The following is a 53,580-nucleotide window of genomic DNA, read 5'->3' on the forward strand; positions in this document are numbered from 1 at the left end:
CCTACCAGGCACGCACCAACGGGCTTGTGCTGACGGCAGTGATCTTCGCCGGCCTTGCCTCCCTGGGACTGGTCGGCAACTACACCTATTTCGGCGTCGCCAAGGACAGCGTGTCGTTTGCCGACTGGCCGCTGGTGATCGCCTGCGGCGTCGTGGGCGGCGGGTTCGGCGCGCTGTTCTCGTGGCTGACGCTCAAGGCGACGCGCCGGATCCGGCGCTGGAACACGCTGCAGCCGTTGAAACGCACGCTGGTCGTCGCCGCGCTATGCGGGCTCGGCGTCGCCGTCATCGGGCTGGCAGCCGGCGGGCTGACGTTCGGCACCGGCTACAGCCAGGCGCGCGGTGCCATCGAGGGTGCTCCGCTCCCGTGGTATTTCTTCGGCGCCAAGCTGACGGCCGGCGTGCTGTCGACCGTCTCGGGCATTCCGGGCGGTCTGTTCGCGCCGTCGCTGGCCGTGGGAGCGGGACTTGGCAGCACGCTCGGCATAGCCTTCGGCTCCAGCATCGGCATCGCCTCGCTGCTCGGCATGGCCGGCTATTTCGCCGGCGTGGTGCAGGCGCCGATGACGGCTTTCGTCATCATCCTGGAGATGACCGGCAACCACGACAACGTCATCGCGCTGATGCTGGCGTCGATGCTGGGTTACGGCACGGCGCGCATCGTGTCGCACGAGCCGCTCTACCACGCCCTGTCGCGCATCTTCATCGCCGAGGCGATCCGCAGGCATCGTGCCGAGGCCGCACCGGGCGCCGAAGGCTGAGCCGTCAATCCGGCGGCCGCCGTCGACCGGCAAGCAGCCGTGAGAGCACCTACTTGCAGCTCTTGATCGAATCGAGCGCCGCCGAGATGCCCTTGAGCGAGAAGGTATAGCTGGTGGCGTTGCCGCGGCCGGACTTGGCCTCGACCTTCATGTCGGAACCGCCCTTCATGGCGGCGACCAGCACCGGCTCTTCGGCCGCGTTCTCGACCCAGGCCGACTTGCCCTTGGTGAACATCGAGAAGGACTTGCCGTTGATCGTGACGGTGGCCTTCGAGCCTTCCTGGAAGTTGTAGCCGGCGATGAACTGCGGCTCGTAGGATACCTGCTGGCCCGGCCGCTGGCTGACGAAGAAGAACATATCGCCGTGGTCGAGGCTGGGTGGCTGCTTGTCGGTCGGCACCGTCAGCACGTAGCAGACCTTGCCGTTCGCCGTCTTGTAACTGTAGGTGCCCCAGGCGCTGTGCTGGCCGATCTTGGTCGCCTGCTGGGCGAGCGCCGGAGCTGCGCCCGCGACAAGGATGAGGCTCGCAACTGTGGCTATCAATCCGCGCATCGCTTTTCCCGTATTCTCAAATGGTTCGAAAGCCAGGCCGGATCCCGCCCAGCCCGTTCGCTTCATTTTGATTTAATCTGGGTTACCAAAGGGTGAACTTCCGGGAAAGGAACCCCCACCAAAGGAAACCGCCGCCATCTCCGCGCCGCAACCCGAGAGCGGCGGCGCGATGTCCCTGACCGACTTGGAAAATAGGAAAGCGGCGAGAGTTTGACTGCGCCTGCCACGGGAGGCGCAGGGAGCGGTGCGTCGATCCGCCCCGGATCAGCTTTCGTCGGCGATCGCCTCGCGGGCGGCCAGCCGATGCGCGGGCGTGATGTGGGCGCGCACTGCGGCGATCGCCGCCGTCAGCACGGCAACGTCGTCTGTGAAGCCGAGGCCGAAGACGAAATCGGGAATGGCGTCGGTCGGCAGCACGAAATAACCCAGCGCAGCCAACAGGATACCCTTGGCGCGAAGCGGCGTGTTCTTGTCGAGCGCGCAATAATAGGCGGCCACGACATCCTCCATGAAGGGGATGTGCCGCGCGGCCTTTTTGGCGGTACGCCAGAACTTTGCACGCACTTCGGTCTCGTCGCCAGGCTTGCCGAAACGGGAAAAATCGAAGCCGGTCTGCTTCGCCATTGCCATCTCCTTTCGCCGGCCCCGAAAGGCCGTTCAACGGAAATGTGGGGAAAGTGCGCGGCCGGTGCAAGACCTCGCGGTCAGCGGCCGGTCGAACCGCCGGCTAGGCGGTCGATCTTTCCCGCCAGTTCGATATCGAGCGCGGTCAGGCCGCCCGCATCGTGTGTGTTCAAGCGAATGTGAACGGTCTTGTAGACGTTCGACCAGTCGGGATGGTGGTTCATCTTCTCGGCCGCCAGCGCCACGCGCGTCATGAAGGCGAAGGCCTCGGAGAAATTGCGGAACTCGAAAGTACGGGCAATGGACCCGCCGTCAGAGCCAAGCGTCCAGCCATTCAGCCGTGTGAGTGCTTCGTCCACCGCCGCCGAGGAGAGCTTTTCGCGTGCCATCAGCGCATGACCCCCGACAGGTCGCGCGCGTCGTCGTGCCGATCCGCGAACCGTCCTTCGCCGGCCAGCAGCGGCCACGCCTCCTCGATCACATAAGGACCGCCGCCGACCGAATCGCGCGACGACATCAGGACGAAACGGCCGACACGGAAGGGCTGGGCGGCGAAGTTGCCGCGCGCCGAAAGATAGTGTGCCACGTCGAGCGGGCTGGAATTGCGCAGCCGGGCCAGCGTGACGTGCGGCATGAACTTGCGCGGATCGGAAGGCAGGCCGAGCCGCTGGCAGATGCGCTCGATCTCGGCTTGCAGCGCGGCCAGGTCGGGCGAGGCGGCGGCTCCCGCCCACACCGCATGCGGCTTCTTGCCGCCGAAGGCGCCGACGCCCGACAGGGTCAGCGAGAAGGCGGGCCGCCGCACCCGGTCCAGCGCATCGGCGATCTCGTCGGCGACATGGCCCTCGACGTCACCGATGAAGCGCAGCGTGATGTGGTAGTTCTCGACGTCGATCCAGCGGGCGCCCGGCAGGCCACCCCTGAGCAGCGACAGCGAAAGGGCGGCGTCGCGCGGGATTTCGAGGGCGGTGAAAAGACGCGGCATGGCAAGCCTCCTGTCCTCGAATCGAAATCTTGTCCGACAGCGAATCACCGATGGCCGGCGGGAGCAAGCGGTTTGTTTTTTGCACGGGCGCCGCCGCCCGCCATCAGAACAATCGCGAAAGGGCCGGACGGTTCCGCCCGCTCACGACTTCGATTGCAAGGTCGACACCGCTTTCTCGACCATCGGCAGGATACCCTCGACGATCCGCTTCACGCCGGCGGCGTTGGGATGCATGGCGTCTTCCAATTGCAGGGCGGAATTGCCAGCGACGCCGTCGAGGAAGAACGGATAGAGCGGCACGCCGTATTTTTCAGCGAGGCGTGGATAGATGGTGCCGAAGGCCTCCCCGTAGGCGTGGCCGAGATTGGGCGCGGCCACCATGCCGGCGAGCAGCACCGGGATGTCGCGCTCTTTCAGCCGCGCCAGCATGGCGTCCAGGTTCTTGTCGACCAGTGCCGGATCGATGCCGCGCAGCATGTCGTTGCCGCCGAATTCGAGGATGACGAGTGCCGTGCCATCCGGCACCGACCAGTCGAGTCGGGCAAGCCCGCCGCTGGTGGTGTCGCCGGACACGCCGGCATTGGCGACGCTGACGTCGAAGCCCTTGTCGCGCAGGGCCTTTTCCAGCTGGTCGGTGAAGCGGTCTCCCGGCGCCAGCTGATAGCCCGCCATCAGGCTGTCGCCGAAGCCGACGATCTGCAACGGTCCGGCGCCGGCCGACTGCGGCATCAGGCCCAGCACGAGGAGCGCGAGCGCGTGAAGAAGATGTTTGAAAGCCATGTCGGCAGACCCATATGAGCGAGGCGTTTCTTGCGTCGATGTTGGCCATATAGGGCGGGTTCCGGCAGAATGTTCAATTCAGTTTCACCCCGCTCGGGACTTGTCGCGCCGTGAAGGACGCCGCGATCGCGATGCGCGACGTCTCGCTGACCCTGGGCGAGGGCGCGTCCGCCGTGAAGGTGCTCGACCGCGTCAGCCTGGAAGTTGCCGCCGGCGAGGCGGTCGGCATCGTCGGCCCGTCCGGTTCCGGCAAGTCGACGCTGCTGATGGTCCTGGCCGGGCTGGAGCGGATCGATTCGGGCACGATACGGATTGCGGGCCAGTCGCTTGCCGGGAAAAACGAAGACTGGATCGCATCGTTTCGGGGACGAAACATCGGCATCGTCTTCCAGTCCTTCCATCTCATCCCCAACATGACGGCGCTTGAGAATGTTGCCGTGCCGCTGGAGCTTGCCGGCCATGCCGATCCGTTCGGCCTGGCCGCAGCCGAACTCAGTGCGGTCGGCCTCGCCGGCCGTTTCACGCATTATCCGGGCGAGTTGTCCGGCGGCGAGCAGCAGCGCGTGGCGATCGCGCGGGCGCTGGCGCCGGCGCCGCATATCCTGATCGCCGACGAACCGACCGGCAATCTCGACCAGGCGACCGGCGCGCAGGTGGCTGACCTCCTGTTCGCCAAGGCGGCCGAACGCGGCACGACACTGGTGCTGGTCACCCACGATCCGGCGCTTGCCGCGCGCTGCGGCCGGCAGGTCGCCATGCGCTCGGGGCGGATCGTCGAGGATGCGGCGCCGGCCAGGCTGGCGAGCGCATGACCGGCCGGGCGTAGAGCGATGTCGCCTTTCCGCGCCTTCCGGCTCGCCGTCCGCTTCGCGCTGCGCGAAATGCGCGGCGGCCTGTCCGGTTTCTTCGTCTTCCTCGCCTGCATCGCGCTCGGCGTGGCGGCGATCGGCGGCGTCAATTCGGTGGCGCGGTCGATTGCGGCTGGCGTCGCCGACCAGGGTCAGGTCCTTCTCGGCGGCGACATGCGCTTCGAGCTCAACCAGCGTGAGGCGACGCCGCAGGAGCGCGCCTTCCTGTCCGGGCTCGGCCAAGTCTCCGAAAGCGCCGGCATGCGCTCCATGGCGCGCCTGCCGGACGGCTCGGATCAGGCGCTGGTCGAATTGAAAGCAGTGGACGGAGCCTACCCGCTCTTTGGGGCGCTGGAAACCGAACCGGCCTTGCCGAGCGAGGCGTTGTTCGCGGAGAGGGACGGCGCTTTCGGCGCGGCCACGCAGGACCTTCTGTTGGAGCGGCTGGGGCTGAAGCTCGGCGACCGGCTGAAGCTCGGCGACGCCGAATACGAGCTGCGGGCGCGGATCGTGAGCGAACCGGACTCGTTGTCGGATGGCTTCGGCTTCGCGCCCCGGCTGATGATCTCCCTGGACGGACTGAAGGCAAGCAGCCTCGTGCAGCCGGGCAGTCTCGTCGAGCACGTCTACAAGCTCAGGCTGCCGGCGACCATGAGCGATGCCGGCATCGAGGCGACCAAGCAGAGCGCGGCGGAACAATTTCCCGAGGCGGGATGGTCGATGCGGACGCGTGCCGCCGCTGCCCCGGCGCTGTCGGCCAATATCGAGCGCTTCTCGCAGTTCCTCACGCTGGTCGGCCTGACGGCGCTGATGGTGGGCGGCGTCGGGGTGGCCAACGCAGTGCGCGCCTATCTCGACGGCAAGCGGGCCGTCATCGCTACCTTCAAGAGCCTCGGTGCTTCTGGCGGGTTCGTCTTCGCCGTTTACCTGACGCAGATCCTGCTCATAGCCGGCATGGCCATCGTTGCCGGGCTGGCACTCAGCGCGCTGATGCCGTTCGCGGCGGACCGGGCGTTGCGCTCGCTGGTGCCGTTGCCCGCCGAAGGCGGCGTCTACCCCGGCGCGCTGGCGCTGGCCGCACTGTTCGGCCTTCTGGTGACGTTGGCCTTCGCCATCCTGCCGCTCGGCCGGGCCCGGGACGTTGCGGCGGCGGCGCTGTTCCGCGAGGCGGGGTTTGAGAGCCGTGGCTTGCCCGGCTTCCGCTATCTGGCGGCCGCGGCCGCCATTGCGCTGGCCCTTGCCGCGCTCGCCGTGCTGACGGCTGACGACCGGCGGCTGGCGACGATCTTCGTCGCCGCCGCATTCTCCTCCTTCGTTGTCCTGCGCGTCGTCGCTTTCGTGGTGCAATGGCTTGCAAGACGAGCGCCCCGCATTCGCTCCACGGTGCTGAGGCTGGCCGTCGGCAATATCCATCGGCCCGGCGCGCTGACGGCTTCGGTGGTGCTGTCGCTCGGCCTCGGGCTGACGCTGCTGGTCACGCTGGCCCAGATCGACGGCAACCTCAGGCGCGAGATTTCCGGCAGTCTTTCCGAACGCGCGCCGAATTTCTTTTTTGTCGATATCCAGGGTGCCGAGGTCGACGCGTTCTCGGCGCTGATCGCCAGGGAGGCGCCGCAAGGGGTGCTCGCCAAGGTGCCGATGCTGCGCGGGCGCATCATGGCGCTGAACGGCGTGCCGGCGGAAAAGGCGAAGGTCGCGGCGGACGGCGCCTGGGTGCTGCGCGGCGACCGCGGCCTCACCTACGATGCGCAAAAGCCGGCCAATGCGACGCTGACGCAAGGCACATGGTGGCCGACCGACTATGCCGGCGAGCCGCTGGTATCGTTTTCGGCCGAGGAGGGCGAGGCGCTAGGCCTTAAGCTCGGCGATACCGTCACCGTCAATGTGCTCGGCCGCAATGTCACGGCCAGGGTCGCCAATTTCCGCCAGGTGCAGTGGGAGACGATGGGCATCAACTTCGTCATGGTGTTCTCGCCCAACACCTTCGCCGGGGCGCCGCATGCCTGGCTGGCGACGCTGGCCGACAAGGCTTCCACCACGGCGGACGATGCGCGCCTGCTCAATGCCGTCACCCGCGCCTTCCCGACGGTGACGGCGGTGCGCGTCAAGGATGCGCTGGACGTCGTCAACCGGCTGATCGGCCAGCTCGGCACGGCGATCCGCGCGGCAGCCGCCGTGGCGCTGGTGTCGTCGGTGCTGGTTCTGGCCGGCGCGCTGGCGGCCGGCAACCGGGCGCGCATCCGCGATGCGGTGGTGCTGAAGACGCTCGGCGCTACGCGGCGCACGCTGATGGCGGCTTTCGCGCTGGAATATGCGCTGCTGGGACTGGCGACGGCGGTCTTCGCACTGGCCGCAGGCAGCGCTGCGGCATGGTTCGTCACCGCCCGCATCATGAAGCTGCCGGCGCATGTCCAGCCCGAGGTGGCGTTGGCGACGGTTGCGGCCGCGCTCCTCGTCACGGTCGGCGTCGGTCTTGCCGGGACGTGGCGCGTTTTGGGGCACAAGGCCGCGCCGGTGCTGCGCGAACTATAGTCCGGGAGCCGTCGCGGCCGCCGGCTTGGTTAAATTTGCGTAAGATTCGGCGCCTGAACGCCGGATTCGGCCCGTTTCTATCGTATCACGAGATATTACAATCAGTTATGGTCTTGTTCTCGACCGGAATAGTGCTCATATTTGCCCCAGGCATGCTGGAGCTCCGCCAGCGGCGCCTGGGCCGGTGGCCCGACACCCGACGGGGCAGAAGCGATAGAGGATCCCATGTCTGACTTCCGCAACTATCAAACCCGCGCCGTGCCCGCAGGCCACGCCGACGCGGCGATCGACCAGGGCCTGCGCGCCTACATGATCAAGGTCTACAACCTGATGGGTCTGGGCCTGCTGATTACCGGCATCGCCGCCTGGGGCGCCTTCCAGCTCGCGGTCACCGGCGACGGCCAGCTCACGGCCTTCGGCCAGCTCATCTATGCCAGCGCCTTCCGCTGGGTGGTCATCCTGGCGCCGTTGGCTGCCGTCTTCTTCCTGAGTTTCCGCATCCAGAGCATGAGCGTCGCCGCCGCGCAGACGACCTTCTGGGTCTATGCCGGCCTCGTCGGCCTGTCGCTGTCGACCATCTTCCTGGTCTATACCGGCACCTCGATCACGCAGACCTTCTTCGCCACGGCCGCCGCCTTCGGCGCGCTGTCGCTCTACGGCTATACGACCAAGCGGGACCTGAGCCCGATCGGCTCGTTCCTGATCATGGGCGTGTTCGGCCTGGTCATCGCCATGCTGGTCAACATCTTCCTGCAGTCGTCGGCACTCGCCTTTGCGATCTCGGCGATCGGCGTTCTGGTCTTCGCCGGCCTGACCGCCTACGACACGCAGCGCATCAAGGAGATGTATTACGAGGGTGACGATCAACTGGTCGCCGGTCGCAAGTCGATCATGGGCGCGCTGACGCTCTATCTCGACTTCATCAACCTGTTCATGTTCCTGCTGCAGTTCATGGGCGACCGCCGCTAAAGGCGACGACTGGACCATAGAGTTTTAAAGGGCGGCCCAACGGCCGCCCTTTTCTTTTGCCGCGCTCTCTGCTGTCATGATGGGCATCAAGAAATATTGCACAAAAAATGAGCAGAATAACGATCCGTGATGCCGCCCCTTCCGATCTCGATCGGATCGCGGAGATTTATGCCGATGCGGTCAGGCACGGAACGGCGAGCTACGAACTGGAGCCGCCGACGCGGGCGGAGATGGCCGTGCGTTTCGACAGCCTGAAGGCCGGCGGCTTTCCCTATCTGGCTGCGGTGGACGAAGCGGGCCAAGTTGTCGGCTACGCCTATGCGGGCGCCTTTCGACCTCGACCTGCCTACCGTTTCATCGTCGAGGATTCGGTCTACGTGGCGCCCGAAGCCAAGGGGCGCGGCGTCGGCCGATTGTTGATGGAGCGGCTCATCGAGTCCGTGCGGGCGCTGGGTTTCCGGCAGATTGTCGCCGTCATCGGCGACGGCCGCGCCGACAGCGCCTCGGTGAGGCTGCACGAGCGGCTGGGTTTCTCCCATGCCGGCCGGCTGGCTGGATCCGGCTACAAGCACGGGCGCTGGCTGGATACGGCATTCATGCAGCTTGAGCTGAACGGCGGCACGTCCCTGCCGCCGGACCCGGATTCATGGCCGGAGCGGTGGTTCAATGGCGCATGAGGTTACGCCTTCACCAGCGTCAGCTTGTTGTCCAGCACGTTGAGCACGCGCGCCAGTTCGTGGCCGCGCTTGAGGATACGGCCGCCAGCGGCGACGACGGAAAAGGCGCCCTGCCTGCGTGCCAGCCTGGGGTCCTTGACGATCTGGTAAAGCGGCACGTCGTGGGCGCGGCGGAAGACCGAGAAGACGGCGCGGTAGGCCAGATGATCGATGGCGTAGTCGCGCCATTCGTTGGCGGCGACCATGCGGCCATAGAGCCTGAGGATCATGTCGAGTTCGCGCCTGTCGAAGGCGACCGGCTGGTTGAGGCGTTCGCGCCGCGCCTCCGCCAGCGGGATCAATATTGCGGATGCGTCCCCATCCTCCGTGCCGCCGCGATCGGTCATGCCATGATCCTCACCGGTTTCATCGCAGGCGATTTCCTGCGCCGGCCAAAGGTCGCGCGTTCGTTGGGCAATTGCAAGGCCGGCGTCTTGCCGCCGGGCGGCGGCGCTGCAATCCGATTTGAGCGGATCCTAGCCATTCCGGCGATTCGCCGTGCGCTTGCGGTTTCCGGCCCGTCCACTCACGTTTATATATCGCATGTTGGAATTGGTGATGCCTCTGCCTTATTCCTGCCCTCTTTTATCCGCGCTGTCGCCCCAATGTCCGCCGAACTTACACCCGTTGCCTGAGACGGTTCGGTCCGGCACCGGCTCGTAAACCCCAAGCCCCCCGCCCACGGGTCTGCGTCGGATCGAACCAACCTCGGTTTTCCAGAAGGAAGATCGGGTGCGACGATCCCAAAAGAAAATCCTGAATGGCCGGCGTCAGAAGCAAGCTGACGCCGGCTTTTTCGTTGAGGTGACCAGAGTGGAATGAGGCCGCTGTAGCCGAGATTTTACTCGGGCTTCTGGATGAAGGCGGCGCCGAGAATGGGGCCGGGCAAGCCGTCCTGCCCGACTGCCTGCAAAAGCACGGCCGAGCCGCCCTGCTTTTTGGAAATCTCGCTCACCGGCAGTTCGTAGCGTTGCGCCTTGCCGTGCCACATGCCGGCCGTCTGGATGTCGGAGACGGCGTTCCAGTAGGTCAGGTTGCGGCCGTCGTTTTCGCCCTTGCCGATGGCGACTGTCTTCGGCGGGTCGAAATAGACGACGACGACATGGGCGTTCGCGTTGCCGGAGCCCGCGGCGGCGTCGCCGGTGTCGATCATGACACCGTCGCCCGAACGGGTGATCCTGATTCCGACCAGCATGCCCTCGCCTGCCTTGGCCATAGTGTCGAGCGCGCCGTCCACCGCGCCGCGGCTGGCGCCGTTGACGTGGGCGCGGCCATTGATGACGGCCTGCGGCGTGTAGACGGAGCGACTGTTGAAGGCGCGCATATAGTCATACTGCCGCTCGGTGTTCTCCTTGCGCGAAAGCGTGTCGCGCCAGCCGAGATAGTCCCAGTAATCGACGTGATAGGACAGCGCCACCAGATTGGGATTCGTAGCCAGCTCGGCAAAGAATTCATCGGCCGGCGGGCAGGAGTTGCAGCCCTGGCTGGTGAAAAGCTCGACGACGCCGAGTGGCTTTTCCGGCGTCTGGTCATCGGCTTTCGCCACGACCACGCCGCCGGCGACTATGGCCAGCGCCGCAGCCACCAGCCGGGATACCTCTCGAAAAGCCATGACCGTTCCAGTTCCAGCCGGCATTGCCGGCTCATCATGGCGAAAATTCTTGGCAGAAGCGACGGTCAAGCGGAAGTCACGTTGCGGTGAAATTTTTACGCACGCGTTCCCCTTTCATCCGCCGTGCGGATCGAACCCACCGTCGCCGCCGATGGGGCAGGAAAGGCGCCGGGCTGTCCTATCTGAGGCTCATAACCACCGGTCCGGAAACCGGATCGGTCACCCCAAGGCCGCCGCCGAGGTCTTCGAGCGTATGGCGGAACTTGTCGAGGGTGGCGATCATGCCCGGCCGCGCCGCCGCGAGCGCCTCCATGTCGGTCCATTCGGCGATGATGCAGTAGGTCTGCTCACCTGTCTTGATGATGTTGGCATGCGTGAGGCCAGGCCAGCCGGCGATGCCCTTGTGGGCGTCGAGAAAATTCTGGTCCTGCCCGGCTTTCACGCGAAAACGCACTGCGTTGAACGCACTCATGGCTGGCTCTCCGTCCGATCAGTTTCTATGTGCGCGCTATATTTTCCGGCGCGTGCCATGGCGAGGCCGCCGCGCTGCCGGCAACTCGGCCTCGGTCATGACTGTCTCGGAACAGTTCGACTTGCTTGGAAATCCACGGCAGTCGATGACCTTGCGCATCATCATGCCTCCGGAATGTAAGCGAAGGCTAATGTGACATTCCTGTACGAAGACGTCAATCGCCGAACGAGGCTCCGCGCCGTCGCGCTCGACGTTTCGGCGGTCTTTCCGGCGCCTTTACAAGGCCGGTTCGGCAGGTATTCGGCGTCCTGTCATGGCCAGCCGTTTGTCACGGCTGGCCATTTTGCCCGGGTGGAGGAAGGCGCTGCCGCCTACGCCGCGAGATCGCGCAGCACGTATTGCAGGATGCCGCCGTTCCTGAAGTAGTCCAGTTCGTCCAGCGTATCGATGCGGCACAGGATCGGCACGTTCTTCACCGTGCCGTCGCCGTAGGTGATCTTGGCCACCATCTTCTGGCGCGGCTTGATCGCCTCCAGCCCGTCGATCTCGACCAGTTCGTCGCCCTTCAGGTTCAAGGTGGCCCAGGAGGTGCCTTCCTCGAAGACGAAGGGGATGACGCCCATGCCGACCAGGTTCGAGCGGTGGATGCGCTCGAACGACTGGGCGATGACGGCGCGCACGCCGAGCAGGTTGGTGCCCTTGGCCGCCCAGTCGCGCGACGAGCCGTTGCCGTATTCGACGCCGGCGAAGACGACCAGCGGCACGCCTTCCTTCCGGTATTCCATGGCGGCGTCGTAGATCGACATCTCTTCCTTGGACGGATAGTGGATGGTGTAGCCGCCTTCCTTGCCGTTCTCGCCCAGCATGTGGTTGCGGATGCGGATGTTGGCGAAGGTGCCGCGCATCATCACCTCATGATTGCCGCGCCGCGTGCCGTACTGGTTGAAGTCGGCGACGCCGACGCCATGGTCCATCAGGTACTTGCCGGCGGGCGAGGCCGCCTTGATGGAACCGGCCGGCGAGATATGGTCGGTGGTGATCTTGTCGCCGAACAGGCCGAGCACACGCGCGCCCTTGATGTCCGACGTATGGCCGGCCTTCTTGCCCATGCCAGCGAAGTAAGGCGGGTTCTGCACATAGGTGGAGTCGTCGTCCCAGGCATAGGTCTGGCCTGCCGGCACCTTGACCTTCTGCCAGTTGGCGTCGCCCTTGAAGACGTCGGCATATTTGCGGGCGAACAGCTCGCGCGTGACGTTCTTCTCGATGAACTCCTGGATTTCCGCTGTGGTCGGCCAGATGTCCTTGAGATAGACCGGCTTGCCATCCTTGTCCTCGCCGAGGGGCTCCCTGGTGAGGTCCTTGGTCACCGTGCCGGCCAGTGCGTGCGCCACGACCAGCGGCGGCGAGGCGAGGTAGTTCGCCTGCACGTCGGGCGAGACGCGGCCCTCGAAGTTGCGGTTGCCCGAGAGCACCGCGGCGCCGATCAGGCCCTTGTCGTTGATGGTCTTGGAGATCGGCGCCGGCAGCGGGCCGGAATTGCCGATGCAGGTGGTGCAGCCGAAGCCGACGAGGTTGAAGCCGATCTGGTCGAGCTCCTTCTGCAGGCCCGACTTCTCCAGATATTCGGCAACGACCTGCGAGCCCGGCGCCAGCGAGGTCTTGACCCACGGCTTCTGCTTGAGGCCGAGGCGGTTGGCGTTGCGGGCGAGCAGGCCGGCGCCGATCAGCACCGACGGGTTGGAGGTGTTGGTGCAGGAGGTGATCGCCGCGATCACCACGTCGCCATGGCCGAGATCGTGGTCGGTGCCTTCCACGGGGTAGCGCTTGTGGATCTCGGCGGCCTTCTTGTATTCGGTCTCCATCGCCTTGGCGAAGCCGGCGGGGATGTCTTCTAGCGCTTGGCGGCCTTCCGGCCGCTTCGGGCCGGCCATCGAGGGCACGACGTCGCCGAGGTCGAGTTCCAGTGTGTCGGTGAAGACCGGATCGGCGGAGGAATCCTCGCGCCACAGGCCTTGCGCCTTCGAATAGGCCTCGACCAGCGCCAGACGGTCCTCGGCGCGGCCGGACATGGTCATGTAGCGGATGGTCTCGGCGTCGACCGGGAAGAAGCCGCAGGTTGCGCCGTATTCGGGGCTCATGTTGCCGATGGTGGCGCGGTCGGCCAGCGTCATGTTGGAGAGGCCGGGGCCGAAGAACTCGACGAACTTGCCGACGACGCCCTTCTTGCGCAGCATCTGGGTGACGGTGAGCACGAGGTCGGTGGCGGTGACGCCTTCCTTGAGCTTGCCGGTGAGACGGAAGCCGATGACCTCCGGCAGCAGCATGGAGACGGGCTGGCCGAGCATGGCGGCCTCTGCCTCGATGCCGCCGACGCCCCAGCCCAGCACGCCGAGGCCGTTGATCATGGTGGTGTGCGAATCGGTGCCGACGCAGGTGTCGGGATAGGCGGTGGTTTCGCCGTCCTCGTTGTTGGTCCACACCACCTGGCCGAGATATTCGAGGTTGACCTGGTGGCAGATACCGGTGCCGGGCGGCACGACGCGGAAGTTGCGGAACGCCTGCTGGCCCCATTTCAGGAACTTGTAGCGTTCCTCGTTGCGCTGGTATTCCAGCTCGACGTTGCGGGCGAAGGCCATCGGCGAACCGAACTCGTCGACGATAACGGAATGGTCGATGACCAGGTCAACCGGAACCAGCGGATTGATCTTCTCAGGATCGCCGCCGAGCGCCTTGATGCCGTCGCGCATGGCGGCCAGATCGACCACGGCCGGGACGCCGGTGAAATCCTGCATCAGCACGCGGGCCGGGCGATAGGCGATCTCGACGCCGGCGGTGCCCTTGTCGGCCAGCCAGGCGGCGACAGCCTGGATCGATTCCTTGGTGACGGAGCGACCGTCCTCGTTGCGCAGCAGGTTCTCCAGCAGCACCTTCATCGAATAGGGGAGCTTGGAAATGCCGGCGAGGCCGTTCTTTTCGGCTTCAACCAGATTGTAGTAGGCATATTCGGCTCCACCCGCGGTCAGGGTGCGGCGGCAATTGAAACTGTCGAGAGATTTGGCCATGGGGCTACCACCTTTGGTCTGTTCTGCGGGGGAACGGACTCCGATGGCATGCAATCACGCGCAAAGGTGCGGGTACGGTCATTTCCGCTGTCCGCTCCCAAGCGTCCCAGCCGTATGTGCGGCAGGCGCTGGTCCGGCGCAATAAAGTTTGCCTTCCCCGACCGCTGGGGTTGGTATGTCGGATATAGAGAAGTTCCTGGAATAGTTCTAGACGGTGTTTGGGCAATTTTGACGCGCCGTACCGGTGCGGCGATGCAACTTTCGGCGAAGGGGACGGAATGCGGCTGATTGCCGAAGGGCTGGCGGGAGAACGGGGCGGCGAGTCGGTGTTTTCCGGCATCGAGCTTGCGCTGGAGGACGGCGCGGCCTGCGTCGTCACCGGCCCGAACGGCTCCGGCAAGTCGACGCTGCTGCGCGTCATCGCGGGGCTTTTGCCGGCGGCCGCCGGTACGGTGAGGCTGGAGGGGGGCGGTGAGGCGTTTCCCACCGTCGCCTCCGCCTCGCATTACCTCGGCCACCAGAACGCGATGAAACCGGCGCTGACCGTGGCGGAGAATCTTGGCTTCTGGCGCGATTTTTCGGCGGACGCCGAGACAAAGTCGGGGCTGGGCGTCGATCAGGCGTTGGAGGCGGTCGAACTCGGCCGCATCGGCCACCTTCCCTTCGGCTACCTCTCCACCGGCCAGCGGCGCCGCACGGCCATTGCCCGGCTTCTGGTCTGCCGCCGCCCGGTCTGGCTGCTCGACGAGCCGACTGCCGGGTTGGACAAGGCTTCCGAACGGCGCTTCGCCGGACTGATGGGCGAGCACTTGCGCGGCGGCGGCATTATCGTGGCGGCGACGCACCTGCCGCTCGGGCTGGAAGGGACGGTGGAACTGAGGATGGTCGGCTGACATGTGGGCGCTCTACCTGCGCGACCTGCGTCTCGCCTTCCGCGCCGGCAGCGGAGCGCTGACCGGCGTCATCTTTTTCCTTGCCGTCATCGCCACCATCCCCTTCGGCGTCGGGCCGGACCTCAACCTGCTGGCGCGGATCGGGCCCGCCATTCTCTGGATCGGCGCGTTGCTATCCTGCCTGCTCGGCCTCGACCGGCTGTTCCAGGCCGATCGCGAGGATGGTTCGCTCGACCTGCTGGTACTGGAAGCCGACCGCCACATGCCGGCGCTGACGGTGCTGGTGAAATGCCTCGCCCACTGGACGGCGAGCGTGCTGCCGCTGGTGGTCGCCTCTCCCCTGCTCGGCCTGTTCATGAACATGCCGGCGGCCGGCATCGGCGCCACCACTCTCACCCTGCTTGCCGGTACGCCGGCCATCGCCTTCATCGGCGCCGCCGGTGCGGCGGTGGCGGTGGCGCTGCCGCGCGGCGGCGTCCTGATCTCGGTTCTGGTGCTGCCGCTCGCCATACCTGTGTTGATCTTCGGCGTCTCGGCGAGCTACGGCGCGGTCAACGACCCCGAACCGTTCCTGCCGCCGTTCCTGATCCTGGCCGCGCTGACGCTGTTCTCGGCCGTGGTCGGGCCGGTGGCGGCGGCGGTGGCGCTCAAATACGGCACGGATTGATCACGATCCGGTCAACGGGCCGGCCTGCGGCAGCGCGGCCGATTGCCGAGCTTTGGCCGTCTCGCTATGGAAGGCGCATGAGCGATACGACGCGTACAGGGCCGGGCTGGACCGCCATCGCAGGCCGAGGCGAAACGGCATGAGCGCACATGCGCTTTACGTGACAGCGGCCTATGCCGTGACGGCGATCGTGCTCGCCGGGCTGATCGGCTGGGTGTTGCTTGGCCTGAAGGCGCGCAAGCGCGAGCTTGCCGAACTGGAGACTGCCGGCATCCGGCGCCGCTCCGACAGGGCGGGCAAGCCGTGAGCGGGGGCCGGAACGGCGGCGCTGGGGCCGCGGTGCCGGGGGTTGGCCGGCGACGCTTGATGCTTCTGGTGCCGCTGCTGGTCTTCATCGGGCTGGCCGGCCTTTTCCTGATGCAGCTTCTGTCCGGCCGCGACTCGACCGCCATTCCGTCGGCGCTGATCGGCCAACCGGCGCCGCAGACGCATCTGCCGGCACTGGACGGGTCCGGTCTTCCGGGGCTGGATACGGCGGATTTCGCCGGCAAGGTGACGCTGCTCAACGTCTTCGCCTCATGGTGCGCGCCCTGCCGCGAGGAACATCCGGTGCTGCTGGCGCTGTCGCAGGACAAGCGCTACCGCCTGGCCGCGCTGAACTACAAGGACAAGCCCGAGAATGCCCGCCGCTTCCTCGGCGAACTCGGCAATCCGTTTGCCGCCATCGGCGTCGACGAGACGGGCCGCACCGCCATCGACTGGGGCGTCTACGGCGTGCCGGAAACCTTCATCGTCGGCAAGGACGGCAGGATCGCCTACAAGCATGTCGGGCCGCTGACGCCTGAGTCGGTGCGCGCGTCGCTGCTTCCCGAAATCGAGAAGGCGCTGGCCGCGCCGGGTTGAGCCGGTTCGTCCGGAATCACGACCAAGTCATGCCGAGGGGAATCGGAGATGGATGAGATCCGGGCCCATTTTCTCGCCCAGGCGAAGGCCTGCGACGGCCTCGGCTCGCCCTTCACCGCCAGATTGTGCCGGATACTGGCGCAGCATCTCGACGCCAGCACGCGCACGGGGCGGACCGTGCTCGGTTGGCCGGGCGACGTGCACGCCGATGCCGTGTCGTTGCGGTTGTGCGGCGGCTTGCATCAATTGGTGCTGACCCGCGCCGACGCCGAATTGGCGGCCGTCTATCCGCCTCATGATGCCGGTGACGATGAAATCGCGACGGCGGTGGCGGGTGCGATCCGTCGCTTCGACGATCGTCTCGCCGCCGGTTTCGCCAGCGCGCCGCAGACCAACGAGATCGCCCGTTCCGCCATGCTGCTGCCGGGGCTGCTGACGATCGCGCGCGAAAGCGGGCTGCCGCTTGATCTGTGCGAGATCGGCGCCAGCGCCGGGCTCAACCTGCTGTTCGACCGGTTCCATTACCGCTACGCCGATGCGGAGTGGGGCGATCCGGATTCGCCGGTCAGGCTGGCGCCGGAGGTGCGGGGCATTGTGCCGCCGCTGGCAGGAACACTGACGGTGCGGTCGCGTGCCGGCTGCGACATTGCCCCGATCGATAGCGGCGATCCCGCCGCGCGATTGCGGCTGCGCTCCTATGTCTGGGCGGATCAGGCGGCGCGGCTGGCCCGGCTCGATGCCGCACTCGCCATCGCCGCGCAATTCCCGCCGCAACTGGTAAAAGCCGATGCCGCCGATTTCGTTGCCCAGGCGCTGGCCGGTCGAACCGCAGGGGGCAGCTTCGTGCTCGGCCATTCGATCATGTGGCAATATCTACCGGATGCTGCGAGGGCGGCTATCACGGCGCATATGGAAGAGGCCGGCGCCGCCGCCACGCCGGCCGCGCCCATCTTCTGGCTGCGTATGGAGCCGTTGTCGACCAACGACCCTTTTGCCACGCTATCGCTGAGGCAATGGCCGGGAACAAGCGGACAGGGCGGCGCCACGCGCCGCCTCGCCCGCTGCGACTATCACGGGCGCTGGATCGAGTGGATCGATCAGCCGTAGATCTGCTTGTGCGCGTGGTGCAGCATGTCCGAGCGGCTGGCGCGGATGTCGGCAAGGTCACGCTCGCTCAGGCTGTTGATCTCGTTGACGAGTTGATTGTAGCGCTTGCGCTTGGCGATCGAGGCGCGGGCGCGGGAAACAAGGGTGTCGAACATGGCGAACTCCTTCGCTTTGCCGCCACGCGCCGGGCCATGGGCGCCGTGCTTGCGGGCGACAGGTTGTTCCTCCCTGGCCGTTACGCACCATGACATGGGTATTTTGCGCTGCAATAAAATATGTCGCAATGCAGCATTGCGTTGAACGCATACGCGGATGGCGGCGCAGCGCCGCTATTTTTCCGCCTGTTCCTCCAGCGAATGGCGCATGATGAGCGGCATCTGGCTGATCGTGAACAGGATGGTGATGGGCATCGTCGCCCACACCTTGAAGGCGACCCAGAAATCGGTCGAGAAGTTGCGCCACACCACCTCGTTGACGATGGCGAGGAAGAAGAAGAACAGGCCCCAGCGCAGCGTCAGCTTGCGCCAGCCCTCGGCATCGAGCCGGAAGGCCTCGTCGAAGACGTAGCCGAGCAGCGACTTGCCGAAGGCGAGGCCGCCGAGCAGCGCCGCGCCGAACAGCGAGTTGATGATGGTCGGCTTCATCTTGATGAAGACGTCGTTGTGCAGATAGAGCGTCAGCGCGCCGAAGATGAGCACGACGATGCCAGACACCAGCGGCATCACCGGCAGGCGGCGCACCAAGAGCCATGACACCGCGAGCGAGATGACGGTCGCGGCCATGAACAGGCCGGTGGCGATGAAGATCGGCTCGCCGAGTTCGGCCAGCGCCGGGAATTTTCCAGCAAGCCATTCGCCGCGCGCATTGGCGAAGAAGAACACCATCAGCGGTCCGAGCTCCAGCACCAGCTTGAGCAGCGGGTTGAGGGCTTCCTTCTTTGCCTTCTGCGGGTCGGCGGGATCGCGTTCGAGGATCGGGTTGCTCATGGCTTCCTGTTCGTATTGCGGCGGGGACGGCTACGCCACCCCGGCGATCGCTCTGGCGAAATCGTTCGCCGAGAACGGTTCGAGGTCGTCGACCTGTTCGCCGACGCCGATGAAATAGACCGGCAGTTTATGTTTGGCCGCGATTGCGACCAAAATGCCGCCGCGCGCCGTGCCGTCCAGCTTGGTCATCACCAGCCCGTTGACGCCGGCGACATTGCGGAAGATCTCGACCTGGTTGAGCGCGTTCTGGCCGGTGGTGGCGTCGACGGTCTGGAGAACCGTGTGCGGCGCTTCCGGATCGAGCTTGCCGAGCACGCGCACGATCTTTTCCAGCTCCGCCATCAGTTCGGTCTTGTTCTGGAGACGTCCGGCGGTGTCGATGATGAGCACGTCGGAGCCCGCCTCCCTGGCCTTCTCGAAGGCGTCGTAGGCGAGGCCGGCGGCGTCGGCGCCGAGTTTTGTCGCGATGACCGGCGAACGGGTCCGTTCTCCCCATATCTTCAACTGCTCGATCGCGGCAGCGCGGAATGTGTCGCCGGCCGCCAGCATCACCGACAGGCCGCCATCCGAAAGCTTCGCAGCCAATTTGCCGATGGTGGTCGTTTTGCCGGTGCCGTTGACGCCGACGACCAGGATGACGTGCGGCTTGTGCGACAGGTCGAGTTCCAGCGGCAGCGCAACCGGGGTCAGCACCTTGCCGATCTCGTCGGCCATGACGGTACGGACCTCTTCGTCGGAAATAGTCTTGCCATAGCGGCTGGAGGCGAGCGAATCGGTGACGCGCAAGGCGGTTTCCACGCCGAGGTCGGCGCGGATCAGGATATCCTCCAGGTCCTGCAGCGTCTCCTCGTCCAGCTTGCGCTTGGTGAAGACGCCGGCGATGTTGCCGGTCAGCTCGCGCGACGAGCGCGCCAGCCCGTCCCGCATGCGCTGGAACCACGATCTTTTCGGTTCCGGCGCGGGGGCGGCGACCGGCTCGGCCTTCTGCTCGACCGCCTTCGCGACGGTGACCTTGCCCGGCGCCGGCTTCTCTCCTCCCTTGAGGGGGAGATGGCCCGAAGGGCCAAAGGGGGTCGTTTCGACCGGGCTCGACGATGACAAATCACTCGCCGCTTCGCCGACCCCTCCCGACCGCTTCGCGGCCGTCCTTCGGACCCCCTCAGGGGGGAGGGGGGCAGGCGGCGCGGCTTGCTCCGGCACCTCGACCGGCACTTCGGCCGGAGTCGACTCAGGCGTAGCTGGAATCTCGACCGGCTGCGGCGCGGGGGTTTCCTGTGGCGGTGAAGGCGGGACCTCCGCCGGCGGCGTCGGTGTCTCCGGGGCGGGCGCTGGGATTTCCGGCTTTTCCGGCTGAGGCGTTGGAGCCGGAGGAACTTCCGGAGCCGGCTCAGGCTTGGGTTCCGGACGGACAGGCTCCGGCGGGACCTCCTGGGGCTTCGCCGGCGGCGTTTCCGGCTGCGGCTGAGGCGTTACCGGTTGCTCCGGCGGTGGCGCGGGCTCGGTTTCCGGGGCGGGCTCGGGCTGGATTTCCGGTGTCGGTTCGGTTGCCGCCGGCTTTTCTCCCCCCTCGAGGGGGAGATGGCCTGAAAGGCCAGAGGGGGTCGCCTCGGCCGGGCTCGGCGCTTCAAGATCAGGACCCTTCGCCGCCTCGCCGACCCCTCCCGGCTGCTGCGCAGCCACCTCTCCCTCAAGGGGGAGGGGAGCGTCCGGTGCTGGCTCTTCCGCCGGCTTCAGCGCGTCGAAATTCAGCGGTGGCAGCGGGGCCGTTTCGTCGGGCTTTTCCTCGACGACTTCCTTCCTGCCGAAGGAAAAGACCTTCTTGATGAAACCGAATGCCATGCGCGCGCCCTATGCCGCCCGTGCGGCGATGGGTGTTGCAAGAAGCTGGCCGCCGTCATGGCCGGTCACGACCGCTTCGACGATCTCGCCCGGCTGGCCGGCGTCGATGGCCGCCAGCGTGAACCCTTCCGTACGGCCGAGGCCTTCGCGCTCGACCAAGATCGATTGAGACGTTCCGGCCAGCGAGGCGAGATGCTTGCGATAGGCCGTTTCTCCGGCCGCGCGCAGGCGTGCGGCGCGCTGCTTGACCACCTCGCGCCGCACCTGCGGCATGCGCGCCGCCGGCGTGCCTTCGCGTGGGCTGAAGGGGAAGACGTGCAGGTGGGTCAACCCGCATTCCTCGACGATTCGGACAGAATTCTCGAACATGGCGTCCGTCTCGGTCGGGAAGCCGGCGATGATGTCGGCGCCGAAGACGATACCGGGCCTCAGCTTGCGCACGTCCTCGCAGAAGCGGATCGACTGGTCGCGCAGATGGCGGCGTTTCATGCGCTTCAAAATCATGTCGTCGCCGGATTGCAACGAGAGGTGCAGGTGCGGCATCAGCCGCGCCTCGGTGGCGATGGCGTCGAGCAGGTCGTCGTCGGCCTCGATGGAATCGATGGAGGAGAGGCGCAGCCGCTTCAGTTCCGGCACCTGCTTCAGGATCGTTTTGACGAGCTTGCCAAGCCTTGGACTCCCCGGCAGGTCGGGGCCGTAGCTGGTCATGTCGACGCCCGATAGAACCACCTCCGCATAGCCGTTGCCGGCCAGCCGCCTGACCTGTTCCACCACGCCGCCCATCGGCACCGAGCGCGAATTGCCGCGCCCGTAAGGGATGATGCAGAAGGTGCAGCGGTGGTCGCAGCCGTTCTGCACCTGTACGAAAGCGCGGGCGCGGCCCTCGATGGCGTCGACCATGTGCGAGGCCGTCTCGCGCACGGAGAAGATGTCGTTGACGCGCGCCTTCTCGAAGGCGTTGACGCCGAAGTCCGGCAAAGCGCGGTAGTTGTGGCGTTGAAGCTTTTCCTCGTTGCCGAGCACGAGGTCCACTTCGTCCATGGCGACGAAATCGTCCGGCTTGGTCTGCGCCGCGCAGCCGGTGACGATGATCCTCGCATTCGGGTTTTCGCGGCGGGCCTTGCGGATCGATTGTTTCGCCTGCCGCACCGCTTCGCCGGTGACGGCGCAGGTGTTGAAGATGATGGCGCCGTTCTTCAGCGCGCCAAGACCGGCGGCTTCCGCCTCGCGCTTCATGACCTCCGACTCGTAGGTGTTGAGCCGGCAGCCAAAGGTGACGACCTCCACGCCTTTCGGGTCGGCGGCCATCAGGCGGCGCTTTCGGCGTCGCGCTGCCAGGCGCCGCTGGCGGGGTCGAACCGGCCGGAGAATTCCCATTCGGCCGGGCCGGTGAGGACGACGTGGTCATCGGCGCGCCATTCCACCTGGAGCTGGCCACCCGGTACCGTCAATGCGACGCGACGGTCGGTCCTGCCGGTGCGGGCGGCCGCGACGGCGGCGGCACAGGCGGCAGAGCCGCATGCCTTCGTCAGCCCGGCGCCGCGCTCCCAGGTGCGGATGACCATGGAATCGCGCGAGGTCACCTCAGCGATGGTGATGTTGGCGCGCTCGGGGAAGATGGGATGGTTTTCGAGCAGCGGGCCGAAACGGTCGAGGTCGTAGGACCAGACGTCCCCGTCCACCCAGAAGATGGCGTGAGGGTTGCCCATGGAGACGACCGAGGGCGAGTGCAGCACCGGTGCGTCGATCGGGCCGATCTGGAGTTCGATCATGCGGGTATCGCGGAATTCCTCGGCCAGCGGAATGTCCTGCCAGCCGAAGCGCGGACGGCCCATGTCGACCGAGATCAGCCCGTCGTCATGTTCGACCGCGTTGAGAATGCCGGCGACCGTCTCAAGCGTAAAGGTTTTGAGCCCCGTCTCGGCACCAAGTGCCTGCACCACGCAGCGCGTGCCGTTGCCGCAGGCCTGCGCCCCGGACCCGTCGGAATTCAGGATGTCGATGAACCAGCCGGTGCCGGGCGTGCGGGCGTCGTGAATCGCCATGATCTGGTCGAAGCGCGTCGCCTGATCGGCGTTGAGCGCGATCGCCGCCGCCGCCGTCACACGATCGGCGCGGCCACGCATATCGGCGACGATGATCTCGTTGCCGGCACCGTTCATCTTGGCGAAGGGGGCAGTGGCTGCCATCGCATCCGAAATTCCTTTGTCCGTTCGCCGCTATATGGCGGAAACGGCCGGCAATTACCAGTGTTGCGGCAGCAGCCGGCCTTCGCCTCGCCCGCCTCAGGTGACGGCGAAGAGGCCGAGGACGACGAGCAGGAACAGGATCAGCACGATGCCGATCAGAATGCGCGCGCCGGTGGCGGCGGCGCCTGCCAGCGCCGGCATGCCGAGCAGGCTGGCGGCAGCGGCGACGATGAGCAGGATGACGATCCATTTGATCATGGGGAACCTCGGACTGATGCTGTGGGTAATGGCGCAACAACGCTTGCCCGGCGGCGGCGGTTCCTTGCGGTTCGCGGCGATCCTGCTGCCAACCGGCCTTCTTCGACCGCAGCGCGGCAAAATTGCAACAATGGGACGGCAAAACCCTATTTTAACCATATCGGGTTGAAATTCTGCCACGGTCACCATTTTGGTGACGGGAAGGCTTCGTTCTAGGCGCGATGCCCCGCAGAGGTGTGCACATGAATTTTGCAAGAACCGGCCTGGTGGCCGCATCCCTGGCCGTGCTTCTGGCAAGCGGTTGCTCGAGCACGCGCTTCTCCTCCATGGATTCGACCCAGCCGGCGCCGCTCGAGGCCGCTCCGGCCGGCACCGTGTCTTCCAGCCAGTTGCCGCCGCCGGCGCAGCCGGGGACGAACGACCCGTCGCAGTTCCCGCAGGCGCCGCAGAACACCCAGGTCGCCTCCCTGCCGCCCGACGGTTCAGCGCCGGCAGGTGCCGCCGACCTGACGCCGTCCAGCGTCGCCGGCGTATGGACCGTCAATGTCGGCGGCCAGACCTGCAAGGTGGCGACACCGCAGACCAAGTTCGGCGCCGGTTACCGGGCCGGGCCGCTGCGCTGCCCCGCTCCCGTCGATGGCGTCAAGTCGTGGAACGTCGGCGGCAAGCAGCTCACCCTTTACGACCAGAACGGCGGCACGCTGGCGCGGCTCTATTCCTCGGGCGGCGAGAAGTTCAACGGCCAGACGTCGAACGGTCTGCCGATCTCGCTCTCCCGATAGGCCGACGTTTCCAGCGACCGAACCATGCACCTGCGCGACGGCCTCCAGACCCACGCGACCGTCCGCCAGCGCTACGACCACCTGGTCGACAACGGCACGCTGCGGCGCGACGGCGCCCAGGAGGCGGTCGCCGACCACCTCGACCGGCTGATCGGCGAGATCGCCGACAAGCGCATCGCCCGCAAGTCGAGCGCGCTGGGCTGGCTGTTCGCCTCGAAGCGGCAGACCCGGGAGCCGGTGAAGGGCCTCTACATCCATGGCGGCGTCGGGCGCGGCAAGACGATGCTGATGGATTTCTTCTTCGAGCTCGTGCCGGTGCGGCGCAAGCGCCGCGTCCACTTCAACGACTTCATGGCCGACGTGCACGACCGCATCCAGAAGCACCGGCAGGCGCGCAAGGAAGGCACCGTCAAGGAAGACGATCCGATTCCGCCGGTGGCGCGGGCGCTCGCCGAGGAAGCGTGGGTGCTGTGCTTCGACGAATTCACCGTCACCGACATCGCCGACGCGATGGTGCTGTCGCGGCTGTTCTCGGCGCTGTTTTCCAACGGCGTCGTGCTGGTGGCGACGTCCAACGTCGCGCCGCGCGATCTCTATCGCGACGGCCTGAACCGGCAGCTTTTCCTGCCGTTCATCGCCATTCTCGAACGCAACGCCGAGGTGCTGGCGCTCGATTCCGACAAGGACTATCGGCAAGACAAGATGAACCGCATGCCGGTCTATCTGATGCCGGCCGATGCCGCTGCCGACCGCCAGATGGACGAGGCCTGGACAGAGATCACCGGCGGCAAGGCGGTGGAAACCACCGTCACGGTCAAGGGACGCAAGGTGACGGTGCCGCATGCGGCCGGCCGCGCGGCGCGCTTTTCCTTCGCCGAGCTTTGCGACGCACCGCTCGGCGCGCGCGACTACCTGGCGCTGGCCGAGCATTTCGATACGCTTTTCATCGACCATGTCCCGGTGCTCGACCAAACCCGGCGCAACCCGGCCAAGCGCTTCATCCTGCTTGTCGACACGCTCTACGATACGAAAAAGCGGGTGGTGATGAGCGCCGAGGCCGCACCCGACAAGCTCTATGCCGGGCGTATGGGCACTACAGAGGCCTTCGAGTTCGATCGCACCGCCTCGCGCCTGATCGAGATGCAGAGCAAGGACTGGCTGGAAGAATGGGCCGCGCGGCATGCGCGGGCGGCCGCGTCACCCCGGCAGGATGTCGCGTCGGGCGGCTGACGCCGGCCCACCATCACAAGCGCGTCATCGACGATCGGCTATCTTCTGAAACCTGGGGCTTGGGTGTAAGACTCCTCGAAAGGTGCAAAAAACTTTGACGTTTACGTAAGTCAAAATTAGTATAACCGATTGAAATTGCTGGGGCGAAAATAACCGTTGAGTATTTTTGCCGATGGCAGTAATGGGTGCGGCGAATTCGCGCGGGTTGCCGCACAGTTCCGCTCTTCTCGACGCCGTTCCGGCGCCACAGCTAAAGGAAACAATCCTGACATGGCACGCAACAAGATAGCGCTCATCGGCTCGGGCATGATCGGCGGCACGCTCGCTCATCTGATCGGTCTCAAGGAACTTGGCGACGTGGTGCTGTTCGACATCGCGGAGGGTATCCCGCAGGGCAAGGGCCTCGACCTCGCCGAGTCCTCGCCAGTTGAAGGTTTCGACGCGCGGCTGACTGGCGTCAACGATTATGCCGGCATCGAAGGCGCGGACGTCTGCATCGTCACCGCCGGTGTGCCGCGCAAGCCCGGCATGAGCCGCGACGACCTGCTGGGCATCAACCTCAAGGTGATGGAGCAGGTGGGCGCCGGCATCAGGAAGTATGCGCCGAAGGCCTTCGTCATCTGCATCACCAATCCGCTCGACGCCATGGTGTGGGCGCTGCAGAAGTTCTCCGGCCTGCCGAAGACGCATGTAGTCGGCATGGCCGGTGTGCTCGACTCGGCACGCTTCCGCTATTTCCTCGCCGAGGAGTTCAAGGTGTCAGTGGAAGACGTGTCAGCGATGACGCTGGGCGGCCACGGCGACGACATGGTGCCGATGGTGCGCTATTCGACGGTGGCCGGCGTGCCGCTGCCCGACCTCATCAAGATGGGCTGGACCTCGCAGGAGAAGCTCGACGCCATCGTCGAGCGCACGCGCAAGGGCGGCGGCGAGATCGTCGCGCTGCTCAAGACCGGCTCTGCCTATTACGCGCCGGCGTCCTCGGCGGTGGCCATGGCCGAGAGCTACCTGAAGGACAAGAAGCGGGTGCTGCCCTGCGCGGCGCATCTCAACGGCCAGTACGGCGTCAAGGACACCTATGTCGGCGTGCCCGTGGTGATCGGTGCCGGCGGCGTCGAGCGCATCCTCGAGTTGGATTTCTCGAAGGCCGAGCAGAAGATGTTCGACAAGTCGGTCGCCGCCGTGCAGGGTCTCACCGAGGCCTGCATCGGCATCGCGCCGCAATTGAAGAAATAGGTGCTAGACCGTGCGCCTGACTGCCCAGACAGCCTTAGGACTATTTGCGCTAGCTGTTAGTGCCGTCGCGCTTTGGTGGCTTCTTACCGGTGCATTGCAGTATATTTTCGGCTTGGATAAGGCCGTTGTTCCTGCAGTTATTGGTGGAATTGTAGCAATAGCACTTGCCATCTTCGCATATTGGAGAGAACGAGCGAAGGCTAGAGCAGAAGCTCATCGTGATAAGAAGATTGAAGTCTATTCGATATTCTATGATATGATTTTTGACCTTCTTAGAAATCAAAAGGATGGGATATCAGTTGATCTCGAAACAGATAGCACGTTCAGAGATAGATGGATGAGATTGACTCGTGGGGTAATGTTCTATGGCTCTCCCCATGTTGTCGAGGCAATGGCAAATTTCAAAACAAACGAAAATACAAGTCCCATAAATTCTCTGCAGCGTATTGGCGATATTTACTTGGCAATGCGAAAAGACATTGGCCTTAGCAATTGGGGGTTAACCAATGTGTCTATTCATCAAGTCTACGTCAACGACGACGTTCATTCCATCGAATCGATAGGGCCGAAGCCATGAACATCCATGAATACCAGGCGAAGCAGGTCTTGAAGGGTTTCGGGGCGCCGGTGGCCGAAGGCGTGCCGGTGTTCAAGGCAGGCGAGGCGGAAGCCGCCGCCAACAAGCTGCCCGGCCCGCTCTATGTGGTGAAGAGCCAGATACATGCCGGCGGCCGCGGCAAAGGTAAGTTCAAGGAACTCGGCCCGGACGCCAAGGGCGGCGTGCGGTTGTCCAAGTCGGTCGCCGAGGTGATCGCCAACGTCAACGAGATGCTCGGCAACACGCTGGTGACCAAGCAGACCGGCCCGGCCGGCAAGCAGGTCAACCGCCTCTATATCGAGGACGGAGCCGATATCGACCGTGAGCTTTACCTGTCGATCCTCGTCGACCGCACGGTCGGCCGCGTCGCCTTCGTGGTCTCCACCGAGGGCGGCATGGACATCGAGACGGTGGCGCACGACACGCCGGAAAAGATCGTCACGCTGGCGATCGACCCGGACAAGGGCGTCACCGATGCCGACGTTGAGAAGCTCAACGCCGCGCTGAAGCTGACGGGCGGTGCGGCCGACGACGGCGCGCTTTTGTTCCCGGTCCTCTACAAGGCCTTCGTCGAGAAGGACATGAGCCTGCTCGAGGTCAATCCGCTGATCGTCATGAAGAACGGCCGGCTGCGCGTGCTCGACGCCAAGGTGTCGTTCGACAACAACGCTCTCTTCCGCCATCCCGACGTCGTCGACCTGCGCGACACGACCGAGGAAGACGAGAAGGAGATCGAGGCGTCCAAGTACGACCTCGCCTATGTGGCGCTGGACGGCAACATCGGCTGCATGGTCAACGGCGCCGGCCTCGCCATGGCGACGATGGATATCATCAAGCTCTACGGCGCCGAGCCGGCGAACTTCCTCGATGTCGGCGGCGGCGCCTCCAAGGAGAAGGTCACGGCGGCGTTCAAGATCATCACCGCCGATCCGGCCGTGAAGGGCATCCTGGTCAACATCTTCGGCGGCATCATGAAGTGCGACGTCATCGCCGAGGGCGTGGTCGCGGCGGTCAAGGAAGTCGGCCTGAAGGTTCCGCTGGTGGTGCGTCTGGAAGGCACGAATGCCGAACTCGGCAAGCAGATCCTGCGCGACAGCAAGCTGAATGTTCAACCTGCCGACGATCTCGACGACGCCGCCAAGAAGATCGTCGCGGCCGTCGGCAAGTAAAGGTTGGGCCGGCCTCCCCGGCCCGGCCAAGGTGTGACCCAAGGTGTGACCATGAGTGCCGTCCCCTCCCTTACCCCAGACCACCGGCGCCTGCAGGCGCTGGTCGGCGCTTGGCGCGGCGAGGAGGAAATGTCGGCGACGCAATGGGCGCCGGCCGGCCGGACCTCGGCGGAAGTCGAGGCGGCGGCCGAATTCGGCGGCCTGTTCGTCACCCAGCGCTACCGGCAGATGCGCGACGGTCGCGAGAGCTTCGCTTCGCACAACGTCTTCGGTTTCGACCAGGCTGACGGGCTGACCAAGATGTTCGCCTTCGATTCGATGGGCTTCTTCCCGGCCGGTCCGGCCAGCGGCTCATGGGAGAGCGACCGGCTTGTGCTGGAGCGTCTGTCGCCGCGCGGAGCGGCTCGCGTCACCTACATGATCGATGGTCCAGACGGTTACCGCACCCACCTGGAATTCAAACCCGCCGGTTCCGAAAACTGGCAAGACATGGCGAAGGGCGCGTTCCGGCGTGTTTCGCCGTCCCAAACAACCCTCTGAGCAAGAAGGTCCGGCATGTCCATTCTCATCGACAAGAACACCAAGATCTTGGTCCAGGGCCTGACCGGCAAGACCGGTACCTTCCACACCGAGCAGGCGCTGGCCTATCACGGAACCAAGATGGTCGGCGGCATCCACCCCAAGAAGGGCGGCGAGACCTGGGAAGGCTCGAAGGGCGAAAAGCTGCCGATCTTCGCCAGCGTGGCCGAAGGCAAGGAAAAGACCGGCGCCACGGCGTCCGTCGTCTACGTGCCGCCGGCGGGCGCTGCGGCGGCCATCATCGAGGCGATCGAGGCGGAGATACCGCTGATCGTGTGCATCACCGAGGGTATCCCGGTGCTCGACATGGTCAAGGTCAAGGCGAAGCTCGACAAGTCGAAGTCGCGCCTCATCGGGCCGAACTGCCCCGGCATCGTCACGCCCGACCAGTGCAAGATCGGCATCATGCCCGGCAACATCTTCAAGAAGGGCTCCGTCGGCGTTGTTTCGCGCTCGGGAACGCTTACCTATGAGGCTGTGTTCCAGACCACCAATGCCGGCCTCGGCCAGACCACCGCCGTCGGCATCGGCGGCGATCCGGTGAAAGGCACCGAATTCATCGACATGCTCGAAATGTTCCTGGCCGACGACGAGACCAAGTCGATCATCATGATCGGCGAGATCGGCGGCTCTGCCGAGGAAGACGCGGCACAGTTCCTCAAGGACGAGGCCAAGCGTGGCCGCAGGAAGCCGATGGCCGGCTTCATTGCCGGGCGCACGGCGCCTCCCGGCCGCACGATGGGCCATGCCGGCGCGGTGATTTCCGGCGGCAAGGGCGGCGCCGAAGACAAGATCGCGGCGATGGAATCGGCCGGCATCAAGGTCTCGCCCTCGCCGGCGCGGCTCGGCACGACGCTAGTGGAAGCGATTAAAGGTTAAGGGAGTATGGGAATAGGGCTGTAGGGGAACAGGGATCGCCAACATACTGCCCTACTCCCTTATTCACCTATTCCCTTCCTACCAAGGAGATGGAGCGGAAACTCCGAGGCGTACAATGGCACGACAAGATCAAACCAACGACCAGTTCTCCCTCACTTCCTTCCTCTATGGCGGCAATGCCGACTATATCGAGGCGCTGCATGCCGCCTATGAGGACGATCCCGCTTCGGTCGATCCAGAATGGCAGGATTTCTTCGCCGCGCTGAAGGACAATGCCGACGACGTTCGCAAGAACGCACGCGGCGCCTCGTGGTCGCGGCCGAGCTGGCCGCTGGCCGCCAACGGCGAACTGGTTTCGGCGCTCGACGGCAACTGGGGCCTCGTCGAGAAGGTCATCGAGAAGAAGGTCCGCGAAAAGGCCGCCAACGGCGCCGCTGCGACCGGCAAGGCGATCTCGGAAGCCGATGTCCACCAGCAGACGCGCGATTCGGTGCGCGCCATCATGATGATCCGCGCCTTCCGCATGCGCGGCCACCTGCACGCCAATCTCGACCCGCTCGGCATCGCCGGGCAGCTCGAGGACTACAACGAGCTGTCGCCCGAGAACTACGGCTTCACCGAAGCCGACTACGACCGGCCGATCTTCCTCGACAACGTGCTCGGGCTGGAATTCGGTACCGTCCGGCAGATGCTGGAAATCCTCACCCGCACCTATTGCTCGACGCTGGGCGTCGAGTTCATGCACATTTCCGATCCTGAGGAAAAGGCCTGGATCCAGTCGCGCATCGAGGGCGCCGACAAGGAGATCTCCTTCACCGCCGAGGGCAAGAAGGCGATCCTGTCGAAGCTCATCGAGGCCGAGGGCTTCGAGCAGTTCATCGACGTCAAGTACAAGGGCACCAAGCGCTTCGGCCTCGACGGCGGCGAATCGCTGATCCCGGCGCTGGAACAGATCGTCAAGCGCGGCGGCCAGCTCGGCATGAGCGACATCGTGCTCGGCATGGCCCATCGCGGCCGCCTCAACGTGCTCTCCCAGGTGATGGCCAAGCCGCACCGCGCCATCTTCCACGAGTTCAAGGGCGGCTCCTACGCGCCCGACGACGTGGAGGGTTCGGGCGACGTCAAGTACCACCTCGGCGCCTCGTCGGATCGCGAGTTCGACGGCAACAAGGTGCACCTGTCGCTGACGGCCAACCCTTCGCACCTGGAAATCGTCGACCCGGTGGTGATGGGCAAGGCGCGCGCCAAGCAGGACCAGCTGTTCGGCCGCGGCCGCGAGGAGATCGTGCCGCTGGAGGACCGCGCCAAGGTGCTGCCGCTGCTTCTGCATGGCGACGCCGCCTTCGCCGGCCAGGGTGTGATCGCCGAGATCCTCGGCCTGTCGGGCCTGCGCGGCCATCGCGTCGCCGGCACGCTGCACTTCATCATCAACAACCAGATCGGCTTCACCACCAATCCGCGCTTCTCGCGGTCTTCGCCCTATCCGTCGGACGTCGCCAAGATGATCGAGGCGCCGATCTTCCACGTCAACGGCGACGATCCCGAAGCGGTCGTGCACGCCGCCAAGGTGGCGATCGAGTTCCGCATGAAGTTCCACAAGCCGGTCGTGGTGGACATGTTCTGCTACCGCCGCTTCGGCCACAACGAGGGCGACGAGCCGGCCTTCACGCAGCCGATCATGTATCGCTCGATCCGCGGCCACAAGACGACGGTGCAGCTCTATGCCGACAAGCTGATCGCCGAGGGTCTCATCAGCCAGGACGAGGTCGACAAGATGAAGGCCGACTGGCGCGCGCATCTCGAATCCGAGTTCGAGGTCGGCCAGCAGTACAAGCCGAACAAGGCCGACTGGCTCGACGGCGCCTGGTCGGGCCTGCGCACGGCCGACAGCCAGGACGAGCTGCGCCGCGGCAAGACCGCCGTGCCGTTGAAGGTGCTGAAGGAGGTCGGCAAGAAGCTTACCGACGTGCCGAAGGATTTCGAGGTTCACAAGACGATCCAGCGCTTCCTCGACAATCGCCGCCACGCCATCGAGACGGGCGAGGGTATCGACTGGGCGACCGCCGAATCGCTCGCCTTCGGCTCTATCCTGCTCGACGGCAACCCGATCCGGCTTTCCGGCCAGGACAGCGAGCGCGGCACCTTCTCGCAGCGCCACTCGGTGCTCTACGACCAGCGCGACGAGACCCGCTACATCCCGCTGAACAACCTTTCGGCGGCACAGGCCGGCTACGAGGTGATCAACTCGATGCTGTCGGAAGAAGCCGTGCTCGGTTTCGAATACGGCTATTCGCTGGCAGCACCCAAGGCGCTGACCTTGTGGGAAGCGCAGTTCGGCGACTTCGCCAACGGCGCCCAGGTGGTGTTCGACCAGTTCATCTCGTCGGGCGAACGCAAGTGGCTGCGCATGTCGGGCCTCGTCTGCCTGTTGCCGCATGGCTATGAAGGGCAAGGCCCGGAGCATTCCTCGGCGCGTCTGGAACGCTTCCTGCAGCTCTGCGCCGAGGACAACATGCAGGTCGCCTACTGCACGACGCCGGCCAACTACTTCCACATATTGCGCCGGCAGTTGAAGCGCGACTTCCGCAAGCCGCTCATCCTGATGACGCCGAAGTCGCTGCTGCGCCACAAGCGGGCGGTATCGACACTGTCGGAAATGGCGGGCGAATCGACCTTCCATCGCCTCTTGTGGGACGACGCGCAGTATCTCGGCGACCAGCCGATCAAGCTGGTGAAGGATTCCAAGATCCGCCGCGTCGTGCTGTGCTCGGGCAAGGTCTATTACGACCTCTACGAGGAGCGTGAGAAGCGCGGCATCGACGACATCTATCTCCTGCGCGTCGAGCAGCTCTATCCGTTCCCGGCCAAGGCGCTGATCACCGAACTGTCGCGCTTCCGCAATGCAGAGATGGTGTGGTGCCAGGAGGAGCCGAAGAACATGGGCGCCTGGTCGTTCATCGACCCGTACCTGGAATGGGTGCTCGCCCATATCGATGCCAAGCATCAGCGGGTGCGCTACACCGGCCGCCCGGCGGCGGCCTCGCCGGCGACCGGGCTGATGTCGAAGCACCTCGCCCAGCTCGCCGCCCTGCTCGAAGACGCGCTCGGCGGCTGAGCCGCCGGCGCAGACAGACCTCCAACAACGGAAACGATCCATGGCCACCGAAATCAAAGTTCCGACCCTCGGCGAATCCGTGACGGAGGCGACCGTCGGCAAGTGGTTCAAGAAGGCCGGCGACGCCGTTGCCGCCGACGAGCCGTTGGTCGAGCTGGAAACCGACAAGGTGACCATCGAAGTGCCGGCGCCGGCCGCCGGCACGCTGGACGAGATCGTTGTCAAGGAAGGCGAGACGGTCAATGTCGGCGCCCTGCTCGGTTCGATCTCGGCCGGCGGCGCTGCCGCCAAGCCTGCCGCCCAGCCGACGCCGAAGCAGGAGGCGGCCGTTGCACAGGCGTCTGCCCCGACCGCCGCCGCGAGCACGAAGGAAGCCGCCGCCCAGCAGGCCGGAACCGCAGGCGAGGGGCCGATCGAGCAGCGCAGCATGCCGCCGGCGCCGTCGGCCGCGAAGCTGCTCGCAGAGCAGAACCTTTCGGCCGACCAGGTGTCCGGTTCCGGCAAGCGCGGCCAGGTGCTGAAGGGCGACGTTCTCGACGCCATCGCCCGCGGCGCTCCCTCGCAGCCGGCCGAGCCGCCGCGCGAGCCCGCCGCTCCGGCTGCCGCGCGTGCGCCGTCGTCTCCTGACGATGCCCCGCGCGAAGAGCGCGTGCGCATGACCAAGCTGCGCCAGACCATCGCGCGCCGCCTGAAGGAGGCGCAGTCGACGGCCGCCATGCTCACCACCTTCAACGAGGTGGACATGAAGGCGGTGATGGACCTGCGCTCGAAATACAAGGACGTGTTCGAGAAGAAGCACGGCGTCAAGCTCGGCTTCATGGGCTTCTTCACCAAGGCGGTGACCCATGCGCTGAAGGAAATCCCGGCGGTCAACGCCGAGATCGACGGCACCGACATCATCTACAAGAACTTCGCCCATATCGGCGTGGCGGTCGGCACCGATAAGGGCCTCGTCGTGCCGGTTGTGCGCAACGCGGACGCCATGGGAATAGCCGATATCGAAAAGGAGATCGGCCGCCTCGGCATCGCCGCGCGTGACGGCAAGCTGTCGGTGGCGGACATGCAGGGCGGTACCTTCACCATCTCCAACGGCGGTGTCTACGGCTCGCTGATGTCGACGCCGATCCTCAATGCGCCGCAGTCGGGTATTCTCGGCATGCACAAGATCCAGGAGCGGCCGGTGGTGGTCGGCGGCCAGATCGTCGTCCGTCCGATGATGTACCTGGCGCTCAGCTACGACCACCGCATCGTCGACGGCAAGGAAGCCGTCACCTTCCTGGTGCGTGTCAAGGAAAGCCTGGAGGATCCGGAGCGGCTGGTTCTGGATCTGTAACGGCCGCACTCGGCCGGGTTTGCCAAGGAGGCCGTCATGGAAGCCGCAGCCGCATCGACCGAGATCATCGTGCTCGGATGGAGCGTCGTGCTCCTGCTCGTGCAGATCATTTTGCAGGCCGTCTCGACCTACGATCTCGGCCCTTATCTGCTCGGGCCGCGCGACGATAACCGCCAGTCCGGCAACGTCTGGGCCGGCCGGCTGAAGCGGGCGCTGGAAAACCTGCTGGAAACCTACCCGGCCTTCGTCGCGCTGGCGCTGGCGCTCGCCGTCACCGGCAAGACCGGCGGCATCGCCGCGACCGGCGCCTGGATCTGGCTGATCGCGCGTATCGTCTACGTACCGCTCTATGCCTTCGGCGTGCCGGCGGTGCGAACCCTTGCGTGGTGCGTATCGGTGGTCGGCCTCGTGATGATGCTGTTCCGGCTGATGGCCTGACCATGCCGGACTCCCTGGTCCGACGATCGGCCGGCATGCTCGTGGGTTGCGCGGCCATCCTTGCCGCGGCGTCCGCTTTCGCGGCCTGTCCGGTCGAACTTGCCGTCTATGGTGACCGCGACGACGCGGCCGGCATCGACTTCCGGCCGGCCACTGACCTCGCCGCCGTGACCAACACCTTCCGCATGAATCTCGACAAAGGCATCATGCTGGACGGTATGGTCATGTGGAGCGAAGGGACGGAGCGGCCCTACGGCACGCTCACCTACAGATGCCCGGACGGTGACGTTACCGGCGCCGAACTGGAAGCCTGCACCGTCTGGCAGGGCGTCATCTATGCGGTGGACGATGCCGGCGCGATCGACCTGCTGCCGAAAACGGGCGATGCGCCGAAGGCGTTGATCTTTCCGGACCTCGGCCCGTCGCTCAGGCTTTCGACGGCCTATGGCCAGAGCGGCTTCACGAAAGTGCCGTGGGACGTTTTCGCGCTGAAGGGTTGCCAGGAATGAACCGTCCGGCGGTGGCATTGCCGGACTGAAGATCGTATTGAGGGACCGGCCCGCGGGCCGCATCGGACAGGGATTTGCGAAATGGCATATGATGTTGTGGTGATCGGCTCCGGCCCCGGCGGCTATGTTTGCGCCATCAAGGCGGCGCAGTTGGGCTTGAAGGTGGCCGTGGTGGAGAAGCGCGAGACGTTCGGCGGCACCTGCCTCAACATCGGCTGCATTCCCTCCAAGGCGCTGCTGCACGCTTCCGAGATGTTCGCCGAGGCAGGCCATTCCTTCGACACGCTCGGTGTCGAGGTGCAGCCGAAGCTGAACCTGAAGAAGATGATGGCGCACAAGGACACGACGGTCTCGGCCAATGTCAACGGCGTCGCCTTCCTGTTCAAGAAGAACAAGATCGATGCCTTCCGCGGCACCGGCAAGGTGCTCGGCGCTGGCAAGGTTTCCGTCACCGGCGAGGACGGCAAGAGCCAGGAGATCGAAGCGAAGAACATCGTCATCGCCACCGGTTCCGAGGTCGCCGGCATCCCCGGCGTGGCAGTCGACATCGACGAAAAGGTGATCGTCTCCTCCACCGGCGCGCTGTCGCTGGCGAAGGTGCCGCAGACGTTGATCGTGGTCGGCGGCGGCGTCATCGGCCTGGAGCTTGGCTCGGTCTGGGCACGGCTCGGCGCCAAGGTGACGGTGGTCGAGTTCCTCGACTCGATCCTCGGCGGCATGGATGGCGAGGTCGCCAAGCAGTTCCAGCGCCTGCTTTCCAAGCAGGGCTTCGAGTTCAAGCTGGGATCGAAGGTGACGGCCGTCGCCAAGGGCAAGAAGGGCGCCTCCGTCACCTTCGAGCCGGTGAAGGGCGGCGCGGCCGAGACCATCGAGGCCGATGTCGTGCTGGTCGCCACCGGCCGGCGCGCCTATGCCGACGCCCTCGGCCTCAAGGAGGCGGGCGTCGAAGTGGACGAGCGCGGCCGCGTGAAGACGGACGGTCATCTCCAGACCAACGTGCCGGGCATCTGGGCTATCGGCGACGTCGTGGCCGGGCCGATGCTGGCGCACAAGGCCGAGGACGAAGGCGTGGCGGTGGCAGAGCGCATCGCCGGCCAGGCCGGCCACGTCAACTACGATGTGATCCCGAGCGTCGTCTACACCAGCCCGGAGGTCGCTTCGGTCGGCAAGACAGAAGAAGAGCTGAAGAAGGCCGGCGTCGACTACAAGGCCGGCAAGTTCCCCTTCACCGCCAACGGCCGCGCGCGCGCCATGCTGCATACGGACGGCTTCGTGAAGATCCTGGCAGACAAGAAGACCGACAAGGTGCTCGGCGTCCACATCCTGGGCTTCGGCGCAGGCGAAATGATCCACGAGGCGGCGGTGTTGATGGAGTTCGGCGGTTCGTCGGAAGACCTCGCCCGCACCTGCCACGCGCATCCGACCATGTCGGAAGCGGTGAAGGAAGCGGCGCTCGCCACCTTCTTCAAGCCGATCCACATCTGAGCCATCTCGCCCTGAATTAAAGAGCGCGGCCCGCCAATGGCGGGCCGTTTCGTTTGCGGGCTCTGTACCGGCTTACTGTGCCGGAGCCGGTGTCGTCGAATTGTTGGCGGGCGGTGTCGCCGGTGCCGGTTCGGTCGTGCCGCCGTTCGCCGGCGGATTGGCCGGAGCCGTCGAATTGTCGGCCGGCGGCGTTGCTGGAGCCGGTGCCGGTTCGGCCGGCTTCATGGTGCCGCCATCCGCGGGCGCGGGCTGGGCTGGCGCGGTCTCGCTCGCGGCCGGCGGTTCTCCAGGGGCCGGCGCTTCGGCACTGCGGCCGAACAGGAAGTAGGCGACGACGGCGAGGATGACGACCACCAGGACGATCAGCCAGGTGCCGCCGCTACCGCTCGGCTGGTTGACGACCCTGTTGTCGATGACCGGGTCGGTATCGCGCGGTGGGGTGGGGTTGAGCGGGTCGGTCAGGCGCGGATCGTTGGGATCCAGATTGCCGGGATTGGCCATGTCGTCCTCCGTGAAACCTGGTTCGGCAGCAACCAAACGCGCGAAAGGCGATTGGGTTTCACAAGACCGTGAAAGAGGAGCGGACGATGCGGGGGGGGGTCGGCTGTGCTAAATCCTGCCCAGGGCGACGAGGAGGCCGGCCAGAAACGCCAGGAATGCCAGCCCATTGAGCGCGACCAGCAGCTTGAGCGCTGGGAGCGAGGCGCGGTCGGCGAGGGCGACGAGTGGTTTCATGCCGTCCTGTCTAAGGACAAAAGACAGCGAAACAGTTAACGCCGCCCGGCAACTTGTCGATCAGGCATGGCGGCATTCAGGCGCGTGGATGCGCCGCCTCGTAGATATCGAGCAGGCGGGCGGTGTCGACGCCGGTGTAGATCTGCGTCGTCGACAGACTGGCGTGGCCGAGCAGTTCCTGGATGGTCCTGAGGTCGCCGCCACGGCCGAGCAGGTGCGTGGCGAAGGAATGGCGCAGCGCATGCGGGGTGGCGGTGTCCGGCAGGTTCAGTGCCGAACGCAGTCTGGCCATTTCGCGCTGGACGATGGCCGGGTTGAGCGGTCCGCCGCGCGCACCGCGAAACAGCGGACCTTCCATGTCGAGATGGTAAGGGCAAAGCCGGCGATACTCCGCCACCGCCGCGAAGGCGACGGGCAGCACCGGCACCAGCCGCGTCTTGCCGCCCTTGCCGGTGATGCGCAGCACGGTCTCGCGCGACGAGGCAAGATCGGCGCCGGTGAGGCCGAGCGCCTCGGAAATGCGCAGGCCGCAGCCGTAGAGCAGTGTCAGCACGGCGGCGTTGCGGGCGGCGATCCACGGTTCCTCCGCCAGTTGCTCATCGGCCGAAACGATGCGCCGAGCATCGCCCGCCGTCAGCGGCTTGGGCAGCGATTTCGGCTGTTTCGGCGCGCGCAGCGCCGCAGCCCCCGCCGCATTGGCAAGGCCGCGCCGTTCCAGGAAACGCAGGAAGGAGCGCACGCCGGCCAGCCCGCGCCCCAGCGTGCGCGGACCGGCGCCGGTGTTGCGGCGGGAAGCGAGGAAGCCGCGCAGATCCGCCGGCCTGAGGTCGGCAATGTCCTTGAGGCCGGGCGCACCGCCGCAATGGCCGGTCAGGAATTGCAGGAACTGGCGACTGTCGCGCTCATAGGCCTCGACGGTGAGCGCCGACAGGCGCCGCTCGCCGGCCAGTGCCTTCAGCCAGCTTTCGCGCGCGGCCTGAAGGTCGGGCCTGGCCGGGATGAGGAATTCCTGCATTGGCAGTTTGCATCCGATTGAATAAGGCAATGCTGAACGATCGAAGTTAGCGAGCGGTGAAGCTCCCATGCCCAAGCTGAAAAATCCTATCCAGATAGCCGTGGTCGGCGCCGCGCACGGCATCAAGGGCGAGGTGCGGGTGAAGACCTTCACCGGCGATCCGCTCGCGCTGGGCGAGTATGGGCCGCTTTACGCGAAGGACGGCCGCGCCTTCGAGATGCTGGATATCCGTCCCGCCGGCACGGTCGTCGTGGTGCGCTTCAAGGGCGTCACCGACCGCAGCGCCGCCGAAGCGCTCACCGGAACGGAACTGTTCGTCGACCGCTCGGCGCTGCCGGATGACGACGACGAAGACGATTTTTACCAGGCCGACCTGATCGGCCTCGACGTGCGGGACGACGCGGGTGCTGCCATCGGCAAGGTCGTCGCGGTGCAGAACTTCGGCGGCGGCGATATTCTCGACCTGACGCTGGGCCACGCCAAGGGCGTGCTGATTCCGTTCTCCAAAGCCGCTGTGCCGGAAGTCTCCGTCGCCGGCGGCTATATCCGCGTCGATCCGGTGGCAGCGGGGCTGGTGGAAGACGAGGACGGTGACGGCGAACCGGATATGGAAACGGCGCCCGACCGCACGGGCTTCGACGCCAAACGCCGGCCGCGCGGCCCGAAGGGCGCGGGAGGCAACCGGTGAGGTCTTGCAAAATTTTTCTGTGTGTATAGATACACATCATGCGTAGCCGTGACGTCATCAGGCGACTTGAGGCTGACGGATGGCGGGAGGTGGCGCGCAAGGCGCGCAAGGGAAGTCATGCGCAGTTCAAGCATCCGACCAAAGCGGGGCGAGTTACGGTTCCCGATCCGCGACGGAATATTCCCATCGGCACCTTGCGCAGCATCGAGAAGCAATCGGGTGTGAAGCTGGTCTGACATGGCAAATTACATCGGTCTCATCCACAAGGACGTCGACAGCGACTACGGTGTCTCCTTTCCTGATTTTCCGGGATGCGTTTCAGCGGGTCCGACGCTCGACGATGCCCGTACTGGCGCGGAGGAGGCACTGGCATTGCACATCGAGGGTATGATCGAGGACGGGGATTCTATCCCCGAGCCGTCCTCCCTTGAGGCCGTCATGGCCGCCCCCGACAACCGTGATGGCGTCGCCATACTGGTAAAGGTGCCCGATGCGGACCAGCGTTCCATCCGCGTCAACGTCACCTTTCCCGAGGATGTGTTGAGGCAGATCGATCTGTTCGCACAAGATACAGGCTACACGCGGTCCGGCTTCCTTGCTCGCGCTGCAAAGCACGAGATCGAGCGCGAGACGCGGCGCAAGACACGCGCCTGACAATGGACGACTGATGTTCCGCGCCACCGTCCTTACCCTTTACCCGGACATGTTTCCCGGCGCGCTCGGCCTGTCGCTGGCCGGTCGGGCGTTGGAGGCGGGTACCTGGGTGCTGGAGGCTGTGCAGATCCGCGACTTCGCCACCGACCGCCACCGCACCGTCGACGATACGCCGGCCGGCGGCGGCGCCGGCATGGTGATGCGCGCCGACGTCCTGGCGCGGGCCATCGACCATGCCTCGCCGGAGGGCGATCCGCGGCCGCGGCTGCTGATGAGCCCGCGCGGAAAACCGCTGACGCAGGAGCGGGTGCGCGAACTTGCCGCCGGGCCGGGCGCGGTCATCCTGTGCGGGCGCTTCGAGGGCGTCGACCAGCGCGTCATCGAAGCGCGCGGATTGGAGGAAGTCTCGATCGGTGACTTCATCCTGTCGGGCGGGGAGCCGGCGGCGTTGGTGCTGCTCGACGCGGTGGTGCGGCTGTTGCCGGGGGTCATGGGCAACGAGGCATCGGGCGACGAAGAAAGCTTCGAGAACGGCCTGCTCGAACATCCGCACTATACGCGACCGCAGGAATGGGAAAGCCGGTCGATCCCCGAGGTGCTGACCTCCGGAAACCACAAGAAGATCGCTGCGTGGCGGCGCGCCGAGGCGGAGAGATTGACCGCCGAGCGGCGGCCGGATCTGCTCGCCCAGCCGCCGAAACGGGCTACTTGACGAAGTAATAAACCGCCAGCAGCAGGCCCACTGCGATGACGATCCAGCGCATGACCGTCTGCGGCACGCGCTTGGCCACCCACACGCCGCTCCAGCCGCCGAGCGCCACGCCGGGGATCATGACGATGGCCTGAGGCCAGGCGACGACACCGCCCGAGACGAAGACGACGATGGCGACGGCGGCGATCACCACCGCCAGCATGTTCTTCAGGGCGTTGAGGCGGTGATAGTCGCCGGCCTGCGACAGGCCGAGCGAGGCCAGCATCATCACGCCCATTCCGGCGCCGAAGAAGCCGCCGTAGATGGCGGTGACGAACTGCATGGCCGTGCCGAAGAACGAGCCGACCGAGGCTTGCTGCCCAGGCTTCGGCTTCGGCTTGAGATAGGGACCGGCGGCGAACAAGGCGGTGGCGGCCAGCAGCAGCCACGGCACCAGCGTGCGGAACTGCGGATTGTCGAGCTGGAGCAGGATCCATGAACCCAGCAGCGCGCCGGCGATGGAGGCGAGCGATAGCGCGATCGCACCACGCCAGAAGGTCTTGAAATCCTCCCAGTAGGCGAGTGTCGAGGTGATGTAGCCGGGAAACTGCGTGATCGACGATGTCGCGTTGGCGACCACCGGCGGGACGCCGATCAGCGTCAGCGCGCCGAAGGACAGAAACGTGCCGCCGCCGGCCACCGCATTGATCATGCCGGTGAACACGCCGGCGACGAAAAGGAGAATGATGGTGAGAATATCCAAGGCGCGTCGATCCCCGATTTGAGGCCAAGGCATTAGGAAGGAGCGCCCGACCGCGCAAGCCACATTGCGGCCTACTTACCGGTCCAGTGACAGGCCTTGCAACCCGGCGGCTGCGGTCCGCGCCGCAAATCGCCGGGCGAAATTCGCTTTGGTGCGTGACAAGCGCGAAAATTCCCTGTATGTGCCCGCCCGAACCGGTGAAACTGCCGGGCCCGTCAACAAGGACGGTGCAATCGCCCCTGCCGAGATCGATCCGATCAAGGCATAGCCGAGCGGTCTTATGAACTGCAAGGCGAGCGCGGGCGCTCTGACTGTCGGAAGAACAAGAAGTGGATTTTGAGATGGATCTCATCCGTCAGCTCGAGGCCGAGCAGGCCGCCAAGATCGAAGCCAAGCGCAAGCTGCCCGAATTCCAGCCCGGCGATACCGTTCGCGTCAGCGTGCGCGTCACGGAAGGTTCGCGCACCCGCGTGCAGGCCTATGAGGGCGTCGTCATCGCCCGCGCCGGCGCCGGCCTCAACGAGAATTTCACCGTGCGCAAGATTTCCTACGGCGAGGGCGTGGAGCGCGTCTTCCCGGTCTTTTCGCCGATGGTCGAGGGCGTCGAGGTCGTGCGCCGCGGCAAGGTGCGCCGCGCCAAGCTCTATTACCTGCGCGACCGCCGCGGCAAGTCGGCACGCATCTCCGAGAACACCGGCGTGCGCGCCCGCAAGCTGAACGACGAGGAGCGCGAGGCGCTCGCCGCCGAGAAGGCTCGCATCGAGGCCGAGAAGGTCGCTGCTGCCCAGGCGCTGGCCGCCGAGAAGGCCGCGCAGGACGCCGCCGAGGCCAAGGCGGCGGAAGAAGCCGCGAAGGCCGCTGAATAAACAGCTTGCAGGTGTTGTTCGAAAAAGGCGGCTTTGGCCGCCTTTTTCTTTGCCGTATCATCGCGATGCGAGGCACGCGAATCCGTCTTGTCGCTTCGACGCGCATGGTTGTGGCTTGCAAGGCGGCGGCGGACGGCTAAAGTCGTTGCGACCTCGCGATCCCACATCGTTGTGGGCGCATCAGCTTCGGGGCCAATTCGGGGATTGTCACATGACCAGATCGAAACTGCTCCTGGCGGCGCTGTTTGCCTGCCTCGTCGCGCCGATGGCGGCTTTGGCCGCCGGCACGCTGCCCGATCTCCAGGGTCGCAAGGTGGTGGTGGTGACAGAGAACGCCTACCCGCCGCTGCAATTCGTCGACCCCAAGAGCGGCAAGCAGATCGGTTGGGAATACGACGCGATGAACGAGATCGCCAAGCGGCTCAATTTCGCCGTCGAGTATCAGAACACCTCATGGGACGCGATGATCCAGGCCGTGTCCGACAAGCAGTACGACATCGGCATGACCGGCATCACCATCAACGACGAGCGCAAGGCCAAGGTCGATTTCTCCGACCCGTACATGCGCAATGAGCAGTACATGCTGGTGCGCGGCGACGAGAGCCGCTTCACCGACGCCAAGAGTTTCGCCGAATTCAAGGACGGGCTGATCGGCGCTCAGCCCGGCACTTCGCCCTTCTACACCGCCGTCTATTCGGTCCTCGACGGCAACGAGCAGAACCCGCGCATCAAGCTGTTCGAGACGTTCGGCGCCACCGTGCAGGCGCTCAAGGTGGGCGACGTCGACGTGGTGCTCACCGACTCCACCGCCGGCAAGGGCTATGTCGCCGCCTCCGACGGCAAGCTGAAGCTGATCGGCGGCCCGCTCGGAACCGAGGATTTCGGCTTCATCTTCGCCAAGGGCTCCGACCTGGTGGCGCCGGTCAATGCGGCGATCGCGGCGATCAAGGCGGACGGCACCGTCGAGGCGCTGAACAAGAAATGGTTCCTCGACTACAAGATGGGCGAGTAGACGTTCATCTTGGCGTGCGACCCGTTCCATAGGCCCGACGGCGCGGCCATCCGCTGACGATGGGCCCCGTCTCGAAACCGGACTTTCCCTGGTGGCTTGCCGCCGCCGTCGCCATAGCCGCGGCGGCGGCGCTCGCGATTGCCGCCAGCGATCTCTACCGGCAGGTGTTCTCCACCGTCGTCGCAGGCATCGGCGTGACCGTCTTCGTCACGCTGGTCGCCTTCGCCATGGCCTCCCTGCTCGGCCTTGCCGTGGCGCTGATGGGCCTGTCGCAGTCGATATGGCTGAGGCAGACGGCGCGCTTCTATGTGGAGATGGTGCGCAGCGTGCCGATCCTGGTGCTTCTGTTCTGGATCGCCTTCGTCGGCGTGCCGTTGTTCGTGACGGCGTGGAACTTCATCACCGCGCCGTTGCAGGATGCCGGCCTAATGGACGCGTTGGTCGTGCGCGACGTCTCGCTTCTGTGGCGCGCCGTCATCGCGCTGACCATCGCCTATTCCTCCTTCATCGCCGAGATCTTCCGGGCGGGTATCCAGTCCGTCGCCCTCGGCCAGATCGAGGCGGCGAAGGCGCTCGGGCTCGGCCGCTACCGGCGCTTCCGCCACATCGTCTGGCCGCAGGCCTTCCGCACCATCCTGCCGCCATACGGCAACGATTTCATCGCGATGGTGAAGGATTCCTCGCTGGTCTCCATACTCGGCGTCGCCGACATCACGCAGATGGCGAAGGTCTATGCGGCCGGCTCATTCCGATTCTTCGAGACCTATTCCATCGTCGCCTATATCTATCTGTTCCTGACGGTCGGCTTGTCATTGGCGCTGAGAGGGCTGGAGAAGCGCCTGCGCAGCCCGGAGAGCCAATACGGGGACGCCGGCCGCTGACTGGTATGGGAGGAAGCCGATGACCGTCGAAAAGGCCAATGCGGCACTGGATGCCGTCTACTCCGCCCGCGATCCGCGCGAAGTCTCTGTCGCCTATGCCGGGTGGGCGGCGACTTACGACCGCGAAACGGCCGAACTCGGCTATCTGCTGCCGTTCCTGATTCCGGCGTGGGTGGCGCGCTATGTTCAGCCCGGTGGCGGGCCGCTGCTCGACGCCGGCTGCGGCACCGGGCTTTCCGGCCCGCAGCTCAAGGCGCTGGGCTACGACGACCTTGCGGGGCTCGATCTCTCCGAAGAGATGCTGGGAATAGCCGCCGGGCGCGACAGCTACGCCGAACTGAAACAAGCGACGCTGGGCGAGCGGCTGCCGTGGCCGGACGGGCATTTCCGCGCCTTCTTCTCCACCGGCGTGTTCACCATGGGCCATGCGCCGGCCGCCGGCCTGCGTGACCTCGTGCGCATCACGAAGAAAGGCGGCCACGCCATCTTCACGGTGCGCGACCAGGTTTTCGATAGCGGTGGCTTCCAGGCCGTGTTCGACGGGCTGGAAGCCGCTGGCAAATGGCGGCCGGTCGAGCAAAGCCCGTGGTTCCGCTGCTATGCGGTGGTCGAACCGGAAGCGCAGGTGAGGACCTTCGTGTTCGAGGTGTTGTAGCGGAACCGGACATTGCGCATGGCGTTATCGCCGACCCGCATTTGAGGTCCCGCATGGAATCGCTTGTCGAGGAATTCGGCCACCCGACCTACACCTCCTTCCCGGTGATCGCCGCGCGCCTGCTCCTGGCTGCCGTCTTCGGCGCGGCCATCGGCTTCGAGCGCGAATGGCAGAACCGCCCGGCCGGACTGCGCACGCATATCCTCGTATGCGTGGCGGCGGCCATCTTCGCCATCCTCACCATCGAGATCGTGCATATCCCGATGTTCGCCGAGGCCGCGACGAAGGAGGCCGTCAAGCTCGATCCGATCCGTCTGGTCGAGGCGGTGACCGCCGGCGTCGCTTTCCTCGCCGCCGGCGTGGTGATCTTCACGCGCGGGCAGGTCCATGGCCTGACCACCGGCGCCGGCATGTGGCTCGCCGGCGCCATCGGCGTGGCGAGCGGGTTGGGCCTGTGGCAGATCGCACTGCTGGCGACGTTGATCGCCCTTGTCGTGCTCAGCCTTCTGCATGTGCTGGAAAGCCGGCTCGACCTCAACGAAAGGCAGGATTTCAGCGTGTCGAGCGAGGGCGGCAAGAAGGCCGGGCGCGCGATCCGCGCCAAGCGGGACAAATCCGACGAGGTCGAGCCGCGTCGCTGACGGGGCGGTTCCGTCGCGCATCGGTGCGGCCGCCGCGTTATTCCACGGATCACTCCTTGACGATCTTGCCCGGCAGCGAAAGATCGCCGGAGGCGACGTCGTGCACTCCTGTCACGCACAGCAGCGGCGCCTTGCCTTCCGCGTTCACCTGCAATTCGGCCGTCACCGCATCGAAGGAGACGCCTTCGCCGCCTTTCACCGGCACCGTGATCTTCGCCACCTTGCCCTTCAGCAACGGCGACATGCCGGGGCTGTCGAGCGCCAACGGCAGCATCGGCGCGGTTGCCGGCAGCACGTCGACGCCCGGCGAGACGTCGCGCACCTTCAGGCCGGCGCCGCAGGCTTCGGCCTTTTCCAGAACGACCCAGTGCGAATGCCAGCCGGCGCCGTCGTTGGCCGGGTCGCCGTCGCCGTTCTCGTCGTGGAGCGGCGTGTCGTCGAAGTCCGGATGGGCGGTGATGGCGAGCGCCAGGATGCCGGATTTCTCGGCGAAGCCGACGACGGACGGGTCGAAGCCGGTCGGCCAGACATAGGCCGCGACCTTGGCACCCGGCAGCTTGCCTGTCACTTCCGGTTTCACCGACCCGGCCTCGCCGGCGACCTCCATCATGAAGGTGGCGAGCCGACCGTCGGTGGTGGCGGAAGCCGAAGTGATGTCGAAGGCAGCGGGCTTGGCTGGATCGACGGCGCTGGTGATGTCGTGCGCCGTGGCGGTTGCGGCCAGCGCAAAAAAGCCGGCGGCGGCGAGGGGAATGGTTCTCATGATTTCCTCCAATAGTATCGAGTCGATACATTGACGAATTAGCAAGATCGGCCGACCGTTGCAAGAGTGGTATAGTTACGATACTAAATTGCCATGACCGATTCCGACGGAACCATCGAGCTGGTCGAGCGGCTGGCGCGGCTGATCACCAACGAGGGTCATTCCCACGGGCTGAAGCCGGCGCAATGGGAAGCGGTGCGCTATCTGGCGCGTGCCAACCGCTTCTCGCGCACGCCGGGCGGGTTGACCGCCTATCTCGGCGTCACCAAGGGCACGGTCTCGCAGACGCTCATGGCGCTGGAGCGCGCAGGCCTGGTCGAAAAGACCGCCAATCCCGGTGACGGGCGCTCGGTCCGGCTCGATCTGTCGGCAAAGGGCCGTGCGCTGCTGGCGTTGGACGGTATGGCATCCATACGGCAGGCCTTGGCCGGACTTGCGCCGGAACGGCAGGCGGCGTTGCGCGAAGGGTTGGCGGCGCTGATGCAGGCGGCCCTTGCCGCGCGGGGTGGACGCGCCTTCGGCATATGCCGCGATTGCCGCCATTTCGCACGGGACGCACGCGGGCCCGGCGCGCATTTCTGCCGGCTGCTGGAACAGCCGCTGGAAGATGCCGAGGCCGGACAGATCTGCCAGGAGCAGCAGGCGGCTTGAGGAGGGCGTCTCGATTGCCGTTTCGGCAAAAGATTGCTATGGACGCTGCCATGGAAGAGCTTTTCGGCGACCCCGCCTACAAGAAGTTCGTGCTGCAGGACCGCAAGCGCCTGCCGGCACGCTTCTTCGCGCAGGTTTGCGGCGCCCTGACCTGCCTGCTCGGCTGATTTTCCGGCCTTCCGGCGGCGCTTGCCGGGCTCTCTCCATTCTCAAATCGACGGATTTACGCACATGAGCGCACCGCGCACCCTCTACGACAAGATTTTCGACGACCATCTGGTCGACCGCCAGGACGACGGCACCTGTCTCCTGTGGATCGACCGCCACCTCGTCCACGAGGTCACCAGCCCGCAGGCCTTCGAGGGCCTGCGCATGGCCGGCCGCAAGGTGCGGCACCCGGAAAAGACGCTGGCCGTGGTCGACCACAACGTGCCGACCACGCCTGACCGCGTCAACGGCATCAAGAATGAGGAAAGCCGCATCCAGGTCGAGGCGCTGGCGAAGAACGCCGCCGACTTCGGCGTGGAGTATTATTCCGAGAAGGACCGCCGCCAGGGCATCGTCCACATCATCGGGCCGGAGCAGGGTTTTACCTTGCCGGGCATGACGATCGTGTGCGGTGACTCGCATACGTCGACGCATGGCGCCTTCGGCGCGCTGGCGCACGGCATCGGCACCTCCGAGGTGGAGCATGTGCTGGCGACGCAGACGCTGATCCAGCGCAAGGCCAAGAACATGCTGGTGCGCGTCGACGGCCAACTGCCGGCCGGCGTCACCGCCAAGGATATCATCCTCGCCATCATCGGCGAGATCGGCACCGCCGGCGGCACCGGTTACGTCATCGAATATGCCGGCGAGGCGATCCGCTCGCTCTCCATGGAAGGGCGCATGACGATCTGCAACATGTCGATCGAAGGCGGCGCCCGCGCCGGCCTGATCGCGCCGGACGAGACGACCTTCGCCTACGTCAAGGACAAGCCGCGCGCACCGCAGGGCGAGGCGTGGGACGCTGCGCTGGAATACTGGAAGACGCTGAAGTCCGACGAGGGGGCGCATTTCGACAAGGTCGTGGTGCTCGATGCCGCCAAGCTGCCGCCCATCGTCACCTGGGGGTCCTCGCCCGAGGACGTCGCTTCCGTGCTCGGCGTGGTTCCCGATCCCGAAGAGATCGAGGACGAGAACAAGCGCAATTCCAAGAAGCGCGCGCTCGACTATATGGGCCTGACCGCCGGCACGAGGATCACCGACATCAAGCTCGACCGCGTCTTCATCGGTTCCTGCACCAACGGCCGCATCGAGGACCTCAGGGCAGTGGCGGCCGTCGCTCAGGGCAAGAAGGTCGCGCCGACGGTCAACGCCATGATCGTGCCGGGCTCCGGCTTGGTGAAGGCGCAGGCCGAGGCCGAGGGGCTGGACAAGATCTTCATCGAGGCCGGCTTCGACTGGCGCGAGCCGGGCTGTTCCATGTGCCTTGCCATGAATGACGACCGACTGGCCCCGCACGAACGCTGCGCCTCGACCTCGAACCGCAATTTCGAGGGCCGGCAGGGCTTCAAGGGTCGCACGCATCTCGTCTCGCCGGCTATGGCGGCGGCGGCGGCCATCGCCGGCCACTTCGTCGATATCCGGGACTGGAAATAGTCTCGCCAGCATTTGCCTGAACGGGCCGGCTTTCAGCCGGCCCGTTTCGTTTACATCCGCCTTCTTGACGGTTTTCGGGCAAAATCGTTGCGAAACGGGACAGGGGCGGTTATACACGCCGCGATTTCCCTTACTGGTGGCCTTGTACCACCGCCCGCGCCGGGACGCGGGCGAACGAGAAGGATTTATCTGATGGCCAACACCCTGCTCATGCCTAAGGCGACCGCCGTCTGGCTGGTCGACAACACCGCGCTCTCCTTCGACCAGATCGCGCAGTTCTGCTCGCTGCACCCGCTCGAGGTGAAGGCCATCGCCGATGGCGAATCGGCTCAAGGGATCAAGGGCATGGACCCGGTCATCACCGGCCAGCTCACTCGCGAGGAGATCGCGCGCGGCGAAAAGGACGGGGACTATCGCCTGAAACTTTCGGAGCCGAAGGTGCGCGTGCCCGAATCCAAGCGCAAGGGACCGCGCTACACGCCGCTGTCGAAGCGCCAGGACCGGCCGAACGCTATCCTGTGGCTGGTGCGCAACCATCCCGAGCTGAAGGACGCGCAGATCTCGCGCCTCGTCGGCACCACCAAGTCGACCATCGAGCAGATCCGCGAGCGCAAGCACTGGAACGCCGCCAATCTGGTGCCGATGGACCCGGTGACGCTCGGCCTGTGCTCGCAGATCGACCTCGACCTCGAAGTGCAGCGCGCCTCGCGCGGCCGTGAGGCGCCGCAGCCGACCGGCGACACGCTGCTGCCGGCAGCACTCACCGAGCGCCTCACGCCCGAGCAGCCGAAGCCGCGTGACGAGGACGAGGAGCTCGACGCCAACGCCGTCTTCGCCAAGCTGTCGGCGCTGAAGTCGAAGGACGAGGACACCGACGAGGAATAAGCCGCCGGGCGGCTTACCTTACGCGCCCCTGGCGGTCGGGCTCATGCCGTAGGCTTCGCTGCGCTCGACCGCGCGGTAGAAGTCGGCGAGCTGCTTGCCGCGCTCCGGCTTGAAGATGCGGCCGGCGATGACGACCGCGCCGATGCGGTCGATGCGGAAGGCGCGGAAATCGCCGCGCATCTCGCACCAGGCGACCAGCGTCCACACCTTGCCCCAGAACCACAGGCCGAGCGGCCTTATATCGCGTTCCGAGCCGCGGCCGGCTTCGTCGCGGTAGTCGATGGTCAGCACCTGCCGCTTTTCCACAGCGCGCTCGATCAGGTCGATATTGGCGCGGTCGGTATCGCTGACCACCCACATCGGTGTGTGGATCTCCGTGCGGGCGATGCGGTCCTTCTCGGCGTCCGGCAGCACGGCGCCGATCTTGACCAGCGCCTCGTCGGCCGCGCGTGCCATTGCCGCGCCGCCGAAGGCCCGCACCATGCGCGCGCCCGCCACAAGGGCGACAATCTCGTCACGCGTGAACATCAGTGGCGGAAGGTCGAACCCTTCCCTCATCATGTAGCCGACGCCCGCCTCGCCGTCGATCGGCACGCCGGTCGACTGCAGGTCCGCTATGTCGCGGTAGATGGTGCGTTCGGATACTTCCAGCCATGTCCCCAGTTTCTGCGCGGTGACCAGCCGGCCGCCGCGCAAATGCTGGACGATCTGGAAAAGCCTGTCGGCACGTCGCATCGTTCGTATCCCCGGTCCTTATGGTTCCAGCCATCGGCACCGGCATCGCCGGGCGGGCCTGATACCGCCGAAGCCGGCCGTGTTCAACCGAACCGCCCGACCCTTCATGACAAACGTCCTTCCGGCCCCCTGCCCAAGGCGCGCTGTTATGGCATGGCGCTCCTGACAACATCGTGTCAGGAGGCTTCGCCGTACTCCTTGCCGAACAGCGCGCGCATTTCGGCAAGTTGGGCCTGTTGTCCCGGCAGCAACGCGGCCAGGAATTCCAGTGCGAACGTGCCGGGCGCGGAGCCCGGCGCCGAGACGATGCGGCCGTCGGCAACCGCGTGCGGCACGTCGCGGTAGCGATCCCGCCCGGCATAGTCCGGCAGATGCTTGAGAATCCAGTCGCGTCCGTTGCTGGTGTGTTCGACGCCGTCGAACAGGCCGGCGCGCGCCAGCGCCAGCGTACCGCCGCAGATGCCGCCGACAAGCCCGCCACGTTGCGCGACGGCGTGCAGCAGCGGGGAAATGTCGGGCGCATCCGCGCTCGGCCATGTGTCGGAGCCGATGACCGCGACGGCGTCAAGTTCGGTATTCCCGGCGGGATCCAAGGAGCGCTCGCCGCTTAAGCGGAACCCGCCGATCGATGTCACCGGCTCGCCATCGGGCGTCAGCGCGACGGTCTTCAGGCCGAACCAGTCCGTGGCGGGACCCGACAGCAGGCCGAATTCCCAATCCGCGAAAGCGGGGATGAAAACGAAGCCGATCTTCTTCGGTTCTGACAAGCTGTCCTCCTGTTCGCTCGCCGGGGACTTTATCTGGGTTGCGGCGAGTGGTTTGCCAAGGTTTGATCTAGCGGAAATTGCGGCGGAAGCGATCGTCGTCGCGATCGGGCCAGCCGATGTCTTTCTGGACGCTGAGCGGCAGGTTGCCGAGCAGGCGGCGCGTGCGGCTCTCGTTGCGCAGCGTGCGGACCTTGCCCAGATAGGTCCTCATACCGGAAAACAGCGTGCTCTCTTTCATGACAACCTCCTGTCGATTCGATGGAGGCAGTATCGCACAAGGCTCCTGACAGCAGTCTGTCAGGACGGCACCGGGGCGAATGGAATTCTTCTGTGCGGCGTCAGCCGAAGCGCCGCGCCGCGTCGATGGCCAAGCCAAGGCCGACCGAGCCGAATCGGTCGGAACGGGACATGCGCGCCCGCTGGAAACGCGACGTGGCGGCCTTTTCCACGGCGGGCACCTGGACGCCGCCACCGGTCAGGATCACGGTTTCGATCGCGTCGGCCTTCGTGCCGGCCTGGATCAGGGCATCGTCGATGGAAGCGCCGATCCGATCGACGAGATCATGGCTCGCCGCTTCGAATTCGGCCCTGGCCACCGGCACTTCGAGCGCCAGGCCGGGTTCGCGCAGGGCGATGATCCCGGTGTCCGCGTCGGTGAGCGCGATCTTGGTCTTCTCCACTTCCGCGGCCAGGCGATGGCCGGAGCGGTGCCTGAGCAGGTGGGCGTAGCGCTCCAGTTTTTCCGGCTCGGCCGCCTCCCTGATCAGCATGCGGATGTCGTCGGCATTCCTGCGCGTATAGAGCGTATTGATGCGATGCCACGTAGCCATGTCGTTGAAGTACCAGACCGGCAGCCTGCGCTTGCCGTCGGCGGTGGAGGAGCCGAGGCCGAAATGCGGCATCGCCTTGGCGATGTTGAGCTGCCGGTCGAAATCGGTGCCGCCGATGTGGACGCCGGTGGTGGAGAGGATGTCGTCGCGGCGGTCGGCACGCTTCGCGCGTTCGGGTGACAGCCTGAGCACGGAGAAGTCCGAAGTGCCGCCGCCGATATCCACCACCAGTGCGAGCTGTTCCGCCTCTATCGCATTTTCGTGGCTCAGGGCCGCGGCGACGGGCTCGAACTGGAATTCGATGTGGCGAAAGCCTTCCATGCGTGCCGCCGCTTCGAGCTGCGCCTCGGCCTGCCGGTCGGCCTCGTCGTCCTCGTCGACGAAGCGCACGGGCCGGCCCAGCACGACCTTTTCGGGTGCCGCGCCTCTTTCGGCCTCCAGCCGGCCGCGCAGATGGCGCAGGAAGCGGCCGATGATCGCCTCGAAGCGCAGGCGCTCGCGCCCGACCTGCGTCGTATCCTTCATCAGGCTGGTGCCGAGGATGGACTTCAGCGCGCGCATGAAGCGCCCTTCGGCGCCATCCATATATTCGAAGACGGCGGCGCGGCCGAAATAGGTCCTGCCGTCCTCGAGGCTGTAGAACAGCGCCGAGGGGATGGTCAGGTTCTCTCCCTCGAGCGGCACGAGAATAGGCGCGCCGCCCGGTTCGCACAGGCCGACGGTGGAGTTGGTGGTGCCGAAATCGACACCACAGAAGGCTTCTGCCATGGTCGGAAGCTCACAATGGACGGCGCATGGCCCTGCCGGTGCTGGGATGCGCTTTCTTGGGAAGCGGACGCTCTAGCCGACCATTGCCGGAAAGGGAAGACCGTTGCGGGTCAGACCCCGATGCCCCTGGCATGCAGGGCGACGCCGATCTCATCGAGGATCGCCGGATCGTCGATGGTCGCCGGCATCTTCCATTCCTCCTTGTCGGCGATCTTCTGCATCGTGCCGCGCAGCACCTTGCCGGAACGGGTCTTGGGCAGGCGCTTGATCGTCACCACCGTCTTGAAGGCGGCGACCGGGCCGATGCGCTCGCGCACCAGCGCGATCGCTTCCTTCTCGACCGCGGCGGTGTCGCGCGAAACGCCGGAGTTGAGCACGACGAAGCCGAGCGGCACCTGTCCCTTCAGCTCGTCGGCGACGCCGACCACGGCGCATTCCGCGACATCGGGGTGCTCGGCCAGCACCTCCTCCATGGCACCGGTGGAGAGGCGATGGCCGGCGACGTTGATGATGTCGTCGGTGCGGGCCATGACGAACAGGTAGCCGTCCTCGTCGAGGATGCCGGCGTCGGCGGTCTTGTAGTAGCCGGGGAACTCGTCGAGATAGGCTTGGCGGAAACGCTTGTCGGCGTGCCACAGCGTCGGCAGGCAGGCTGGCGGCAGCGGCAGCTTCAGCACCACGTTGCCGAGCGTGCCGGTCGGCACCTCATGGCCGGCGTCGTTGAGGATGCGGATGTCGTAACCCGGCATCGGTACGCCGGGTGAGCCGTGTTTGACCGGCAGCAGACCTAACCCCACCGGATTATGGGTGATCGGCGCACCGGTTTCGGTCTGCCACCAGTGGTCGATGACCGGCACCTTCAGGTGCCGCTCCGCCCATTTGATCGTTTCCGGGTCTGCGCGCTCGCCGGCGAGAAACAGGGTGCGGAATTTCGACAGATCGTATTTCGGCAGGAAGGACGCCTGCGGGTCCTGGCCTTTGATGGCGCGGAAGGCGGTCGGCGCGGTGAACAGGGCGGCGACGCCGTGCTCGGCGATGACCCGCCAGAAGGCGCCCGCATCCGGCGTGCCGATGGGCTTGCCCTCGTACATGACGGTGGTGCAGCCGGCCAGAAGCGGCGCATAGACGATGTAGGAGTGGCCGACCACCCAGCCGACGTCGGAGGCCGCCCAGAACACTTCGCCCGGCTTCATGCCGAACTCGTTCTCCATCGACCAGTGGAGCATGACCATGTGGCCGCCATTGTCGCGCACGACGCCTTTCGGCTGGCCGGTGGTGCCGGAGGTGTAGAGGACGTAGAGCGGATCGGTCGCCTCGACATGCACGCAGTCCACCCATGCGCCGGCCGCCTTCTCGCGGGCCATTGCGTCGCCGAGGTCGACGTCGCGGCCAGGCATGAGGTCGCAGGTGAGCTGCTCGCGCTGCAGGACGAGGCAATGCTTCGGCTTGTGGCGGGCAAGCTCGATGGCGCCGTCGAGCAGCGGCTTGTAGGGCACGGTGCGGCCGGGCTCCAGCCCGCAGGAGGCTGAAACGATGACGCTGGGCTGGGCGTCGTCGATGCGGGTTGCCAGTTCGCGCGCGGCAAAACCGCCGAAGACCACGGAATGGATGGCGCCGAGCCGCGCGCAGGCGAGCATGCCGATGGCCGCCTCTGCCACCATCGGCATGTAGATGATGACGCGGTCGCCCTTGCGCACGCCGTGGTGCCACAGCACCTGCGCCAGCGCCACCACCTCGCGCTGAAGCTCCAGGAAGGTGTAGGTGCGCACCTTGCCGGTCATGGCGCTGTCGTGGATCAGCGCGAGCTGGTCCGCGCGGCCGCCCGCGACG

Annotated in this window: 61 protein-coding genes (2 of these 61 running past the window's edge); 36 read left to right on the forward strand and 25 right to left on the reverse strand. The window is 65.7% G+C overall.

Annotation, left to right across the window (positions count from 1 at the left end; translation table 11 throughout):
* Positions 1-761 carry the 3' portion of a chloride channel protein gene (locus E6C48_RS12435; RefSeq protein ID WP_136357623.1) on the forward strand. 589 nt of this gene lie to the left of the window's left edge, so only the last 761 of its 1,350 coding nucleotides appear in the window; its start codon lies beyond the left edge, outside the window; it ends in the stop codon at positions 759-761.
* A gap of 49 nt (positions 762-810) precedes the next feature.
* Here E6C48_RS12435 and E6C48_RS12440 read toward each other — a convergent pair whose 3' ends face one another.
* The 5 genes from E6C48_RS12440 to E6C48_RS12460 all read right to left on the reverse strand — a co-directional run bounded on the left by E6C48_RS12440 (position 811) and on the right by E6C48_RS12460 (position 3,703).
* Positions 811-1,314, reverse strand: a complete 504-nt coding sequence (locus E6C48_RS12440) for an invasion associated locus B family protein (RefSeq protein ID WP_136357625.1) — start codon at positions 1,312-1,314, stop codon at positions 811-813.
* A gap of 264 nt (positions 1,315-1,578) precedes the next feature.
* Entirely contained in the window at positions 1,579-1,938 is a 360-nt protein-coding gene (locus E6C48_RS12445; protein ID WP_136357627.1) for a YkvA family protein, read from the reverse strand.
* 80 nt (positions 1,939-2,018) lie between these two features.
* On the reverse strand, positions 2,019-2,327 hold the full coding sequence (locus tag E6C48_RS12450) for a 4a-hydroxytetrahydrobiopterin dehydratase (protein WP_136357629.1): 309 nt from the start codon (positions 2,325-2,327) through the stop codon (positions 2,019-2,021).
* Positions 2,327-2,923 carry an RNA 2',3'-cyclic phosphodiesterase gene (gene thpR, locus E6C48_RS12455; RefSeq protein WP_230978739.1) on the reverse strand — a complete coding sequence of 199 codons (597 nt, stop codon included), beginning with the start codon at positions 2,921-2,923 and terminating at the stop codon, positions 2,327-2,329. The genes E6C48_RS12450 and thpR overlap by 1 nt, the downstream gene beginning before the upstream one ends.
* 141 nt (positions 2,924-3,064) lie before the next feature.
* Entirely contained in the window at positions 3,065-3,703 is a 639-nt protein-coding gene (locus E6C48_RS12460; RefSeq protein WP_136357631.1) for an arylesterase, read from the reverse strand.
* Positions 3,704-3,813: 110 nt separating this feature from the next.
* Here E6C48_RS12460 and E6C48_RS12465 point away from each other — a divergent pair, with 110 nt between their 5' ends.
* The 4 genes from E6C48_RS12465 to E6C48_RS12480 all read left to right on the forward strand — a co-directional run bounded on the left by E6C48_RS12465 (position 3,814) and on the right by E6C48_RS12480 (position 8,729).
* Positions 3,814-4,515 carry an ABC transporter ATP-binding protein gene (locus tag E6C48_RS12465; RefSeq protein WP_136357633.1) on the forward strand — a complete coding sequence of 234 codons (702 nt, stop codon included), beginning with the start codon at positions 3,814-3,816 and terminating at the stop codon, positions 4,513-4,515.
* 18 nt (positions 4,516-4,533) lie between these two features.
* Complete coding sequence (locus E6C48_RS12470) at positions 4,534-7,083, forward strand: ABC transporter permease (protein ID WP_136357635.1); 2,550 nt, start codon at positions 4,534-4,536, stop codon at positions 7,081-7,083.
* A gap of 225 nt (positions 7,084-7,308) precedes the next feature.
* Positions 7,309-8,052 (forward strand): Bax inhibitor-1/YccA family protein, encoded by a 744-nt coding sequence (locus E6C48_RS12475; protein ID WP_136357636.1) that lies wholly within the window; start codon positions 7,309-7,311, stop codon positions 8,050-8,052.
* 107 nt (positions 8,053-8,159) lie between these two features.
* On the forward strand, positions 8,160-8,729 hold the full coding sequence (locus E6C48_RS12480; protein ID WP_136357638.1) for a GNAT family N-acetyltransferase: 570 nt from the start codon (positions 8,160-8,162) through the stop codon (positions 8,727-8,729).
* Between the two features lie 2 nt (positions 8,730-8,731).
* On the opposite strand, the gene E6C48_RS12485 is transcribed toward E6C48_RS12480, so the two are convergent.
* Positions 8,732-9,115 carry a DUF2794 domain-containing protein gene (locus tag E6C48_RS12485; RefSeq protein WP_136357640.1) on the reverse strand — a complete coding sequence of 128 codons (384 nt, stop codon included), beginning with the start codon at positions 9,113-9,115 and terminating at the stop codon, positions 8,732-8,734.
* 3 nt (positions 9,116-9,118) lie between these two features.
* On the opposite strand from E6C48_RS12485, the gene E6C48_RS12490 reads away from it, so the two are divergent.
* Positions 9,119-9,403 carry a hypothetical protein gene (locus E6C48_RS12490; RefSeq protein ID WP_136357642.1) on the forward strand — a complete coding sequence of 95 codons (285 nt, stop codon included), beginning with the start codon at positions 9,119-9,121 and terminating at the stop codon, positions 9,401-9,403.
* Positions 9,404-9,609: 206 nt separating this feature from the next.
* On the opposite strand, the gene E6C48_RS12495 is transcribed toward E6C48_RS12490, so the two are convergent.
* The 3 genes from E6C48_RS12495 to acnA all read right to left on the reverse strand — a co-directional run bounded on the left by E6C48_RS12495 (position 9,610) and on the right by acnA (position 13,914).
* Complete coding sequence (locus E6C48_RS12495) at positions 9,610-10,380, reverse strand: DUF1223 domain-containing protein (RefSeq protein ID WP_136357644.1); 771 nt, start codon at positions 10,378-10,380, stop codon at positions 9,610-9,612.
* A gap of 178 nt (positions 10,381-10,558) precedes the next feature.
* Complete coding sequence (locus E6C48_RS12500) at positions 10,559-10,852, reverse strand: antibiotic biosynthesis monooxygenase (protein WP_136357646.1); 294 nt, start codon at positions 10,850-10,852, stop codon at positions 10,559-10,561.
* Positions 10,853-11,223: 371 nt separating this feature from the next.
* Positions 11,224-13,914 (reverse strand): aconitate hydratase AcnA, encoded by a 2,691-nt coding sequence (gene acnA, locus E6C48_RS12505; protein WP_136357648.1) that lies wholly within the window; start codon positions 13,912-13,914, stop codon positions 11,224-11,226.
* Between the two features lie 278 nt (positions 13,915-14,192).
* Here acnA and ccmA point away from each other — a divergent pair, with 278 nt between their 5' ends.
* The 5 genes from ccmA to E6C48_RS12530 all read left to right on the forward strand — a co-directional run bounded on the left by ccmA (position 14,193) and on the right by E6C48_RS12530 (position 17,484).
* Positions 14,193-14,807, forward strand: a complete 615-nt coding sequence (ccmA, locus tag E6C48_RS12510; RefSeq protein ID WP_136357650.1) for a heme ABC exporter ATP-binding protein CcmA — start codon at positions 14,193-14,195, stop codon at positions 14,805-14,807.
* Position 14,808: 1 nt separating this feature from the next.
* Complete coding sequence (gene ccmB / locus E6C48_RS12515; protein ID WP_136357652.1) at positions 14,809-15,474, forward strand: heme exporter protein CcmB; 666 nt, start codon at positions 14,809-14,811, stop codon at positions 15,472-15,474.
* Between the two features lie 139 nt (positions 15,475-15,613).
* Entirely contained in the window at positions 15,614-15,781 is a 168-nt protein-coding gene (gene ccmD, locus E6C48_RS12520; RefSeq protein WP_136357654.1) for a heme exporter protein CcmD, read from the forward strand.
* A 59-nt stretch (positions 15,782-15,840) separates the two neighbouring features.
* Complete coding sequence (locus tag E6C48_RS12525; RefSeq protein ID WP_136357656.1) at positions 15,841-16,377, forward strand: DsbE family thiol:disulfide interchange protein; 537 nt, start codon at positions 15,841-15,843, stop codon at positions 16,375-16,377.
* A gap of 48 nt (positions 16,378-16,425) precedes the next feature.
* A complete protein-coding gene (locus E6C48_RS12530; RefSeq protein ID WP_136357658.1) occupies positions 16,426-17,484 on the forward strand; it encodes a DUF2332 domain-containing protein in 1,059 nt (352 codons plus the stop codon).
* Here E6C48_RS12530 and E6C48_RS12535 read toward each other — a convergent pair.
* The 6 genes from E6C48_RS12535 to E6C48_RS12560 all read right to left on the reverse strand — a co-directional run bounded on the left by E6C48_RS12535 (position 17,475) and on the right by E6C48_RS12560 (position 22,756).
* Positions 17,475-17,639, reverse strand: a complete 165-nt coding sequence (locus E6C48_RS12535) for a DUF1127 domain-containing protein (protein WP_136357660.1) — start codon at positions 17,637-17,639, stop codon at positions 17,475-17,477. The two genes, E6C48_RS12530 and E6C48_RS12535, sit on opposite strands and share 10 nt — an antisense overlap.
* Positions 17,640-17,813: 174 nt before the next feature.
* Entirely contained in the window at positions 17,814-18,470 is a 657-nt protein-coding gene (locus E6C48_RS12540; RefSeq protein WP_136357662.1) for a septation protein A, read from the reverse strand.
* A gap of 30 nt (positions 18,471-18,500) precedes the next feature.
* Positions 18,501-20,309 (reverse strand): signal recognition particle-docking protein FtsY, encoded by a 1,809-nt coding sequence (ftsY, locus tag E6C48_RS12545; protein WP_136357664.1) that lies wholly within the window; start codon positions 20,307-20,309, stop codon positions 18,501-18,503.
* Between the two features lie 9 nt (positions 20,310-20,318).
* Entirely contained in the window at positions 20,319-21,617 is a 1,299-nt protein-coding gene (gene mtaB, locus E6C48_RS12550; RefSeq protein WP_136357666.1) for a tRNA (N(6)-L-threonylcarbamoyladenosine(37)-C(2))-methylthiotransferase MtaB, read from the reverse strand.
* On the reverse strand, positions 21,617-22,498 hold the full coding sequence (dapF, locus tag E6C48_RS12555; RefSeq protein WP_136357668.1) for a diaminopimelate epimerase: 882 nt from the start codon (positions 22,496-22,498) through the stop codon (positions 21,617-21,619). The genes mtaB and dapF overlap by 1 nt, the downstream gene beginning before the upstream one ends.
* A 96-nt stretch (positions 22,499-22,594) precedes the next feature.
* Complete coding sequence (locus tag E6C48_RS12560) at positions 22,595-22,756, reverse strand: DUF1328 family protein (protein WP_136357670.1); 162 nt, start codon at positions 22,754-22,756, stop codon at positions 22,595-22,597.
* Here E6C48_RS12560 and E6C48_RS12565 point away from each other — a divergent pair.
* From E6C48_RS12565 to lpdA, 13 genes are all read left to right on the forward strand, one after another.
* The gene (locus E6C48_RS12565; protein ID WP_136357672.1) at positions 22,737-22,925 is read left to right on the forward strand and encodes a hypothetical protein; all 189 of its coding nucleotides are present in this window, start codon (positions 22,737-22,739) and stop codon (positions 22,923-22,925) included. The genes E6C48_RS12560 and E6C48_RS12565 overlap by 20 nt on opposite strands.
* Before the next feature lie 73 nt (positions 22,926-22,998).
* A complete protein-coding gene (locus tag E6C48_RS12570; protein WP_136357674.1) occupies positions 22,999-23,538 on the forward strand; it encodes an AprI/Inh family metalloprotease inhibitor in 540 nt (179 codons plus the stop codon).
* A 24-nt stretch (positions 23,539-23,562) separates the two neighbouring features.
* On the forward strand, positions 23,563-24,768 hold the full coding sequence (gene zapE / locus E6C48_RS12575; RefSeq protein ID WP_136357676.1) for a cell division protein ZapE: 1,206 nt from the start codon (positions 23,563-23,565) through the stop codon (positions 24,766-24,768).
* Between the two features lie 270 nt (positions 24,769-25,038).
* Positions 25,039-26,004, forward strand: a complete 966-nt coding sequence (gene mdh, locus E6C48_RS12580; RefSeq protein WP_136357678.1) for a malate dehydrogenase — start codon at positions 25,039-25,041, stop codon at positions 26,002-26,004.
* Between the two features lie 10 nt (positions 26,005-26,014).
* Positions 26,015-26,581: a hypothetical protein gene (locus E6C48_RS12585; RefSeq protein WP_136357680.1), complete on the forward strand. Its 567-nt coding sequence runs from the start codon at positions 26,015-26,017 to the stop codon at positions 26,579-26,581.
* The gene (gene sucC / locus E6C48_RS12590) at positions 26,578-27,771 is read left to right on the forward strand and encodes an ADP-forming succinate--CoA ligase subunit beta (protein WP_136357682.1); all 1,194 of its coding nucleotides are present in this window, start codon (positions 26,578-26,580) and stop codon (positions 27,769-27,771) included. Before E6C48_RS12585 ends, sucC begins: the two co-directional genes overlap by 4 nt.
* Positions 27,772-27,822: 51 nt before the next feature.
* Positions 27,823-28,311, forward strand: a complete 489-nt coding sequence (locus tag E6C48_RS12595; protein ID WP_136357684.1) for a DUF1579 family protein — start codon at positions 27,823-27,825, stop codon at positions 28,309-28,311.
* A gap of 15 nt (positions 28,312-28,326) precedes the next feature.
* Positions 28,327-29,229, forward strand: a complete 903-nt coding sequence (gene sucD, locus E6C48_RS12600) for a succinate--CoA ligase subunit alpha (protein ID WP_136357686.1) — start codon at positions 28,327-28,329, stop codon at positions 29,227-29,229.
* A gap of 115 nt (positions 29,230-29,344) precedes the next feature.
* Positions 29,345-32,344, forward strand: a complete 3,000-nt coding sequence (locus E6C48_RS12605; protein WP_136357688.1) for a 2-oxoglutarate dehydrogenase E1 component — start codon at positions 29,345-29,347, stop codon at positions 32,342-32,344.
* A 40-nt stretch (positions 32,345-32,384) separates the two neighbouring features.
* A complete protein-coding gene (gene odhB / locus E6C48_RS12610; protein WP_136357690.1) occupies positions 32,385-33,677 on the forward strand; it encodes a 2-oxoglutarate dehydrogenase complex dihydrolipoyllysine-residue succinyltransferase in 1,293 nt (430 codons plus the stop codon).
* A 36-nt stretch (positions 33,678-33,713) separates the two neighbouring features.
* On the forward strand, positions 33,714-34,115 hold the full coding sequence (locus E6C48_RS12615) for an MAPEG family protein (protein ID WP_136357692.1): 402 nt from the start codon (positions 33,714-33,716) through the stop codon (positions 34,113-34,115).
* Between the two features lie 35 nt (positions 34,116-34,150).
* On the forward strand, positions 34,151-34,624 hold the full coding sequence (locus tag E6C48_RS12620; RefSeq protein WP_136357694.1) for a hypothetical protein: 474 nt from the start codon (positions 34,151-34,153) through the stop codon (positions 34,622-34,624).
* An 81-nt stretch (positions 34,625-34,705) separates the two neighbouring features.
* Positions 34,706-36,109, forward strand: a complete 1,404-nt coding sequence (gene lpdA, locus E6C48_RS12625) for a dihydrolipoyl dehydrogenase (RefSeq protein ID WP_136357696.1) — start codon at positions 34,706-34,708, stop codon at positions 36,107-36,109.
* 72 nt (positions 36,110-36,181) lie between these two features.
* Here lpdA and E6C48_RS12630 read toward each other — a convergent pair whose 3' ends face one another.
* The 3 genes from E6C48_RS12630 to E6C48_RS12635 form a co-directional block, all read right to left on the reverse strand.
* Positions 36,182-36,610 (reverse strand): hypothetical protein, encoded by a 429-nt coding sequence (locus E6C48_RS12630; protein ID WP_136357698.1) that lies wholly within the window; start codon positions 36,608-36,610, stop codon positions 36,182-36,184.
* A gap of 108 nt (positions 36,611-36,718) precedes the next feature.
* Positions 36,719-36,844: a hypothetical protein gene (locus E6C48_RS23035; RefSeq protein WP_269142536.1), complete on the reverse strand. Its 126-nt coding sequence runs from the start codon at positions 36,842-36,844 to the stop codon at positions 36,719-36,721.
* A 76-nt stretch (positions 36,845-36,920) separates the two neighbouring features.
* Positions 36,921-37,859 (reverse strand): tyrosine recombinase XerC, encoded by a 939-nt coding sequence (locus tag E6C48_RS12635; protein ID WP_136357700.1) that lies wholly within the window; start codon positions 37,857-37,859, stop codon positions 36,921-36,923.
* Between the two features lie 67 nt (positions 37,860-37,926).
* Between E6C48_RS12635 and rimM the strand changes: the two genes are divergently transcribed.
* Genes rimM through trmD form a run of 4 tightly spaced genes read left to right on the forward strand, consistent with a single transcriptional unit; the run spans position 37,927 to position 39,913 of the window.
* Complete coding sequence (gene rimM, locus E6C48_RS12640) at positions 37,927-38,547, forward strand: ribosome maturation factor RimM (RefSeq protein ID WP_136357702.1); 621 nt, start codon at positions 37,927-37,929, stop codon at positions 38,545-38,547.
* Positions 38,548-38,585: 38 nt separating this feature from the next.
* A complete protein-coding gene (locus tag E6C48_RS12645) occupies positions 38,586-38,783 on the forward strand; it encodes a type II toxin-antitoxin system HicA family toxin (protein ID WP_136357704.1) in 198 nt (65 codons plus the stop codon).
* A gap of 1 nt (position 38,784) precedes the next feature.
* A complete protein-coding gene (locus E6C48_RS12650; RefSeq protein ID WP_136357706.1) occupies positions 38,785-39,201 on the forward strand; it encodes a type II toxin-antitoxin system HicB family antitoxin in 417 nt (138 codons plus the stop codon).
* 10 nt (positions 39,202-39,211) lie between these two features.
* Positions 39,212-39,913, forward strand: a complete 702-nt coding sequence (gene trmD, locus E6C48_RS12655) for a tRNA (guanosine(37)-N1)-methyltransferase TrmD (protein WP_136357765.1) — start codon at positions 39,212-39,214, stop codon at positions 39,911-39,913.
* On the opposite strand, the gene E6C48_RS12660 is transcribed toward trmD, so the two are convergent.
* A complete protein-coding gene (locus E6C48_RS12660) occupies positions 39,906-40,688 on the reverse strand; it encodes a sulfite exporter TauE/SafE family protein (protein ID WP_136357708.1) in 783 nt (260 codons plus the stop codon). The genes trmD and E6C48_RS12660 overlap by 8 nt on opposite strands.
* Positions 40,689-40,996: 308 nt before the next feature.
* Between E6C48_RS12660 and rplS the strand changes: the two genes are divergently transcribed.
* The 5 genes from rplS (at position 40,997) to E6C48_RS12685 (ending at position 44,710) form a co-directional block, all read left to right on the forward strand.
* Entirely contained in the window at positions 40,997-41,521 is a 525-nt protein-coding gene (rplS, locus tag E6C48_RS12665; RefSeq protein WP_136357710.1) for a 50S ribosomal protein L19, read from the forward strand.
* 211 nt (positions 41,522-41,732) lie between these two features.
* Positions 41,733-42,533 carry a transporter substrate-binding domain-containing protein gene (locus E6C48_RS12670; protein WP_136357712.1) on the forward strand — a complete coding sequence of 267 codons (801 nt, stop codon included), beginning with the start codon at positions 41,733-41,735 and terminating at the stop codon, positions 42,531-42,533.
* 59 nt (positions 42,534-42,592) lie between these two features.
* Positions 42,593-43,414 carry an amino acid ABC transporter permease gene (locus E6C48_RS12675; protein WP_136357714.1) on the forward strand — a complete coding sequence of 274 codons (822 nt, stop codon included), beginning with the start codon at positions 42,593-42,595 and terminating at the stop codon, positions 43,412-43,414.
* A gap of 19 nt (positions 43,415-43,433) precedes the next feature.
* Positions 43,434-44,069 (forward strand): class I SAM-dependent DNA methyltransferase, encoded by a 636-nt coding sequence (locus E6C48_RS12680; RefSeq protein ID WP_136357716.1) that lies wholly within the window; start codon positions 43,434-43,436, stop codon positions 44,067-44,069.
* 53 nt (positions 44,070-44,122) lie between these two features.
* Positions 44,123-44,710 carry an MgtC/SapB family protein gene (locus tag E6C48_RS12685; RefSeq protein ID WP_136357718.1) on the forward strand — a complete coding sequence of 196 codons (588 nt, stop codon included), beginning with the start codon at positions 44,123-44,125 and terminating at the stop codon, positions 44,708-44,710.
* Positions 44,711-44,759: 49 nt separating this feature from the next.
* Here E6C48_RS12685 and E6C48_RS12690 read toward each other — a convergent pair whose 3' ends face one another.
* Positions 44,760-45,473 carry a hypothetical protein gene (locus E6C48_RS12690; RefSeq protein ID WP_136357720.1) on the reverse strand — a complete coding sequence of 238 codons (714 nt, stop codon included), beginning with the start codon at positions 45,471-45,473 and terminating at the stop codon, positions 44,760-44,762.
* 93 nt (positions 45,474-45,566) lie between these two features.
* Here E6C48_RS12690 and E6C48_RS12695 point away from each other — a divergent pair, with 93 nt between their 5' ends.
* From E6C48_RS12695 to E6C48_RS12710, 3 genes are all read left to right on the forward strand, one after another.
* A complete protein-coding gene (locus E6C48_RS12695) occupies positions 45,567-46,124 on the forward strand; it encodes a MarR family winged helix-turn-helix transcriptional regulator (protein WP_136357722.1) in 558 nt (185 codons plus the stop codon).
* A gap of 231 nt (positions 46,125-46,355) precedes the next feature.
* On the forward strand, positions 46,356-47,765 hold the full coding sequence (gene leuC, locus E6C48_RS12705) for a 3-isopropylmalate dehydratase large subunit (protein ID WP_136357725.1): 1,410 nt from the start codon (positions 46,356-46,358) through the stop codon (positions 47,763-47,765).
* Between the two features lie 192 nt (positions 47,766-47,957).
* The gene (locus tag E6C48_RS12710) at positions 47,958-48,650 is read left to right on the forward strand and encodes a DUF1013 domain-containing protein (protein WP_136357727.1); all 693 of its coding nucleotides are present in this window, start codon (positions 47,958-47,960) and stop codon (positions 48,648-48,650) included.
* An 18-nt stretch (positions 48,651-48,668) separates the two neighbouring features.
* On the opposite strand, the gene E6C48_RS12715 is transcribed toward E6C48_RS12710, so the two are convergent.
* The 5 genes from E6C48_RS12715 to E6C48_RS12730 all read right to left on the reverse strand — a co-directional run.
* Positions 48,669-49,385, reverse strand: a complete 717-nt coding sequence (locus E6C48_RS12715) for a helix-turn-helix transcriptional regulator (protein ID WP_136357729.1) — start codon at positions 49,383-49,385, stop codon at positions 48,669-48,671.
* Positions 49,386-49,561: 176 nt separating this feature from the next.
* Complete coding sequence (locus E6C48_RS12720; protein WP_136357731.1) at positions 49,562-50,152, reverse strand: DJ-1/PfpI family protein; 591 nt, start codon at positions 50,150-50,152, stop codon at positions 49,562-49,564.
* Between the two features lie 67 nt (positions 50,153-50,219).
* The gene (locus E6C48_RS22555; RefSeq protein ID WP_168734518.1) at positions 50,220-50,390 is read right to left on the reverse strand and encodes a hypothetical protein; all 171 of its coding nucleotides are present in this window, start codon (positions 50,388-50,390) and stop codon (positions 50,220-50,222) included.
* A gap of 100 nt (positions 50,391-50,490) precedes the next feature.
* On the reverse strand, positions 50,491-51,750 hold the full coding sequence (locus E6C48_RS12725; protein ID WP_136357733.1) for an Hsp70 family protein: 1,260 nt from the start codon (positions 51,748-51,750) through the stop codon (positions 50,491-50,493).
* Between the two features lie 110 nt (positions 51,751-51,860).
* Positions 51,861-53,580: the 3' portion of a propionyl-CoA synthetase gene (locus E6C48_RS12730; RefSeq protein ID WP_136357735.1), read on the reverse strand. 188 nt of this gene lie beyond the right edge of the window; 1,720 of the gene's 1,908 nt are visible here — the last part of the coding sequence; the start codon falls outside the window, past its right edge; it ends in the stop codon at positions 51,861-51,863.

This window comes from Ollibium composti (assembly GCF_004801285.1).
Lineage (GTDB): Bacteria > Pseudomonadota > Alphaproteobacteria > Rhizobiales > Rhizobiaceae > Mesorhizobium > Mesorhizobium composti.

Excerpts from the sequence above, each read along its gene's own strand:
- E6C48_RS12440 (WP_136357625.1), bottom strand. The coding sequence starts at position 1,314 with ATGCGCGGATTGATAGCCACAGTTGCGAGCCTCATCCTTGTCGCGGGC.
- E6C48_RS12445 (WP_136357627.1), bottom strand. The coding sequence starts at position 1,938 with ATGGCGAAGCAGACCGGCTTCGATTTTTCCCGTTTCGGCAAGCCTGGC.
- E6C48_RS12450 (WP_136357629.1), bottom strand. The coding sequence starts at position 2,327 with ATGGCACGCGAAAAGCTCTCCTCGGCGGCGGTGGACGAAGCACTCACA.
- thpR (WP_230978739.1), bottom strand. The coding sequence starts at position 2,923 with ATGCCGCGTCTTTTCACCGCCCTCGAAATCCCGCGCGACGCCGCCCTT.
- E6C48_RS12460 (WP_136357631.1), bottom strand. The coding sequence starts at position 3,703 with ATGGCTTTCAAACATCTTCTTCACGCGCTCGCGCTCCTCGTGCTGGGC.
- E6C48_RS12470 (WP_136357635.1), top strand. The coding sequence starts at position 4,534 with ATGTCGCCTTTCCGCGCCTTCCGGCTCGCCGTCCGCTTCGCGCTGCGC.
- E6C48_RS12475 (WP_136357636.1), top strand. The coding sequence starts at position 7,309 with ATGTCTGACTTCCGCAACTATCAAACCCGCGCCGTGCCCGCAGGCCAC.
- E6C48_RS12480 (WP_136357638.1), top strand. The coding sequence starts at position 8,160 with ATGAGCAGAATAACGATCCGTGATGCCGCCCCTTCCGATCTCGATCGG.
- E6C48_RS12485 (WP_136357640.1), bottom strand. The coding sequence starts at position 9,115 with ATGACCGATCGCGGCGGCACGGAGGATGGGGACGCATCCGCAATATTG.
- E6C48_RS12490 (WP_136357642.1), top strand. The coding sequence starts at position 9,119 with ATGATCCTCACCGGTTTCATCGCAGGCGATTTCCTGCGCCGGCCAAAG.
- E6C48_RS12495 (WP_136357644.1), bottom strand. The coding sequence starts at position 10,380 with ATGGCTTTTCGAGAGGTATCCCGGCTGGTGGCTGCGGCGCTGGCCATA.
- E6C48_RS12500 (WP_136357646.1), bottom strand. The coding sequence starts at position 10,852 with ATGAGTGCGTTCAACGCAGTGCGTTTTCGCGTGAAAGCCGGGCAGGAC.
- acnA (WP_136357648.1), bottom strand. The coding sequence starts at position 13,914 with ATGGCCAAATCTCTCGACAGTTTCAATTGCCGCCGCACCCTGACCGCG.
- ccmA (WP_136357650.1), top strand. The coding sequence starts at position 14,193 with ATGCGGCTGATTGCCGAAGGGCTGGCGGGAGAACGGGGCGGCGAGTCG.
- ccmB (WP_136357652.1), top strand. The coding sequence starts at position 14,809 with ATGTGGGCGCTCTACCTGCGCGACCTGCGTCTCGCCTTCCGCGCCGGC.
- ccmD (WP_136357654.1), top strand. The coding sequence starts at position 15,614 with ATGAGCGCACATGCGCTTTACGTGACAGCGGCCTATGCCGTGACGGCG.
- E6C48_RS12525 (WP_136357656.1), top strand. The coding sequence starts at position 15,841 with ATGCTTCTGGTGCCGCTGCTGGTCTTCATCGGGCTGGCCGGCCTTTTC.
- E6C48_RS12530 (WP_136357658.1), top strand. The coding sequence starts at position 16,426 with ATGGATGAGATCCGGGCCCATTTTCTCGCCCAGGCGAAGGCCTGCGAC.
- E6C48_RS12535 (WP_136357660.1), bottom strand. The coding sequence starts at position 17,639 with ATGTTCGACACCCTTGTTTCCCGCGCCCGCGCCTCGATCGCCAAGCGC.
- E6C48_RS12540 (WP_136357662.1), bottom strand. The coding sequence starts at position 18,470 with ATGAGCAACCCGATCCTCGAACGCGATCCCGCCGACCCGCAGAAGGCA.
- ftsY (WP_136357664.1), bottom strand. The coding sequence starts at position 20,309 with ATGGCATTCGGTTTCATCAAGAAGGTCTTTTCCTTCGGCAGGAAGGAA.
- mtaB (WP_136357666.1), bottom strand. The coding sequence starts at position 21,617 with ATGGCCGCCGACCCGAAAGGCGTGGAGGTCGTCACCTTTGGCTGCCGG.
- dapF (WP_136357668.1), bottom strand. The coding sequence starts at position 22,498 with ATGGCAGCCACTGCCCCCTTCGCCAAGATGAACGGTGCCGGCAACGAG.
- E6C48_RS12565 (WP_136357672.1), top strand. The coding sequence starts at position 22,737 with ATGACGATCCATTTGATCATGGGGAACCTCGGACTGATGCTGTGGGTA.
- E6C48_RS12560 (WP_136357670.1), bottom strand. The coding sequence starts at position 22,756 with ATGATCAAATGGATCGTCATCCTGCTCATCGTCGCCGCTGCCGCCAGC.
- E6C48_RS12570 (WP_136357674.1), top strand. The coding sequence starts at position 22,999 with ATGAATTTTGCAAGAACCGGCCTGGTGGCCGCATCCCTGGCCGTGCTT.
- zapE (WP_136357676.1), top strand. The coding sequence starts at position 23,563 with ATGCACCTGCGCGACGGCCTCCAGACCCACGCGACCGTCCGCCAGCGC.
- mdh (WP_136357678.1), top strand. The coding sequence starts at position 25,039 with ATGGCACGCAACAAGATAGCGCTCATCGGCTCGGGCATGATCGGCGGC.
- sucC (WP_136357682.1), top strand. The coding sequence starts at position 26,578 with ATGAACATCCATGAATACCAGGCGAAGCAGGTCTTGAAGGGTTTCGGG.
- E6C48_RS12595 (WP_136357684.1), top strand. The coding sequence starts at position 27,823 with ATGAGTGCCGTCCCCTCCCTTACCCCAGACCACCGGCGCCTGCAGGCG.
- sucD (WP_136357686.1), top strand. The coding sequence starts at position 28,327 with ATGTCCATTCTCATCGACAAGAACACCAAGATCTTGGTCCAGGGCCTG.
- E6C48_RS12605 (WP_136357688.1), top strand. The coding sequence starts at position 29,345 with ATGGCACGACAAGATCAAACCAACGACCAGTTCTCCCTCACTTCCTTC.
- odhB (WP_136357690.1), top strand. The coding sequence starts at position 32,385 with ATGGCCACCGAAATCAAAGTTCCGACCCTCGGCGAATCCGTGACGGAG.
- E6C48_RS12615 (WP_136357692.1), top strand. The coding sequence starts at position 33,714 with ATGGAAGCCGCAGCCGCATCGACCGAGATCATCGTGCTCGGATGGAGC.
- E6C48_RS12620 (WP_136357694.1), top strand. The coding sequence starts at position 34,151 with ATGCTCGTGGGTTGCGCGGCCATCCTTGCCGCGGCGTCCGCTTTCGCG.
- lpdA (WP_136357696.1), top strand. The coding sequence starts at position 34,706 with ATGGCATATGATGTTGTGGTGATCGGCTCCGGCCCCGGCGGCTATGTT.
- E6C48_RS12630 (WP_136357698.1), bottom strand. The coding sequence starts at position 36,610 with ATGGCCAATCCCGGCAATCTGGATCCCAACGATCCGCGCCTGACCGAC.
- E6C48_RS23035 (WP_269142536.1), bottom strand. The coding sequence starts at position 36,844 with ATGAAACCACTCGTCGCCCTCGCCGACCGCGCCTCGCTCCCAGCGCTC.
- E6C48_RS12635 (WP_136357700.1), bottom strand. The coding sequence starts at position 37,859 with ATGCAGGAATTCCTCATCCCGGCCAGGCCCGACCTTCAGGCCGCGCGC.
- rimM (WP_136357702.1), top strand. The coding sequence starts at position 37,927 with ATGCCCAAGCTGAAAAATCCTATCCAGATAGCCGTGGTCGGCGCCGCG.
- E6C48_RS12645 (WP_136357704.1), top strand. The coding sequence starts at position 38,586 with ATGCGTAGCCGTGACGTCATCAGGCGACTTGAGGCTGACGGATGGCGG.
- E6C48_RS12650 (WP_136357706.1), top strand. The coding sequence starts at position 38,785 with ATGGCAAATTACATCGGTCTCATCCACAAGGACGTCGACAGCGACTAC.
- E6C48_RS12660 (WP_136357708.1), bottom strand. The coding sequence starts at position 40,688 with ATGCCTTGGCCTCAAATCGGGGATCGACGCGCCTTGGATATTCTCACC.
- rplS (WP_136357710.1), top strand. The coding sequence starts at position 40,997 with ATGGATCTCATCCGTCAGCTCGAGGCCGAGCAGGCCGCCAAGATCGAA.
- E6C48_RS12670 (WP_136357712.1), top strand. The coding sequence starts at position 41,733 with ATGACCAGATCGAAACTGCTCCTGGCGGCGCTGTTTGCCTGCCTCGTC.
- E6C48_RS12675 (WP_136357714.1), top strand. The coding sequence starts at position 42,593 with ATGGGCCCCGTCTCGAAACCGGACTTTCCCTGGTGGCTTGCCGCCGCC.
- E6C48_RS12680 (WP_136357716.1), top strand. The coding sequence starts at position 43,434 with ATGACCGTCGAAAAGGCCAATGCGGCACTGGATGCCGTCTACTCCGCC.
- E6C48_RS12685 (WP_136357718.1), top strand. The coding sequence starts at position 44,123 with ATGGAATCGCTTGTCGAGGAATTCGGCCACCCGACCTACACCTCCTTC.
- E6C48_RS12690 (WP_136357720.1), bottom strand. The coding sequence starts at position 45,473 with ATGAGAACCATTCCCCTCGCCGCCGCCGGCTTTTTTGCGCTGGCCGCA.
- E6C48_RS12695 (WP_136357722.1), top strand. The coding sequence starts at position 45,567 with ATGACCGATTCCGACGGAACCATCGAGCTGGTCGAGCGGCTGGCGCGG.
- leuC (WP_136357725.1), top strand. The coding sequence starts at position 46,356 with ATGAGCGCACCGCGCACCCTCTACGACAAGATTTTCGACGACCATCTG.
- E6C48_RS12710 (WP_136357727.1), top strand. The coding sequence starts at position 47,958 with ATGGCCAACACCCTGCTCATGCCTAAGGCGACCGCCGTCTGGCTGGTC.
- E6C48_RS12715 (WP_136357729.1), bottom strand. The coding sequence starts at position 49,385 with ATGCGACGTGCCGACAGGCTTTTCCAGATCGTCCAGCATTTGCGCGGC.
- E6C48_RS22555 (WP_168734518.1), bottom strand. The coding sequence starts at position 50,390 with ATGAAAGAGAGCACGCTGTTTTCCGGTATGAGGACCTATCTGGGCAAG.
- E6C48_RS12725 (WP_136357733.1), bottom strand. The coding sequence starts at position 51,750 with ATGGCAGAAGCCTTCTGTGGTGTCGATTTCGGCACCACCAACTCCACC.